The following is a 40,891-nucleotide window of genomic DNA, read 5'->3' on the forward strand; positions in this document are numbered from 1 at the left end:
CCGTCACCCTGCTCCGGCACACCGAGCTCTCCCTGCGGTCCGTCGCCCGCGCGCTGCGCACGGGCACCGCCGACCCCCAGCCCGACCCGCTGCCCGCCGCCGTCACCGCCTTCGACGCCGTCCGCGCCGGCGCGCTGCGCGGCACGCCCACGGAGCGGCTGCGCCAGGACGCCGTCGCCCGGGCGGCCGCCGAAGGCACCCGGCTGGCCACCGAGGCCGCCCGCATCGCCCTCGGCAACGGGCCCCCCGCCGGCCACGGCCCGCTGCCCGGAGGCGACGCCCGCGCCGCGCAGCCGGGCGCGGACGTCTTCGGGTACGCCGCCGCGCCACCGCACCTGCTGTGGTGGCGGCGCCTGCGCGTCCACCTGACGCCGCACTCGGTCCACCTGCAGAACGCCCTGCGCCTCGCCGCCGCGCTCGCCTGCGCGCGGCTGGTCGTCGGCGCCCTCGACCTCTCGCACGGCTTCTGGGTGCTGCTGGCCACGCTCAGCCTCATGCGCACCTCGGCGGCCGACACCCGGGCGGCCCTGCGCCCCGCCCTCACCGGCACGGTCGCCGGCGCGGCCGTCGCCGCCCTCATGCTCTACGCCGTCGGGGACCGGCCCCTCTTCTACGCCGTCGCGCTGCCCCTCGTCGTCCTCATCGGCTTCACCGCGGGCCCGCCGCTGGGGCCCGGCTGGATGCAGGCCGCCTTCACGCTCGTCGTCGTCTTCGTCTTCACCCAGTTCTCCACCGCCGACTGGCGCCTGTCCGAGACGCGGATCCTGGACGTCCTCGTCGGCGGTGCGATCGGCGTCGTCGCGGGCCTGCTGGCCTGGCCGCGCGGGGGCCGCGGCGAACTCGGGCGCGACATGGCCGACTTCCTCACCGAGTGCGCCGTGGCCACGCGCGCCGTGACCGCTCTGCTGGGCGACGACCGCTTCCAGCGCGAGCGCTCCCGCGGCGACCCGCTGCAGCCCGCGCGGCGCGCCCTGCACCTCGCCGAAGCGTCGTTTGCCCAGTACTTGACGGAGCGCATGCACCGCGACCGGCCGGAGCCGCACTGGGAAGCCGCTCTGGCCACCGGGCGCGCCGTCGTGCACGGCGCCGAACTCCTGCTGATGACCCACCAGGAAAGCCTCCGCGAACCCCTCCCGCCGGGCCCGGCCGCCGCCCTGACCGGCCTCGCGGGGCAGGTGGCGCACGAGGTCCTGCGCGCGGCGGACTCCCTGCGCAGCGGCGGCCCGCGCGAGCCCCGCACCACCGTCTCCCGCTACCCGGCTGACGAGTCCGGCCCGCTGCGCCGCGCCGCCGAGGGACAGCAGGGCGTCAGCGACGCCCACATGCTGCTCATCGTCGACACCGAGGCGTGGCTCACCGGCGTGGCCCACGACGCCGTGCGCACGCGGGCGGCTCCGCCCCGGGCGACGGACGTGCCGGCCACACGTCGCGCGGACCCGCCGGATGCGTGGCCGGCGGACGGGCCGGGGGCCGCGGACAGCTTGTGGCACCCCTCTTCTCCGGGTCATCCGGCTCGTCCAGGGCATCCGGCTTCTCCGGACCCTCCGGCTCGTCCGGCTCCTCCGCCGCACGGGGGCGGACGACCAGGACCGGGCACCGGGCGTGCCTGAGGCAGTGGCGGCTGACCGAGCCGTGCACCAGCCGGTGGACCGGGCCGTGGCTGCCCGCCCCCATCACCAGCATGTCCGTGTCCCGCGCCGCGCACGCCACCAGCGCGGGCCCGGCGTCCGCCCGCACCACCCGGGGGCGCACCCGCAGGCGCCGCACGTCCTCACCCAGTGCCTTCCGGCAGGTCCGCGACAGCGTGTCGCGGGCCGCTCGCTCCCAGTGGGTGCAGACGTCGGGCGGCGCCGGGTGGACGGCGTCCGCGGCCTCCCCGCCGGGCGGCTGCCAGGCGAGCACCGGGCAGAGCTCGGCTTCGTGGCGCGCCGCCTCCTGGGCGGCCTGCCTGAGGGCGGCCACGCTGCCGGGGGAGCCGTCCACTCCGACGACGACGCGGGTCACGTTCCGGGGCATGGGCTCGGTCCTTTCCGCTCGTGGTCCCGTTGCTGGTCCTGTTGCTGGTTCTGTCGCTGGTCCTGTCCCTCCTCGGGCCCACGCTAGGAAAGGGAATCTCCGGACGGCATCGGCCGTACGGCCGAAATGGGCGAATGGTGCGAAATGCTGGAAAGGGTGGATTCGGGGACCGGCCCGGCCAGGCGGCCGACGACCTGGCGGGCCTGGCGGACGACGTTCCGCAGGTGGTTCGCGAAGGGGATGCGGACGTGCGTGCCGACCCCCACCACCCACACGCGCTGCGGCGGTGCCCCCGGCCCGGTCCGTACCCGCAGATCCGCCTCCAGACGGCCGGCGGCCGTGCCCCCGACGGCCGTGCCCCCGGCGGGCGCGCCGTCCAGGTGGAGGGCGGTCCGCTCCCGGTCCCAGTGCAGGACCGGCCGCTCGAAGCCCGTGGCGTTGACGACGTAGTCGTACGCCTCCGGTGCCGCCCCCGAGCGCTCCACCCGCCACAGGCCGCCCTCGAAGGAGACGGCCCGCGGATACGGGCGGGCCACGCGCAGCATCCCCGAGTCGAAGTGGGCCAGCAGCCGCCGGGCGTTCACACGGGCCAGCGCCGTCGCGTAGCGGTCGGTCAGCCAGGCGAACTCCGCCGACAGTTCCTCCAGCCGGCCCGCGGGCAGCCCGGGAGCCAGCTCGATGAGCTGCTCGATCATGGGGACGATCACGTCCGGCCAGGCGCAGGCGCCCGCCTCGGCCAGCGCGGTCTCCTCGCGCAGCCGCCGCACGGGGTCGCAGGCGCGGGAGACCTGCAGGCGCAGCGGGCGCCGGCCGGACAGCCGTACCGCCTCCACCACGCAGCGCACCAGCCGGTCCGCCAGGTACGGGTCCGCCGGGTCGAGGCGGGAGATGCGCTCCAGCGGCGGGTACGCGCGCACCGGCGCGGCGAGGGACTCGCGCACGGCGGGCAGTTTCCCCGACGGCGAGGTGAGCGTGGTGCGGTGGCCGTCGCGGCACAGCAGCAGCGCCGCGTCCGTCGCCGACTGGTGACTGCCGACGACCAGCACCCGCGAGCGCGGGCGCAGGCCCTGCCGGATGCGGCTCGCCGGATAGGGGCTGTCGACGTAGCGGGGGTGGTGGCGGAACTCCTCGAAGCCTCGGGGGATGCGGGGGCGGTGGACGCCGGTGCAGACGACGACGTCGTCGGCGCGCAGCTCCTCGCCCGTGCTCAGCCGCACCCGGTGGCCGCCCCGGCCGTCCGCCGCCAGCGCGCCGATGCTCACCGCCGAGGCGCGTACGTGCTCCACGGTGATGCCGGCCCGCCCGGCCTGCTCCCGCGCCCGGGCCGCGCGGTCCGCGCAGTACTCGGCCATGCGGGCGCGGGGGACGCAGTCCTTCGCCGACCCCGTCCAGCCGTGCGCGCGCAGGTGGTCGACGAAGTCGTCCGGCCGGTCGGCGAGGAGCGAGTTGAGCTCGGCGGCGGAGTTGCACAGCAGCAGCGGGTCCTCGTCGCCGAACGCGAGCCCCCAGCCCACCGGGCGGGGATCCACGACGCGGACGGCTCGCACTGGGTGCGGCGGGCGGCGGTCCGCGAGCACACCGACCAGCTGCACCAGCAGACTGGTCCCGGCGACCCCGCCGCCGATGACGACGACCTCCCGGCCGGCGACACCCTTCACACGCACCGCCCTTCCCCCGGCTCTCCCTCCGGGCCTCCCAGGGCACCCTGCCCAGCCGGCCGGCCCCCGGAACCCGCCCTTACCCCGGTCTCCGGATGCGGGCCACCCGTCCGGCGGTTACGTTCCGGCTGTGGACCGTCCCTCCTCCGAAGGCCCTCCTGAGCAGGCGCAGGCGCAGGCGCAGGCACAGGCGCAAGGGCTGCCGCGGGCGCAGGCCCGGGCGGGGGCTCCGGCGCAGGCGGGGGCCCGGGCTCAGGCCGACCCCCGGCGCTGGGCGATGCTCGCCGTCCTGTGCGCGAGCCTGCTGCTCGTGGCCATGGACGCCACGATCCTCAACGTGGCCCTGCCCTCGCTCATCAACGAGCTGCGGCCCGATGCCCTCGAACAGCTGTGGATCATCGACATCTACGGGCTCGTCCTCGGCGGCCTGCTCGTCACCGCGGGCGCGGTCGGCGACCGGTTCGGCCGGAAGCTGCTGTTCACCGCCGGCTTCACGGTCTTCGGCGCGGCCTCCGTGCTCGCCGCCACGGCCGGTATCACCGAAAGCGTCCCGCAGCTGATCGCCGGGCGCGTCCTGCTCGCCGTCGGCGGCGCGATGGTGATGCCGTCCACCCTCTCCCTCATCCGCACCCTCTTCCCGGACCCCCACGAGCGCACCCTCGCCATCGGGATCTGGGCCGCCGTCGCCGGGGCGGGCGCCGCGATCGGCCCGCTCACCGGCGGCCTGCTGGTGAACGCCTACTCCTGGTCGGCGGCCTTCTGGGTGAACGTGCCCGTCGTGCTCGTCACCGTCGTGGCGGCCGTCCTCCTGCTGCCCGAGTACCGCAGCCCCTCCCACCACGACCTCGACCTCGCCGCGGCGCTGCTCTCCGTCGCGGGCGTGGTCCTCACCGCCTGGGGCGTCAAACACCTCGCCGGCGGCTTCCGGCCCGCCGACCTCGCCGCTCTGCTCGCCGGCCTCGCGGCCCTGACCTGGTTCGTCCGCCGCCAGCTGCAGTCCGCCGACCCGCTGCTGGACGTCCGCCTCTTCGGAAGCCGCCCCTTCCTGGCCGCCGCCCTCGCCACCCTCATCGCCATGATGGGCATCGGCGCGGCCCTCTACCTGATCTCGCTGTGGCTGCAGTACGTCCGCGGCTACGACGCCCTCGCCGCGGGCCTGCACACCCTGCCGGCCGCCCTCGCCCTGCTCGCCTCCTCACTGCTGACCCCGTGGCTGCTGCGCCGCACGGGCGTCCGAACGGCCCTGACGACGGGTCTGGCCGCCCTGCTGTGCGGCTTCGTGCTCCTCGCGGCCACGCCCCGGCCCCTGGGCTACGGCACGGTCGCCGCCGCCCTCGTCACCTTCGGCATCGGCGACGGCATGGCGATCACCGCCGCCGCGGCCGTCATGGTCGCCGCCGTCCGCCCCGAACGCGCCGGCCAGGCGGGCGCCGTCTCCGAGAGCGCCTACGAACTGGGCATCGGCTTCGGCGTCGCCCTCCTCGGCAGCATCCACACCACCCTCTTCCGCTCCGGCATGCCCAGCGGCTTCACCCCCGCCGCCCGCGACTCGGCAGGCAACGCCGACCGGGCCGCCCACTCCCTCGGCTACGACTCCCCCGAGGGCCGCGCCCTCCTCACCGCAGCGAGAACAGCCTTCGACAACGCGCTCGGAACCACGTCACTGGTATCGGCGGCCATCGTGGCAGCGGCCGTCGCCCTGGCAGCCTTCCTCGTCCCGAAGAACTTCCGCGCGGACTCGGCGCACTAGAAGTTCCTCTCGCTTGCCCTTTGTGACGCAGTACACAGAAGCTGATGGCCCCTATGCGGCGTTGATGGGCCATTGACCCGATATCCCTGGTGTAGACCGCAAGAGTTGCGCCCTCTACGTTTTCGTCTTGCAACCTTTACGTGGTCTTCACGTTCGGCTCTGGGGAGGGCTGGGGGGATGTTTCGTCGTGCGCGCTTACGCCCGTTCGCCGGTGCGATTGCTTGCGGGCTGGGCCTGGTCCTGACGGCCGCCGCATTACCCGGGACGCACACGGAGGCGGTGGCCGCGTCACTTGTGGATCCGGCACGTGCCCACCGTGCCGGAAGCGGCCGGGGATCGGCTCCTCCGGAGCAGGAAGCTCTGGCCCAAGCGAAGCGCTCCGGGATGAACGTGGAAGTGACCTCGCTCCGTGGAGAGAGCCGGGACGTCATCGCGACCCCGCAGGGGACCTTGGAGGCCCGTGAGTACGTACGCCCGGTCAGGGCGCGCGTGGCGGGTGAATGGAAGCCGGTGGACACCTCACTGGTGAGAACCGAGGGAGGGGCGCTCGCACCACGCGCCGCAACTCTGGGCCTCCGGTTGTCCGGAGGCGGAGCGGCCCCGATGGCCGAACTCGACCGGGGCGGCCGGAAGATGGCGCTCTCGTGGCCGTCCGCACTGCCGGAGCCCCGCCTGGACGGTGACACAGCCACGTATCCGGAAGTCCTCCCGGACGTCGATCTGCGCGTGACCGCACAATCGGACGGATTCACCCAGCTCCTCGTGGTGAAGTCGGCCGCGGCGGCGGCGAACCCGGAGCTGGGTCAGCTCCGTCTGAAGATCAGTGGCGACGGCATAGCACTCGAAAGGGCCCCGCAGGGCGGACTGACCGCCGTCGACAAAGGCGCGGGCGGTGCCGTGTTCGAAGCGCCCGCCCCCATGATGTGGGACTCCAGTGGACATTCCCCGCCGCCCGGCCGGACCGGGGCCCCCGCATCCGGGACGATCGGGAAGCCGGCGGTGCCCGGCGGCCGTGATCCGCAGCAGGAGCCGGGAGCCGGGGAATCGGGCAAGTTCGCGAAGGTCGGCGTCGACGTTCCGGCGGGCGGGCGAGAGCTGGTCCTGACGCCGGACAAGAAGGTGCTGGCCGGTCCGGACACGGTCTATCCCGTGTTCATCGACCCCCACTGGTACTCACCGCGGTCATCCGCCTGGACTGTGGCGTCGAAATACTGGTCGAGCTCGCCCCAGTGGAAGTTCAACGGTCAGAAGGACGCCGGGATGGGCTATTGCGATTGGGCCCACTGCAACCCCGGGGACACCAAGCGGCTCTTCTACCAGATCCCGACCGCACAGTTCGCGGGCAAGACGATCCTCTCCGCCGAGTTCGTCGTACCGGAGACCTGGTCCGCATCCTGCCGGAAGAAGGGCGTGCAACTGTGGCGCACGAAGGACATTTCCTCGTCCACGACCTGGAACTCCCAGGACACGTCCGGCTTCTGGGTCAAGAAGCTGGCCGAGGAGGAATTCGCCTACGGATACGAGGGCTGCGCGAGCGGTGACGGCGAGTTCAAGGTCCTCGACGCAGTCAAGGAGGCGGCCGCGCAGAGCTGGTCCTCCATGACCTTCGGACTCAAGGCCTCCGACGAGAACGACACCTACGCGTGGAAGCGCTTCTCGGACCGGGCCTACCTCCGGGTGCAGTACAACCAGCCTCCGGGCCAGATCGCCATGTCCCAGCTGGCGATGGAGTACGGCGGAATCTGCAGCACGCCCGAGAAGGCGGTCCACGTCCGCAGCCTCGGACAGATCTACGCCAACGACGTCACCGACCCCGACGGCGACGACGTCGCGGTGGAGTTCCAGGCCGAATGGGACGCAGGTGACGGCAAGGGGAACGCCGTCCACTGGAAACCGGGGCTGACGGGATTCAAGAGATCAGGGTCGGACTTCTCCGTGACCCTGCCGTCCGACATCACCGTGAACACGCCCGCGAACTGGTACGTGCGCTCCTACGACGGCCAGGGCTACTCCCCGTGGTCCTACGCCGGGTCGCCCAGCGGCTGCTATTTCGTTCGCGACCCCAGGACACTGCCCGCTCCCAAGGTCGTCTCGGGCGATTACCCGGAGTCGAGGCCGGGCTCGTCGAAGGACGGAGACGACCCCTGGTTCGACGGAGTCGGCAGATACGGCAGCTTCACCGTCGGGCCCGCCACGAAGGACGTCACGAAGTACATCTACGGCATCAACGGTGACGCCACACCGAAGAACACCGTCACGACGACCGGCGGCGCAGCACAGGTCATCAAGGCACTCCCCGGCGAACCGGGACTGAATTCCGTCACCGTGCAGGCCCTCGACAGCGCGGGCAACATGAGCGAGCCGTACACCTACCGCTACAAGGTCCGAGCGGGGCAGCCCGAACGGGCCGTGTGGCCGATGGACGACGGTGCCGGAGCCCGGCAGGCGGAGGGGACGGCCCCGGCTCGTACCGCGCAGCTGCACGGCGGCGCGAGCACCGGTGCCGAAGGCGTCATGGGCAGCTCGCTCACCCTGAACGGAACCGACGCCTATGCAGGTACCGACATACCTGTGGTGGACACGTCCGGAGGGTTCACGGTCTCCGCATGGGCGAAGCTGTCGCGCATGCCGGGTGAAGCGGCGGTTCTGGCCGCGCAGCCGGGAAACCACGCTCCCGGATTCGAGCTCTACTACTCCAAGGACTACGACCGGTGGGCGTTCAACCAGTACGCCTCGGATACCGCCGGTGCGCTGCCTGTGCGCGTCATGCAGAAGAACCCCGGAGAGGTGAAGGCGGGGGAGTGGACACATCTGGTCGGCGTGTACGACAGCGGTGACGCGGAACTGCGCCTGTTCGTCAACGGACGTCAGGAGGCCACTGCCGCCTACCGGACGCCGTGGGACGCACGCCGCGGCCTGCAGATCGGCGCGGGCTCGTACAACGGCAAGCAGGCGGCCTTCTTTCCCGGGCAGATCGACGAACTGCAGATCTTCAACAAGCCCGCCTCCGCCGACGAGGTCTACCGTCTCTATGCCAAGCAGAACATCCGTGGCCCCGGTCGCCCTGCCCGTGCCGTCTTCTCCTTCGACGAGTCAGCGGGAGCCAAGGAGGTGACAGGGCGCGCCGACGTCATGCCGGCGGTCTTCCACGGGAATCCCAAGCCCGGCGCGAGCGGTGTCGACGGGAAGGCGCTGTCGCTCGACGGTGCCCACGACTACGCGACCGTGGACGCACCCCACTTCAATACGATGGGAAGCTTCGCGATATCCGCCTGGGCCCGGCTGCCGAAGGACAAGCCCGCGCACACCGCGGTCGTCCTGACCCAGGCGGGGGCCGAAGCGAGCGGCGCAGAGCTGTACTACTCGCCCAGCTACGACCGGTGGGTGTTCAACCAGCACACCCGGGACACCGTGGATGCCCCGTCGAACAAGGTCGTGCAGAGCGCCGGCCCGCCGCCGCAAGGCGGTGAATGGACGCATCTGGTCGGTGTTCGTGACATCGTCGCCGGCACACTGACCTTGTACGTCAACGGGACGGCCGCGGGAACGGTCCCACTCGGCGCTCCCTGGTACGCCAACCGGCAACTGCAGATGGGAGCCGGGGCCTACGGCGGACGTCAGGACAACTTCTTCGCCGGCGACATCGATGACGTGCGCCTCTTCGACCGGCCTGCCTCCGCGGCCGAGGTGCAGCAGTTGTTCAGGCAGCGTGTGATCGTGAAGGGGCGCTGGCAGTTCGACACGGCGTCCGGTACACCGGCCGTGTCTCCCGACGCCCTGGACGACAAGGGCGCCACACGTCATGACATGGCGCTCACGGGGAAGGCCGAGATCGGACCGGGGCGAGTCGGTCAGGGGAGCCTGAAGCTCGACGGCGTGGACGCCGCGGCGTCCAGCCGTGGGGTCCCGGTCGACACCAGCGGCAGTTTCACGATGACCGCCTGGGCGCAACGGGTATCGGACCGGCCGGGGCGTGCGATGACGGTGATGAGCGCCGAAGGAGAGCGGCAGAGCGCCTTCACCGTTCGGTACGTGCCCGGCCCCACGGGGCCGGCGGACGGGAACGGCACCGAGGACCGGGGGCGTTGGCAGGTCTCCCTGTCCAGCAAGGACTCCGACAAGGACGTCACCCTGACGACGGCGGGAAATCAAGCCTTCGAGGACCCGGGATCCTGGAACCATCTCGCCCTCGTCTACGACGGGTTCGCCAACGAGCTGCGTCTCTACGTCAACGGAGCGCTGGACGAGTTCTCCTGTGCTGCCGGTGACGGCACGAAGGGTGACGCTCCCGACTGCGCAGGACGTTCCTCCGTGGCCGGTAACGCCGTGGCCTTCAGCGCCACGAAGTCACTGCAGATCGGCCGCACGCTGACCGGGGGCTCGCCGGGTGAGCACTGGTCCGGCCGGATCGACGACGTATGGGCGTTCCAGGGAGCCCTCACGGCGCAGCAGGTCCAGGCTCTGGCGGCGGGCAAGGACGGCCTGCCGACGCAGATTCCCATCGGCTGACCGAGCGACGCGGGCCGGGCCGTCAGGCGGCCCGGCCCGTTCTCGGCACAGCCGTCGCAAGGCTTCCGCTGCACCACGCGCACCGTGCTCGGGCGGCCGGTGGTGCCTCACCGAGGGATGGCGAGGAATGTACGGCAAGGCCGGATCAAGTATGTCGGCATGGCGAAGACGATGGGCACTCCTCGTACCTGCCGTGCTCGTGGGAACACTCTTGCAAGGCACAGGGTTTCCGGGCGCGGCCGCAGGCAACAGCAGCCTGCCCGGTGCGCCGTCGCCCGGTGAGCCCGTGGCCGGGTCGGCGGCGGGGAGCAAGCCCCGCAAACTCGACCCGGCGCCCAGGACGCCCCCGCAGGCTCCGAGGGCCCGGTGGGCCGGGAGCCGGAGTGCCGTCGTCGACCTCTCGGCGCCTGCGGGTCGTGAAGCGGGGAAGGGCGGTAGCGCACTCACTGCTGCCGGACTGCCGGTGAGCATTCTTGGGGGAGACCAGGACAAGGCGCAGGGCGCCGGGAGTGCAAAGCCGGCAGCCGGTCTTCCGGGCAAGGCCGAGGTACGTGTCCTCGACCGCAAGGCGAGTGAGCGGGCCGGTGTCCAGGGGCTCCTGTTCGCCGTCACCCCGCAGGCGTCGGCGGGTGCGGCGAAGGCCGTATCCGGCACCGCCGGTGTCCGGGTCGACTATGCGGAATTCGCCCAGGCGTACGGCGGTGGATACGCGTCGCGACTCGTCCTGACCGAACTGCCGAGCTGTGCACTGACCACGCCGGACAAGGCGGAGTGCCGGTCGTCCACACCGGTTCCGGCCGAGAACGACACCGAGCGGCAGACTCTGACCGCGAAGCGCCTGACGCTGCGCGCCGGCGTCTCGACCGTGCTGGCCGCGGCTCCGGCGGCATCGGGGGAGAAGTCCGACTACAAGGCGACTCCCCTGTCGGCGTCGGCTGCCTGGAAGACGGATCTGTCCACCGGGTCCTTCGGCTGGTCGTACAACATTCCGGTCCCCGAAGTCCCGGGAGGCTTCAAGCCCCGCATCGAGCTCGGGTACTCCTCGTCCGCCATCGACGGGCGCACAAGCAACACGAACAACCAGGCGTCCTGGGTGGGCGACGGATTCGACCTGTGGCCGGGCTACATCGAGCGCCGGTACAAGCTGTGCGCCGACGACGGAGTGAAGAACGCCGACGGCAGTAAGCCGGGCGACCTGTGCTGGGCCTACGACAACGCCACGATCTCGTTCAACGGCAAGGCCGGCGAACTGGTGCCTGCCGGGGACAACCAGTGGCGCCTGAAGAACGACGACGGGACGAAGATCGCCCGGCTGACCGGCAGCGAGCACGACAACGGCGACAACGACAACGAGTACTGGCGGGTGACGACTCCCGACGGAACCCGCTATTACTTCGGATATCACAAGCTCAACGGCTGGGCCAAGGGCAAGGACACCACCGATTCGACGTGGACCGTGCCCGTCTTCGGCAACGACACCGACGAGCCCTGCCACAAGAGTGCGTTCAAGGAATCGTGGTGCCAGCAGGCGTGGCGGTGGAACCTGGACTATGCCGTCGACCGGCACGGCAACGCCGCCGGTTACTACTACGAAAAGGAGAACAATTCCTACGGCCGCAACCTCGAGCCCAAGGACGACACCCCTTATGCCCGAGGTGGCTCCCTCAAGCGGATCGAGTACGGCCTGGCCTCGTCCGACCTGTACGGGAAGGCCCTGGCGAAGGTGGACTTCACCGGCGCCGAGCGCTGCCTGGCGGATGACAAGCAGGGCGTGACCTGTGCGGCCGACACGATCGACGACAAGAAGCCCTATTGGTACGACACTCCCTGGGACCTCAACTGCAAGGCGGACACCGAATGCGACAAGGGGCGCCTGTCCCCGTCGTTCTGGACCCGCAAGCGCCTGACGGGCATCACCACCAGCGTCCTCAAGAGCGACGGCTCGTACGCACCGGTCGACTCCTGGAACTTCGGGCACCGCTGGGGCATGGCCGACACCGACTACCAGCTCCTCCTCGACTCCGTCGAGCACACGGGCAAGTCGTCGGCTCCCTCCATCACCCTGCCGAAGACCACCTTCGCCTACACCCAGCGTCCCAACCGTCTGGACCGGACAGGTGACGGGAAGGCCCCTTTCATCAAGGAGCGCCTGTCGACGATCACGGACGAGACGGGTGGACAGACCGACGTCACCTATTCGGCCCCGGTCTGCGACTGGGCGAAGCTCCCGGCACCCGAGACGAATGCCACCCGCTGCTTTCCCCAGTACATCGGCGGCAGCAGCAGCGACGACCCCACACAGCAGTGGTTCAACAAATACGTTGTGGAATCCGTCGCCGCCACCGACCGCACCGGCGGAGCGCCGGACCAGGTCACGCGCTATGAGTATCTCGACGGCGCCGCCTGGCACTTCGACGATGACGACGGCCTGACGAAGGAGAAGTTCAAGACCTGGTCGACCTGGCGCGGATACGGGCACGTACGTGTCGGGAGCGGAGGCCAGGGGGCCGGGGGAGCGAAGTCCCAGGAGGACACCTACTTCCTGCGCGGCATGGACGGGGACAGGAAGTCCACCGGCGGCGGCACCAAATCCGTGACCGTGCCGCTCGGGAAGGACGAGGGCGAACCCGTCCTCGATCACGAATCGTCCGCAGGCTTCGCCTACAAGAAGGAGACGTATTCCGGCCCCGGCGGGAAGATCCTCTCCAGGACGGTGAACCGGCCGTGGCATCAGGAGACGGCCAAGCGCACGCGGTCGTGGGGAACGGTGACCGCGAACTTCACGGGCACCGAATCCGCCCGCACCTTCACCTCCCTGGACGACGGAGCGGGGAAGGCCTGGCGGCAGACGGGCACCTCGACGGCCTACGACACCGTGACGGGGCGCGTCACACGGGTCGACGACCACGGCGACCTCTCCGTCAAGGACGACGACCGCTGCACGCGCACTTCCTATGCGGACAACGCCGAAGCGAACATCCTCAGCCTGCCCGCGAGGGTCGAGACGACCGCCGGCTCCTGTGACACCGCGGTGGCCGACCGGTCCAAGGACGTCATCTCCGATGTCCGCACCGCCTACGACGGCGGAACCTACGGCGCCGCTCCCGACAAGGGCGACCCGACCAGCGTCGCCACGTTCAAGAAGCAGGAGGGCCCGCAGTCCACGTACCTGGAGACCGGCAAGACCTTCGACACCTACGGCCGCGAGCTGACCGCCACGGACATCACGGCCGACGTCGTCTTCGACGCGGCAGGCAACCGGGTCTCCACCGTACGACGCTCGGACGGGCGTACCTCGACCATCACCTACACCCCGGCCACGGGCTTCGCCGCCACGGTCACCACGGCCACGCCCCCGGCCAAGGCGGGCGACGCGACCACCGTGCAGACCAGCACGACGACCTTCGAACCGCTGCGCGGCCGGCCCCTCGCCAAGACCGACCCCAACGGCAGGCGCACCCTGTTCGAATACGATGCGCTCGGCCGCTCCACGAAGGTCTGGCTCCCCAACAAGCCCAAGGGTTCGGGCCCGCCGAGCTTCGAGTTCACGTACACGGTCACCGACGGCAAGCCCGTCGCCGTCGGCACCAGGTCCCTGGCCAACAACAACACCCAGCTGACCTCCTACACGCTGTACGACGGTCACCTGCGCCCCCGGCAGACTCAGGCACCGGGCCCCGGCGGGGGACGGCTGATCGAAGACACCTTCTACGACGACCGGGGTCTGGTCACGAAGACCTACGCCCCCTACTACGCCACGGGCGCTCCTGCCGCCGGCCTGTTCGCGCCGGACGACGCGCTGAAGGTGGAGACACAGACGTGGAACACCTACGACGGCCTGGGGCGCGCTGTCGAGAGCAAACAGATCGCTGGCAACAGCGAGGCCGGCAAGGTTCTGTCGGCCACGCGCACCCTCTACGGCGGTGACCGCATCACGGTCATCCCGCCGGCCGGGGGGACCGCGACCACCACGGTCGTCGACGCACGGGGACAGACCACCGAACTGCGCCAGCTGCGCTCCCGCAGCCCCGACGCGGAAGCCGACACCACGCGCTACGCCTACACCACGGCAGGCAGACTTGCTCAGGTCACGGACCCGGCGGGCAACTCCTGGACGTACCAGTACGACGAGCTGGGCCGGCAGGTCTCCGCGACCGATCCGGACAAGGGGACCACGAAGAGCGCCTACGACGACCGCAACCGGCTGATCTCCACGACGAGCGACCGGAAGGAGAAGAACGCGCTCTTCTACGGCTACGACAATCTCGGCCGCAAGACGGAGCTTCGCGAAGGGTCCCTGGCCGGACCCAAGGTCGCCGAATGGACCTACGACACCGTCAGCGGCGCCAAGGGGCAGCCCGCCTCGGCCGTACGGTACGCGGACGGCAAGGCCTACATCACCCGCGTGGACGAGTACGACTCGTTGTACCGCCCCACGAAGACGAGCATCGTCATTCCGCCCCGGAGCGACAACGATCCCCTCGCCGGCACGTACTCTTCGCGAACCGCCTACTTCTTCGGGTCCGGTGCGATCCAGTCGGTCGGCTTCCCCAAGGCGGGTTCCCTGCCGGGCGCCGTCGCCGTCTACGGGTACGACGACATCCTGCGCCCGACCGAGGTCGCTACCGACGCCGGGAAGGCGGTGGTCAGCAGCTACAGCCTCACGGGCAAACCGCTGCAGGCGAAGCTGAGCGGCCGGACCGGCAGGTTCACCCAGATCACGAACGGCTACGAGTGGGGAACCCAGCGCCTGGCCACCTCTCGCGTGGACCGGGAGAACGTCCCGGCGGCCGACCGTGCCCTGACCTATGCCTACGACGAGGCCGGCAATGTCCGGTCCATCTCCGATGCGGCTCCCGGCGGCGCGGAGACCCAGTGCTCCTCCTACGACCACCTGCGTCGCGTCACGGACGAGTGGACGCAGGGCAGTGCACCGTGCGCGGACTCCCCGGCGGGCAATGTGATCGGCGGTCCGGCCCCGTACTGGAACTCCTACACCTATGACAAGACCGGCAACCGCCTGACGGAGGTCCAGCACGACACCGGTGGCAATGGCGCGAAGGACACCAAGCGCACCTACACCTTCCCGCCCGTCGGCAAGCCGCAGCCGCACGCCCTGACCGCTGTCGACACGGTGGGACCCACCGGGACGGCCAGGGACTCCTACACCTATGACCCCACCGGCAACACGGCTACCCGGACCCTCAAGGGTGACATTCAGACGCTGGAGTGGGACGCCGAGGGCCGGCTCGTCGGGGTGTCGGAATCCAAGGAGGGCAAGACCACAAAGAAGGTCTCCTACCTGTATGACGCCGACGGTCAACGCCTGATCGGCCAGACCGATACGGAGACCACCCTCTACCTCGGTGCCACCGAAATCACCCTGGCGAAGGGGGCGAGCACCCCCAAGGCGACCCGCTACTTCGACCTGGGGAACGGCGTCCAGGCCGTCCAGACCGACGACGGCAACGCCTCTTTCGTCATAGGCGATCACCTGGGCACCGGGCAACTCGCCGTCGATGTGACCGGGGCGTCGTCGGCCCGCCGTCGCACGACGCCCTTCGGGGCACCGCGCGGCGAACAACCGAAGTCCTGGCCCGGGACCAAGGGTTTCGTCGGTGGCACCACCGACACCGCTACCGGCCTGACTCATCTCGGCGCCCGTGAATACGACCCCGGAACCGGCCGGTTCCTCAGTGTCGACCCCCTGATGGACCTCGGCGACCCGCAGTCCCTCAACGGATACGCGTACGCCAACAACAGTCCCGTCACCTTCGCCGACCCCGACGGCAAGATGGTCTGCCCCGGCGACAACCTTCCCTGCTACGACTCCGGCGGCGGCCGCGGAACCGAGGCCCTCGACGACTACGTGGACCTGGACGGCTGCGGCGGCTGCGCGGACGATCCCGAGGCCGAATATTCCGAGCCGATGGGCACCGGAAGCATCCGGGGCACGTACCGCAATCGCCAGCGCGCCTTCGAGGTCGCACTCGAAGAGGCGCCGGAAGTCATGAAGCGGTGGAAGTGGCTCGACCCCTGCCGCCTGGGCATGAGCAACGACTGCCAGAAGACTCCCTGGGACAGCGCCGCTCAGGCCTACATCTTCAAGATCATGTGCAAGCAGGAAGGAATCACCTGCGAGGGCAACGACGGCTTCCTGCGCAGCCTGGCCGACACGGCCGGATGGGCAGCGGGGCTCGAAGCACGGGCCGCCGGCGGCAAGGGGCCGCGTTCCGGTCTCAAGGGTGGGACGAGCTCCGGGGCCAAGGAAGCGGCGGAGGCCAAGGCGGTCTGTCACAGCTTCACGACCGGTACGGACGTGGAACTCGCCGACGGGCAGAGCAAGAACATCGAGGACGTCGGCGTCGGGGACGAAGTCCTCGCCACCGATCCGGAAACCGGCAGGACGGAGCCTCGCCCGGTCGTGGCGACGATCGTCACGGAGGACGACAAGGACTTCACCGACCTGACGGTGAGAACCCCCGACGGCGAAGCGTCCGTCGTCGCGACCGACACCCACCCCTTCTGGGTGACAAAGGAACGCCGCTGGACCGACGCCGGCAGCCTCCGCCCGGGCGCGGAACTCCGCACGGACAAGGGCGACTCGGTCTCGGTACTGGCGGTACGTCACTTCCGCAAGCAGCAGCGGACGTATGACCTGACGGTCGGTGGGGTTCATACATACTATGTGCGGGCGGGTGCCACGCCCCTTCTGGTACACAACTGTAATAAGCCTCTCGGTTTTGGTGGCGTCGGCGACTACAACAGTTTCGTCAACGTCCTTGACGATGGGTTGACGGCAGCCGGCCATGGTGGAACCAAGGCGGCGTTTCAGGGGAGTTCTGTAACGGGCGTCGGGTTCAAGAGTGGGAAGCCTTTTGGCGCCCATAGCGATTTCGATATCGCGCTGGGAGGGGAAGCGATCTTCAACCGGGCGAAGGAGCTCGGTATCGGGCTGCGCTCGCGGGGCACGCGAACGGGTCCCCTGTCGACTGCCAACCTCGATGCGCTCGGTTTGTCCGGTATGCAGAGCAAGCTCCAGGACATGGCTGGTGGTCGTGAGGTTCATTTCATGATCTACAACAGCATCGACGCGGCAACGGCGAGGGGGCCCAGCATTTTGGCACGTGGCTGTGGTTGTGGTTGATGAATCAGCATGGAGGAATGACCAGCGAATGGAAAAGGAGAAGAGATGAAGCACTCGCTCTACGGCGTGCGAGAGGCCGACGTGCACCAGACGGCGCGGATAATCGCAGAGGTATTGAATTGCGATTTTCAGGAACGTGAGAGTGACTACCTGGGGGTCTACTGGCTTGCCAGGGCCGCTGAAGCGCGGATCAAGGTTGTTTCTCTGTTGGCCCCCGACGGTGAGCCTCTGGAAGAGGGGTTCGAGCAGTATGAAACTCTGATCTACGTCGATGCGGAGTCATTCATCCCGCAGTTCGACGGACTGACAGCGCCGCAGGGCCCTCTTGAGAGGCTTCGCGATCCGGTATAGCGAGTGCCGGCTCACGGCCCGGCATGGGCTCGCGGATCCGGATGGTCAGGATCATGGGGCTTCGAAGGCCGGCATGGATCGTGACAGCTGCCCGTGTCCATTTTCTGGGATCGGCTGAATGGGGGGTGCCCGGCGTCGCTTCGGGCTGTCCGTGACCCTTTGCGGGTTGCTGCTGGTAGATCGGCAGGGACACGTGCGGCGCGGAAGGAGTCGGCTATGGGTGAGGCTGCGGCGTCGGGTTCAGCGCCGCCCTCCGTGGGCGCGAGTCTTGCGCGGATCGCCGTGGCCTGTGGCGGGGCTCTACCCGCTGTTGTGGTGCGGTTGAGTGGCGCTGAGCTCGCGCCCGGGCCGGCTGTTGGCGTTTTCGGGGTCGGCGTGCTGGCCGCGGCGCTGCTGCTGATGTGGGCCGCGGAGACCGCGCGGGTGGACATGGCCGGGGCGCTCGCGCTGGCGCTGCTGGCGTTCATCGCGGTGCTGCCCGAGTACGCCGTCGACCTCTACTTCGCCTACGCGGCCGGATCCGATCCCTCCTACGCCGCCTACGCGGCGGCCAACATGACTGGCGCCAACCGCCTGCTGGTGGGCATCGGCTGGCCGCTCGTCGCGCTGGCCGCCGCCCTGTCCCGGCGCCGCCGGGGCGCCGCCCCGGGGCCGGTCGTGCTGGAGCCGCACCGCCGGATCGACGTGGCCTTCCTCGCCGTGGCCGCCGTCGTCGCCTTCGTCATGCCGCTCACCCGGGAGATCGGCTGGTACGTACCTGCCGTGCTCATCCCCTGGTACGGCTGCTACCTCTACCGGATCGGCAAGTGCGGCTCGGGCGAGATGGAGGAGCTCGTCGGAGTCCCGGCCAGGCTCGCCCTGCTGCCCCGGGCCGGCCGGCGCACCGTCACGGCCGTGCTGTTCGCGGGCGCCGCGGCGGTCGTCTTCGCTTGCGCGGAGCCGTTCGCGAACGGCCTGGTGGAGGCGGGCGCTTCGCTCGGCATCGACCGCTTCGTCCTCGTGCAGTGGCTCGCCCCGCTCGCCTCGGAGGCGCCGGAGCTGATCGTCGCCGTGGTCTTCGCGTGGCGCGCGCGGGCCGGGGACGGGCTCGGCGCGCTGCTCTCCAGCAAGGTCAACCAGTGGACGCTGCTGGTCGGCTGCTTGCCCCTCGCCCACGCGCTCGGCGGGGGAGGGGCGGCCCTGCCACTGGTCACCCGCCAGGTCGACGAGGTCGCGCTGACGGCCGCACAGACCGTCCTGGCGGTCGTCGTCCTGCTGGACCTGCGCTTCGTCCGGTGGGAGGCCGCAGCCCTCTTCGTCCTCTTCGCGGTGCAGTTCGCGCTTCCCGGCGAGTACGCCCGGGAGGTGCTGACCTACGTCTACCTGGGCTTGGCGGCCCTCCTGCTGACGAGGCGGTGGCGTCACCTCCCGGACACGGGACGGGCCCTGGGCGGGCGGGTCGTGGGAGACCCGCACTTCTGAACCGCCGCCCTTCCGGACCGCCGCGCTTCTCACCCGCTACGGCTCCGTTATCAGCTCCGTCACCGCCTTCAGCCCGTCCGTGGCCAGCGCCCGGCGCTGCCGGTCGGCCGGCGTGCCGCGGCGCAGCAGCCGGTGCACGAGCGAGCTCACCTGCCGCGTGTCGCCCGACTCCTCCAGGGACTGCCCTATGTGGACGAGGAGGGAGCGGACCACCTCGTCCGCGCCCCGGCACCGGCCGGCGGGGTCCACGAGCATCCCGTCGAGGCCGTGCCGGGCGGCGTGCCAGTTCGCGGCGGCGAGCAGCTCCGGCAGGCAGGGCGTCGGGGGCCGCCCGGCCTTCTCGTCGCGGATGGCGGTGGCGACCAGGGCGCGGACGATGCCGGCGAACATGACGGAGTCGTCGGCCCGCAACTGCACGTCCAGGCAGCGGACTTCGATCGTGGGATAGCGGTCCGAGAGCCGCGCCTGCCAGTATAGCTGGCCCCGGTCCGCGATCGCCCCGGCCGTGAGCAGCGCCTCGATGCGCTCCTCGTAGTCCGCGAGGCCGTGGAAGTAGGGGGGCGGGCCGCTGACCGGCCAGCGGCTGTAGACCACCGTCCGCCAGCTGGAGAAGCCGGTGTCCTGGCCGTTCCACAGCGGGGAGTTGCCCGCCATGGCGACGAGGACGGGCAGCCAGGGCCGCACCCGGTTGAGGACCGCGACGCCCGTCTCGCGGTCGGGGATGGCGACGTGGACGTGCATCCCGTGGACGAACTGCTCGTCCACGAGCTGGGCGGCACGCTTCCGCATCGCCAGATAGCGCGGATTGCCGGTGACGGGGATGGGCTCGGGGCCCGAGCACGGCGCAGTACCGCAGGCGGCGATCCGGCAGCCGGACCGCTTGGCGGCGGAGCTCACCGCGTGGCGCAGCCGCAGCAGATGGCGGCCGGCTTCGGCGAGATCGGAGCAGACCGGAGTGGCAACTTCCACCTGGGCCTGCAACAGCTCCGCCTGAATCTCCCGCTCGTTCACGACCGGATCCAGGTCGACCGCCGCCCGGACCTCGTCGGCCAGGGGAACCGGCAGTGCGGTGGCCGGGTCGAGCAGAAGATACTCCTCCTCGATCCCTAGGGTGAGCATGCCGTAGGGCTACCCTCCGGCCCTTGCGGCGAACCGCACGGACCGTGCCGCTCCGCCTTTCTGACGCAAAGACGCCCTGCCCGGACCCCGCCGACCTCGCCCTTCGCCGCCGGCCGGCGTGACTCGAATCAGTTCTTCAACCCCCTTTTGATAAACGGGATTTCCCGCCACTCGTGATGCCGGGTAACACCCCGGTTCCACGGGGCGCCGCGAAGTGAAGAAGTTCACAGAAGCCCCTTTCGGCTCCGAATTCCGGCGGTCCGTGATGCAGGATCGTGCATCGAACAACAAGATCCCGTCACCGAGGCGGGCGACCCGGGCGGACGCCGAGTCCTGCCGCCGTACCGGGTGCGGAGCAGAAGAATGGATCGGCAGGAGCGGGAGACCCGAGCACGGCGGACCACGATGGCGGTGGTCCTTGGGGTGAAGCCAACGAAGGCAATTCGGATGGCCGGGCAACTTCGACAGCCCGAACCCGACAGGTCATCTTTCGCAGGCGGATGACGAAGGGTTTTGGCATGTCTGCGTTCTCCGGCATATCCACGCTCGTGTCCCGCGCCGGTGCCGCCTCCGTGGTCACCGCGGCCACCGTGACCGCGTCCATGCTGCTTCCCGGCATGGCGGCGGAGGCGAGTGCGGCCACCCCGGGCGCCGCGGCCCTGAAGGTCGCGGCCTCCAAGCAGGGCTCCCCCTACCAGTACGGCGCCGCCGGCCCCAACCGGTTCGACTGCTCGGGCCTCACGCTCTACTCCTTCAAGAAGGTCGGCAAGAACCTGCCGCGCACCGCGGCCGACCAGTACAACAAGACCCGGCACATCTCCGCCGGCTCCCGCCAGGCGGGCGACCTGGTCTTCTTCCACTCGGGCCGCAACGTCTACCACGTCGGCATCTACGCGGGTAACAACAAGATCTGGCACTCGCCCAAGCCCGGCACGTCGGTGCGGCTCGAGAAGATCTGGTCCAGCAGCGTCTGGTACGGCCGCGTCAACTGACGTCAACTGACCGGTGACCGGCCCGCACAGTAGACCGGGCCGGGGCGACCCTACCCCGGCCCGGAAGCCTCCGGGGATCCCGTCTCGGGTCCCCGGAGGAGTGCGTCACGGCAGCTGTGCCCCGTACGCCTGCAGGGCCGCCGGAACGGGCTGGAAGAACGTCTCGCCGCCGGAGGAGCAGTCGCCGCTGCCGCCCGAGGTGAGGCCGAGGGCGGTGTCACCGTCGAAGAGCGCGCCGCCGCTGTCGCCCGGCTCGGCGCAGACCGACGTGCCGATCATGCCTTCGACCGCGCCCTCCTCGTAGTTGACGGTCACGTCGAGCGCGGTGACCTGGCCGTCGTGCACGCCGGTCGTGCTGCCGCTGCGCTGCACCGTCTCGCCGACGGTCGCTTCGCCGGCCTTGCTGATGTTCTGCGTGCGGCCGTTGTAGAGGTTCACGGCGCTGGGGTGGGCGATGTTCGACGTGTAGCGCACGAGCGCGTAGTCGTGGCCGGGGAAGGACGAGCTCTCGGTCACGCCGATCTGGGCGCCGCCTTGCGTGGCGGACCAGCTGCGCGAGGCGTTGCCGCAGTGTCCCGCCGTGAGGAAGTACGGCTTGCCGCCCTTGGTGATGTTGAAGCCCAGCGAACAGCGCACGCCGCTGCCCCAGATCGCGTCGCCGCCCGCGATGAAGGGGCGGAGCACCCCCGCGGTCCGCTTGACGGTGACCTTGTCGCCGAGGCGGGCGACGGCCTTGTCGAGGCGGTCCTTGCGGGCGCCGGTGACGGTGCTGTCGGCGGTGACGACGACCTTGTTGAGGCGCGGGTCCACCGCCCAGGCCGTACCCGGAATCGATGCGTCCGCCTTGAGCGCCCGCCGGGCCGAAGCGAGTTCGGCCGCCGAGTGGCGCACGGTTCTCGGCTCGGCGCCCGCGGAGCGCACACGTGCGGCCGCGGCCTCGTCCTGCACGCCGACGACGAGCCGGCCGCTCGCGGAGTCGAAGTACGCGCCGGCCGAGTCCGCGCCCAGCTCCGCGGAGATCCGCTGGGCGAGCTCCGCGGCCTGCGGAGAGGAGAGCTGACGGGGCGCCGGTGAACTCGCCTGCGCGCTCGGGAGGGTGAGCGCCGCGGCCGTCAGGGCGGCCATCGCCGCGCCGGCGGCGGCCGTACGGCGCGTGGAGGTGCGGGAACGTTTCACTCGTGGCCTCCTGTGGGGGAGTGCCCGGCGGCGCGGTGGGCGCGCCGGAGCATGGTGAAGGAGGTGCGGAGGTACGGCGGTGCAGACGTACGTCCTGCGCGGACGCGTGTACGTACGTCGTGCGCGCGTGACGCGCACGGTGAGGACGCAGCACGCGACAGGCCGATGATCGTCGCGTGCATGTCAAGAACGAAGTACGGGCGAGTATCCCGAGACGGCGAATGAAAGTTCAAGAGCGACATTCGGTCGTGCGAACGGTCCCGGCGACGGGCCTCCGGCGGCCCACGCGTACCGCGAGCCGTCCCGCTGAACGGGGGTGACGCGCCGCCGCGGAGGCCGGGCGGTGAGCGGACAGCGAAGGGTCCGGCTGTCCGGTATTCGCTCCCCGAGGGTCATCCGCACTGCGCCCCGGGGGCGTTCTTTGCACAGTCTTAACGGTGCGGCGCCGGAACGCCGCCGCACGAGCGAGGCCGGGGCCCCCCGTCCGTACGGCGGGCCCCGGCCCCGTCAGGCGTGGCTACTGGGCGCCCGACGTGTGGGTCGGACGGATCGGGCCGCCGGCCCCGTTCCCCTGCGCGGCGTCACCCTCCACGTGCTCGACCGGCTTGTCCAGCTCGGCCGACATGGCCTGCTCGGACGGCGTGGCGGCCTGCTCGGCGGGGGCCCCGGCCTGCTCCTTGTGCTTGGGGTCCTCAGCGGTCATATCGAACTCCTGTGTAGAAGGCGCGCTGTGATGCGCCGTGGAACAACTGTGCCTGCAGTATGTATCGGCGCCATCAACGGACGATCAACGGCCCCTCGCCGGCCCTCGCCGGCCAACGGGCCGCCCCCGGCCCGCCCGGCGGACGCCCGCCCAACCGGCATCTCCTCCCGTACGGGACACTGAGGTACTGTCACCGCTGTCGCCGGACGGAGCCGGCACGGCACGGTCGGGGGAGACATGCGGGATACAACGGAGCCGACCGCTCCGCTGCTCCATTTCCAGCTGCTCGGCCCCGTCCGCGCGCTGGCGGGCGACCGCCACGTGGACCTGGGGGCGCGCCAGCAGCGCGCCATGCTCGCCGTCCTCCTGCTGCGCGGCGGCGCGACGGTCTCCAGCGACGAGCTGATCGACGCCCTGTGGGGCGAGAACGCACCGCCCCAGGCCCTCGGTACCGTCCGCACCTACGCCTCCCGCCTGCGCGCCCTCCTCGAACCCGGCCGCGCCGCCCGCACCCCGGCGACCGTCCTCGTCTCCGTCGCCGGCGGCTACGCCCTGCACGTGGCGCCCGAGCGCGTCGACGCGCACGTCTTCGAGCGCCTGCTCGCGCAGGCGACCGCTGCCCACGCCGCGGGCGACGCCGCGACGGCCCACGACACGTACGCCGCCGCACTGAAGCTGTGGCACGGCACCGCGCTGGCCGGGCTCCCGGGCCCGTACTGCGAGCGCCAGCAGGACCGGCTCTCCGAAGCGCGCCTCGCCGCCCAGGAGGGCTTCTTCGACTGCGCCCTGACGCTCGGCCGGCACACCGAAGTCGTCCCCGAGCTCACCTCGCTCACCGCCGAGCACCCGCTGCGGGAGCGGCTGCGCGCCCAGCTGGTCCTCGCCCTCTACCGCTGCGGCCGCCAGGTCGACGCCCTCGCCGCCTACGCCGACGCGAGGCGGCTGCTCGTCGAGGAGCTCGGTGTCGAGCCCGGCCTCGAGCTGACCCGGCTGCACGCCCAGGTGCTGGCCGGCGATCCCGCGCTCGCCCTGCCCACGGCCGGCACCCCCGCCGCCGGGCCCGCCGAGGGCCGGCGACCGGCCGGCGCCCCCTTCCAGCTGCCCGCCGGCATACCCGACTTCACCGGCCGCGAGCAGCTGCTGAGCGAGGTGCAGGGCGCGCTCACCGGAGCCGCCGGGCCCGCCGTGCCGATCGCCGTGCTCACGGGCATCGGCGGCGTCGGCAAGACCACCCTCGCCGTCCACGCCGCCCACCTCGCGCGCCCCGGCTTCCCGGACGGCCAGCTCTACGTCGACCTGCGCGGCACGAGCGACGAAGCCGCCGACAGCGGCAGCGTCCTCGCCCACTTCCTCCAGGCGCTCGACGTCCCCGAGTCCGACATCCCCGACGACCTGGAACAGCGGGCCGCCCTCTACCGCTCCGTGCTCGCCGACCGGCGCGTCCTGCTCCTCCTCGACAACGCCCGCGACGCCGCCCAGCTCCGCCCGCTGCTCCCCGGCACCGCCGGCAGCGCCGTGCTCGTGACGACCCGCTCCCGGGCCGTCACCCTCGGCGGAGCCCGGCAGTTCCACGTCGGCGTGGCGAGCGAGGCCGAGGCGCTCTCGCTGCTGGCCGCCATCGCCGGCGAGGAGCGCGTCACCGCCGAGCCGCGCGCCGCCAGGGCCCTGGCCGCGGCCTGCGGCCACCTGCCGCTCGCCGTCCGCATTGTGGCCTCCCGCCTCGCCTCCCGGCCCGGCTGGACCGTCGCCTCCCTCGTCGCCCGCCTCGACGACGAACGCCGCCGCCTCGACGAACTGCAGGCCGGCGACCTCACCGTGGAGACCACCTTCCGGCTCGGCTACGCCCACCTCCCGCCGGACCAGGCCCGCGCCTTCCGCCTGCTGGCCCTCGCCGACGCCCCCGACCTCCCCCTGACCGCCGCGGCCGTCCTCCTCGGCACCGACGACTTCACCGCCGAGGACCTCGCCGAGGGCCTCGCCGACGCCGGCATGCTGGAGTCCTACGCCCCCGGCCGCTACCGCTTCCACGACCTCCTGCGGCTCTACGCGCGTCGCCGCGCCGAGCACACCGAGGCCGCCGAGGACCGCCACGCCGCCGTCGCCCGCCTCCTCGACCACCTGCTCGCCACCGTCGGCAACGCCTCCCGCATCCTCGAACCCGACCACGCCCTGCACCGCCACCTCCACCCCGTCACCGCGGCCGGCACCGCCTTCGCCGACGCGGACGAGGCCCGCGGGTGGCTGCGCCGCGAGCACATCACGCTCGCCGCCACCCTCGCCCAGGCCGTACGCGAACTGCCCGGCGCCCTGCGCCCCGCCGGTGACCTTCTCCTCACCTGGTCGGGCCTGATCGAGGGCCCCGCGCACCGTGACGAACTGCGCCGCCTGTCCGAGCTGACCGCCGTCGCCGCGCACGCGGCGGGCGACCTGCGCGTCGAGGCCCGGGCCCGCTACACCCTCGGCAACCTGCACTACTTCACCGACGTGTACGAGGCCGCCGAGCGCGAACTGTCCGAAGCGCTGCGGCTCGCGGAGGCCGCCGGCGACCCCATGTGCCGCCACCTCGCCGCCAACGCCCTCGGCATCCTCTGCTTCGCCACGGACCGCCCCGCCCGCGCCCTGCCCCTGCTGGAGCAGGCCCGCCTGCTGTGCGACGGCCTCGGCGACCAGGGCAGCGAGGCCCGGGTCCTCGCCAACACCGCCCGCGTCCGCCTCGCCCTGGACCAGCCCCGCGAGGCCGAGCGCGACGCGGCCGAGGCCGTCCGCATCGCCCGGGCCACCGGCAACGGCCCGACTATCGCGCTCACCCTCTACCAGCACGGCTGCGTCCTGCACAAGACCGGCCGGCCCGACCTGGCCGCCCGTCAGCTCCAGGACGCCCTGGGCGCCTTCATCGAGCAGCAGCAGCGCGGCTGGGAGGGCCTGGCCTGGGCCCGGCTCGCCGAGTGCCGCCTGGCCGAGTGGCGCGACCAGGACGCGGTCTCGTGCGCGGAGCAGTCCCTGACCATCGCGCGCGACCTGGGCAAGACCTACTGCCAGGGCCTGGCCCTGGCCGTCCTCGGCCGGGCCCGCACCCGCCTGGGCGACCCCGGCCGGGGCCGCACCCACCTGAGCGAGGCCCTCACCCTCTTCGAACGCCTGGGAGTGCCGGAGGCGGCTGCGGTGCGGGAGCTGCTCGCGGCCCGTGCGCCGTCAGCGAGCTGAGTCCGGGCCCGCGACGACCAGCGATGCCAGCTGCACGAACGCGTCCGCCGTCCGGGGCTTGAGCCGCCCCAGCTGGATCTCGCGCCGGCTGGACAGATGGGTGTCGAAAGGGACGAGCACCCCCGCGCGCGGCTGCGGGTAGCCGAAGCGCTCGACGACCTCACCGCCTCGCAGCGTCGCCTCGACACCGCTCAGCTTCGCCACGACGACGACGGCCTTCCGTACCAGATCCGGGTGGTCGTCCCGCAGGGCCCGCATGAGCTGCCGCGCCGCTTCCAGGGACCGGTTCGTCGCCGTGCAGCACAGCACCAGCTGGTCGGTCAGTCCGAGGACGGCCTCCGCGGTGGCACCCAGGCGGGCCGAGGCCCAGTCCGTGAGGATCACCGGATAGTGCTGCCCCGCCATGGCCAGCACCCGGCGGTACTCGTCGTCGTACGCCGGGCTCGGGACCGTACGGGCGGCGCCGTGGCCGATGACCTCCAGGCCCGAGGGCTCGTGGGTGGTGAAGCGGCTGATGTCCGCGTGCGAGGCCGTCACCGGGAGCCGGACGAGGTCGCGCAGCGTCGCGGAATTGCGGTGCGTGAGGCGCCCGTAGAGGGCCCCCAGCGTGGGCGCCCCGTCCAGGGCGAGAACCGGTTCCTGCCGGACGGCCGCGATCACCGAGCCCAGGGTGAGCGTCGTGGTGACGCGGCCGCAGCCGCTGTGGGCGCCGATCATGGTGATGTGCCGGCTGCACGCGAGCGGCGTACGGATGCCGTCCAGCAGGCCGCGTAACGTGGCCTTGTCGGCGGCGAACAGGCGGAACCGCCGCCCGATCCGGGCCGCGGAGCCGTCTTCGAGGGGCCCGGGCGCCGCTGTACGGATCAGCGGCTGCCGCAGAGCCGGGCCGCCCGCCGGCCGAGCGCTGCGCACCCCCTGGGTCTGCCCGTCGCGTGCCGCCAGCTCGTTGGCGATCGCTACGTACCGGGCCAGCACCCCCGCCGCCTCGCTCGCTGCGGGCCGGTCGTCCGGGTTCGTCGCCAGGCAGCGCGCGACGAGCACGCGCAGCGGGCGCCAGGTGTCGCCCTGCCACAGCTCCATCCCGTTCTCCAGGCCCGGCAGCGTCTCCCGGTTCTTGCTGCTGATCAGCAGGAGCAGCTCGCCGAGGGACTTCACGTTCTCGGCCTCGGTCGGCACGGGCCCGGGCCCGGCGTATGCGCCGTCCACCGCGGCGTCGGACAGCCCGGTCAGGAGCAGTGAACGTCCGAGCACGAGAACGGAGTCGGCCTTGAGCCCGGCCGGCACCACGCCCTGGAGATGGCAGAGACTGAGTGCTCCCGCCAGGTGCCAGGCGAGCGAGATGCTGGTCAGCACGTCCATGGAGACGGTGCGCAGGAGATGGTGCAGCCGGGGTGGCGCGTCGTCCAGCCCGGGGACCGTGACCAGTTGCATGGCGATCCACGCGGGCGAGTCGTTCAGCCCCGTGGCCAGCAGCGCCGGAGCGTAGCGTCCGTCCAGCCGGCGCAGCACCTCCGCTTGAGTGGCCACCAGCTGGTCCGTGGAAGACGGCATGTCGGGGTGAGCCGTACAGACCGCGGCCGTTTCGCCGCCGGGCCCCCGGCCGCGGTAGACGACTGTGCGCCGGCCGGGCCTGCGCCCCGTCAGGGTGTAGCGGCCCAGCTGCCGGGGGTCCGCGGCGGTCAGCGGTTCCCAGTGCTCGCCGGGCCAGTCCGCCTCCGGCATGCCGGGGCCCGCCGGTCCGGGCGGTTCGACCGTCACCCCGAACCGCGTCAGCAGCCGGCGTTCGACCGCCGTGAACGAGCGGTAGGCGGCGGGCAGCCGGTCCGCGCCGTCCGGGTGGGCGAGCCAGGCGGGGAAGTCCGGCGAGCGGCCGGCCAGGTCCGCGAGGCGGCGGCCGATGTGACGGCTCGTCCGGAGCAGCTCCGCACGCGGCACCGCGTCGAGGAGGGCGGTCTTGACGGTCTCCGGGAAGTCGAACACCCGGTGCTGCGCGGGGAGCGGGCCCGGCACCGGGGCCGGGAACGGGCGCAGGAGCCCGCCCAGGAACACCTCGGCCAGCTCCGCCGTGGTCGCCCGCCACGGCACCGCCGACTGCACCAGCCGCATGACCGGTATGGACACGGGAGAGACGGCCGCGAGGTGCGCGGCGAGCCGGTACGCCCCGGGTGACGCCGCGTCCCGGAAGTGCTGGACGCTGCCGGTCTCGCGCGGAGGGGCAAGCGGCCGGCGGCGTCCTGGCTGTGACAGCAGGGGCAGTTCCACGGTGGTGCCCGGAGACATGATCAGCCGCGCCCAGGCGTGCACCGCGTCCGGGGACGGCTCTAGTACGGGAACGGGCACGCCGGCGAAGTCGGCCAGACCGGGCGGGAGCACGCGGTCGGTGATCTGCCACGCCCTGCTGCTGCCGCCCTGCCGGCGCGTCGTGGCCTGCCAGCGCTCGGCCCGGATCCCGGACCCCTCCCACAGGGCGGCCGGCAGGGCGTGCACGACGGCGACAGGGCCGCTGGTGGCCCAGTGCAGCAGGGTGTCGTGCATGCTGCCGGGGCCGGGCGCCCGGTGCCAGGCGGCGCCCATGCCGTCGCTCACGACGAGGATCAGGGTCTGCCCGGACGGGTCGGTGGGCACGGAGGCGGACATCGTCGAGCTGTCCGGGGCGAAGGGGTGGCCGCGCAGGACCGGTGGGCCGGGCGCGCGGGTGCCGATGCCGAAGACGCGGATGGACCGGAAGGCACCCAGCCGCTGCAGCGTCGTGCGCAGCTCCACGGCCAGCCGGTGCCACAGGAGCATGGACAGGCCGTCGTCGACGACGAGCACGAGGTGGAACCAGCGTTCGCGCGCGGGGCGCATGACCACGTCGGGCAGTCCCGTCTCCGCCACGGCCGCGGCCGAGGCGCCCTCGTCGATCTCCTGGCGCCGCAGGCTGGGGCGCTTCTGCTTGAGCGGCCGCAGCGCCCGGCCGATCCTCAGCTCGTCGGGGAGCGCCTTGTCCTCCGGCACCCGCAGGGGCAGCGCGGGCTTGTCCCGGGCCGGCGGGTCCGCCGCCGTGGCCGCCGGGGCGTGCGGCCGGCCGCGCTGCTTGCGCGGCTCCGGCAAGGGGGCGGCGTGCAGCTCCGGCGCGGTGCGGTCGAGGGCGTCCACGGCCGGGGGAACGCCGCCGGCCTCGTCCGTGCCCGGCGTGTCCGGGCCGCCGGCCGGCTCCGGGCCCGCCGTCGGCGGGGGACCGCTGCGGCGCGCGGCGCGCGCGAGCGGCAGTTCCGCGGCGGGGCCGCCGAGCCGCCCGGCGAGCCAGAGCACGTCGAGCAGTTCGTCGAGGTCCGTTCCGTGGCCCGCGCCGTGCAGGATCCGCAGGACCGCGCCGAGGTGCCGCTCCGCCGGTGTCACCGTCAGATGCTTCCCGTCAGCCGGTGCAGCACCGCCTCCAGCAGCCCGTCGGCGTCCAGGTCTACACCGCCCACGCGCAGGAAGACGGCGTTGAGGAGCTGATCGGTGGCCAGTTCGCCGGGCGCCCGGCGCCTGAGGAAGGCCTGCATCAGGTCGTCCACTTCCCGCAGCGCGTCGTCGCCGAGGTGCGCCCGGACGATGGCGCGCAGCCGCTTCTCGTCCGGCACGGGCAGGTCGAGCCGGATGCAGCGGCGCAGGAACGCGGGCGGGAAGTCCCGCTCGCCGTTGCTGGTGATGACGACGACGGGGAACTCGGTGCAGTGGACGTGACCCCGTTCGACCGGAACGATGCCGTCGTCGGCCGTGAGGACGTCCACGACGGCGATCTCCTGCGGCAGCCGGATCAGCTCGGGTATCTCGAAGACGCCCTCCTCGAACACGGTCAGCAGGTCGTTGGGGAGGTCGACGTCACCCTTGTCCATCTCGTCGACGAGCAGGGCCCGCGGCCTGCCGGCCGGCACGAGCGCCGTACCGAGCGGGCCCAGGCGGATGAAGCTGCCGATGGACGGCTCGGGCTCGTCGCGGTCCCGGCTCAGCGTGGTCTCGCGCAGCCTCCCGATGGCGTCGTACTGGTACAGGGCGTCCTGCACGCTGGAGCGGCTGTTGACCGGCCAGCGCAGCAGCTCGCCCAGGTTCAGCTCGTGGGCGACGGCCCGGGCCAGCGACGACTTGCCCGTGCCGGCCGGGCCGGTCACCAGGAGCGGGCGCCGCAGGTGCAGCGCGGCGTTGACCACGTCGGCGTGCTCGGGGCAGATGAGGTACGGCAGCGGCGCCGGTGCCCGGCTGGGCGTCCTGAACCGCCGCCACGGAGGGGCGGGCGGCATGGCGGCGGTGCGCTGGACGCCGTCGCCCCCGGAAGATCCGCCAGTCGTCGGCCGGTCCGGTGCTCATATGCTCTCCTCGGGCTCGGACAGAAGCAGCATGGGCGCGGCGCGGTCCGCGTCCGCCCAGGCGAGGACGGGGCGGCCGGGGAACTCGCCGGGCCGCTGCAGGGCCTTGGCGCGATAGGTCCGCGTTCCCTCGGGCAGCTCGCGGGTGGTGACCTCCGCCATGCGGCCGACGGCGTGGGGCTCCTGCACCGGGCCCCGGTCCCACAGGACCACGGGTATGCCCACGGCCAGGCAGAGCTGCACGATCCCGTCGCGGGCGCCGGGCTGGACGTCCACGGTGACCCGCACGGCGTCCAGACGGTCCATCAGCGTGCCGTAGACCTCCCGCTGTCCCGGCGCCGGGTCGCTGAACAGCAGCGTGCTACCGGAGTCCAGCCGCCCCCACCGGCGGTGCCAGTCGGGCACGAAGCGCTCGTTGCGGCGCAGCAGCTCCGGGCAGTTGACCACCACCGGGTACTCCGCGCCCAGCACCCCGGGAACCAGGTCGTCCGGCCCTTGCCCCTCCCACTCGTCGATCGGCAGGTTCAGCCCGGCACGGTCCACGACCGCCTCCACCACAGGGCGCCGGTCCGGGGAGCCCCGGTGCGCGGACTCCAGGACGCGCAGCAGCTCCCGCGCCGCCTCCGCCCGGCTGTAGGTGACGCCGCCGTCGTCCGACAGCTGACGCAGCCCCGCGCCCTCGTCGCACCACACCCGGAGCCGGTAGCGGTCCCCCGGAGCGCCGGTCACCTCGACGAGCACGCGCGGCGGGGCGGTGCGTGCCGCGAGGGCGACCGCCCAGTCGTCGGCGTCGGAGCGTCTCTCCCTGAGCGCGGAACGGGGGATGCCCAGCCGCTCCGCGACCCCGTCGCACCACAGGCGCAGACCCGCTTGCTGGGCGGACGGGCAGAGCACGGCCATGTACTCCATGACCCGCAGCAGTCCCGGCACCCGCAGGCCCTCCGTCTCCGCGCGGCTGTCGCCCAGCAGGCACTCCAAGTGGTCGATCATCTCCTCGGTCCCCTCGCCGGCAGGGAGCGCGGCGGCCAGCGGCAGCGCTGCCCGTACGGCCTCCGGGAGCCGTCCCAGGACGGCCTCGGGGAGGGAGTCGAGGATCCTGCGCAGCTTGCGGTGCTCCAGCGGCGACAGGAGCCGGGGCGTGCGGGAGAGCTGACCGGCGGCCAGCAGCCGGGCCACGGACGAGGGGTCCTGGCGGCGGAGGACCTCGGTCATCGCGGCGAGCGCCTTGGGCTCCGTCACCAGCAGCTGGGCGAACTCCTCCGGAGTGGGCGCCGAGCCGTCGTCGCGGTACCCGAGCCCGCAGCGGTCGGCCACGGCCCGGCCGTAGTCCGCCCGGAGCGTGGGCGACGGCACCAGCGTCTCGATGAGGTCGGTCAGGACCGGCAGCGCCGGGTCGTCCGGGTCCGGTTCGCGCCCGTCGAAGAGCCGCCCGGCGCCCGCGGCCCGCAGCTCGCTCTCGACGCGCTGCCAGGGAATGCCCCAGCTGCGGCGGGCGACGTGCTGGCTGCTGAACGGCGCCGGCAGGCCTGTCGCCGGGTCCTCCGGCGGCATGATGTGGGCGGCCACGATCCCGACCACGGCCTGCTGCACGGCCGACCAGAGCGGGCCTCCGCTGTACGCCGGGCCGATGGGCATCCCGGTGCACGCGCCGTCCACGTACCCGATGGTGCCGTCGCAGGCCGTCACCTCGACGTCGGCGAAGGAGCTGCGCAGGCCCGTGCCGTGCCAGGCGCGCAGCACCTGCCCCTCCTTCATCGGCTGCCAGTGCGGCGGGGCGGTCGCGTCGGCGTGGGGTTCGTCGAGCTGGAGCACGGCGAGGTCGCCGAGCCACTCCGGGTCCCGGCCCGCGCGCACCTCCGGCACGCCGTCGAGCCGGCGCGGAGGGATCCAGAAGCGCGTGCGGGCCTCGAGTCTGCGGGTGCCCGTGGGCCCCTGCAGTGAGACGCGGACGGGCTCGCGGGCCGGATGGCGGGTCGCGAAGAGGTCCCTGCCCAGAGCGTCGTTGACGACGTGGGCGCAGGTCAGCAGCTGATCGGGCGTCAGTAGGACGCCGGCGCCCGCGGACCGGCCGTCCCGGATCCGGGCCACCGACGCGACGAGGCGGCGCGGGTCCGCGGTACCCGGGGCCGTGCTGCGGAACCAGCCCATGTGTCACTCCGTACGGGGTTGCGGCTGCCATTTCGCCGAAACGGTGAGGTGGGCCTGGCCGTTGCCGCCGACGATGCCGAGCTTGAGGTCGTGGCCCACCTGGATGCCGAAGCTCACCTCCACCTCCGCGGGCGGGGGATCCGACGCCGTGACGGCGTCGTGCACCTCCTGCAGGAGGGTGCCCAGCGGCTGGAGCGTGCGGCGCAGGGTGTCCACCGCGAAGGCGGCGACGGCGCCCCGGCCGTCGCCCCGGGCCACCGGCACGCTCCGGCCCATGCCCTCGGGCAGGTCCTCGCCGGGAGCCGGTGCCGGGTCCGGCGCGGGCGAATACGGGGCGCCTTCCGCCGGGGAGAGCGCGAAGCGCACCGACGTGCCGTCGGCGAGGCGGAGTTCGGCGTAGTTCGGCATCCTGACATTGTGCTGACCACCGCCTCACCGTGGGTGCGCTTCTGTGAACTCCTCTCACACCGGCCGGGTGTCAGCGCGCCGCGCGGTGGCCCGTGCCGCCGTTGACCGGCTGGACGGCCGGGCCGGGGTCGGGGAGGTTCTTGAAGAACTCCGAGGACTCCCGGCGGCGGATGCGGAACACCGCGTCCAGGAGGGCGTTCGCCGAGCGGGAGGAGCCGTCGCCGCGGTCCGGGCCGAGGCCTCCCGCGCGCCACTGCAGATAGACGCGGGTCAGCTCGATCTCCGTCTCCCGCAGCAGTATCCAGGAGACGTCCCAGCGGTAGAGGCTCTTCATGGCGGTGGTGATCGCCACCAGGAAGCCCGCGCCGGAGATCGCGGCGCTCTTCCCGGTGAAGTCGAGCGTGGTCAGGACCGGCAGGGCCGCGCCGGCCAGGATCACGACGGCGCCGCTCAGCCGGTAGAAGCGCCGGTGCCAGGCGGCCCGGACGTCGTAGAAGTCTATGACGTCCAGGACGTAGCGCTCGGTCGCGGCGGTGAAGCCGTCCTCGGAGTTCTTCCAGCGGGGCGCGGAGAACCGCAGGCCCAGTTTTCTCAGCACACTTTTCTTCGGGCTCACTCGCACTCACTCACTCGTTCACGGGGCCGGTGACGGCGGGAACGCCGCGTACGCCGACGGCAGGTATCCGGAGAAGAAGACGTTCGTCACCGACTCGCGCGCGGCCCGCTCCTGCTCCGGGGAGTGGACGGTCCACCCGATGACGGGCAGCCCGCGCCGCTGCCAGAAGCGCAGGGCCCGCGACGGCAGGGCGTCCAGCTCGAAGCTGAGGAAGCCGGGGCGGGTGACGGCGTTGGTGGCCATGGACCGGCCGACCGGGCGCAGGAGGGGCGGCGCGGACCTGAGGGCCCCCGCGATCTGCCCCACCGGCACCCCGGGGAGCGCGCGCCGCAGCCGGTGGACCGTGCGCGGGTCGAAGGACTGCACGGCGACCGGGCCGTCGTAGCGGCGGACCGCGCCCGTCACGGCCCGTTCCAGGCCGGCCGCCCCGGCCGGGCCCCAGCGGCGGACGTCCACCATGACGGGGACGCGCCCGGCCACCGCCGTGAAGACCTCGGGCAGCGTGACCGGCCCCCTCGCGCCCGGCTCCGTGGACGCCAGCGCGCGCAGGTCGCCCAGGGTCAGGGACGTGACGGGCAGTTCGCGCCCGGACGGCAGGCGGACCGCCGCGTCGTGCACGACGGCGAGCGCGCCGTCCCTGGTCAGCTGCACGTCGAGCTCGAAGGGCACGCCGTGCGCGGCGGCGCGAAGGAACGCCGCCATCGAGTTCTCCGGCGCGCCCTGCGGGCCGCCGTGCAGGCCGCGGTGCGCGATCGGCAGGCTCAGGTGCCAGGGGAGATCGCGCACGAGGGCCTCCAGGGGCGGACGTCACGACGGACTCGCGGGCCGGGGCGCGTCGCACAGCCGCTGGAACGCCGCGAGCATGCGCGTCTCGGCCAGGGAGAGGGAGTTGTGCACGCCGAGCAGGTGGTGGAGCTCCTCGAAACGTACCCACGCGTCCCGGTAGCCGAGCCTGCGCAGCGCCTGGACCCGGTCCGGGGAGAAGGACAGCATGCCGGTGAGCGGGCCCAGCGGGCCGGGCGGGACGATGGGGACGCTGGGCCGGATGTCGATCCGGGTGGCGGGGCCCGCGGGGTGCGAGCTGACGACGGCGTCGGGGTGCAGGTGGACGACCACCACGACGTCGCAGTGCTCCTGCTCGGCGAAGGCGCGCACCGGCGTGCGGTCGCCCGGCCCGCCGAGCCCGCCGTCGAGGTAGGTGCAGCCCTCGACCACCCGCGACGGGAAGATGAAGGGCAGCGCGGCGCTCGCGAGGACGGCCTCCCGGATCTGGTGCTCCGGCAGCCCGTTGAGGCGCAGGATGGCGCCCTTGGCGCCGCCCAGCCAGCGCAGGACCTCGACGAGGTGGCGCAGCCGCACCGGGAGGGCGGGCGTGCGCACGAGCGGGTACGCGGCCACCCACAGGGGGCGGCCGGCCCGGATGGCCGCCGCGTCCACCGCCTCGCGGACCAGCTCCTCCAGCATGCCGACGCGGCTGCGCAGGCCCAGCAGCCTGGGTGCGAGCAGCCGGGCCTGCCGGGCGGTGCCCTCCGCCGCGGCCCCGGCCTCGTCGAGCGGGAGGCCCTGGTCGGCGAAGGGCGTCACGCCCGACCGGGTGGAGAAGCGCTCCCAGAACCCGGCCAGGCGCCGGGTGCCCGTGCGCAGGTCCGGGGCGCCGACCAGCACGGCGCCGTTGAGGGCGCCGATGCTCGTTCCGGCGACGGCCGCGATCTCCAGGCCCATCTCGGCGAGGTAGTCGCACACGCCCAGTTCGTAGGCGCCCTTGGCGCCTCCGCCGGCCAGCACGAGCCCGATGCGCAGCGATCCGGGCGCGGGGAACGCGGGCCGGGCGGCGGCGGCCGCCGTGCGCGGCTCCTCGGCGGCCCGCCGCGCCACGGGCACGGGCGCGGCGGGGCCGGCGGCCACGCGGTCGGCGCGGGCCGCCCAGCCGGCGAAGGCCCGCGCGATGTCCTGAGCGCCGTCCAGCACCGGCCCGCCGTCCAGCAGCTCCCCGCCGTCCAGCAGCTCCCCGTCATCCGGCACCGGCCCGCCGTCCAGCACCTGCCCGGCGGCCGGATCCTCCGCCGGGCCGCCCGCGCCGTCCGGTTCCTGCGCGCCGCCCCGTTCCTGCGCGTCACTCGTCGCTTGCGCATCACTCACTGCGCGTCACACCCCCGTCCCGTCCCGGCCCGCCCTGGTCGATGCCCTCGCCGTCGCTCTCCGCGTGCTTGCGGAGCCGGATCCGCCGCTGCCGCGCCTCCGCGAACTGCTCGGCCACGATGCGCCGCACGAGCTGCTCGACGCTCAGGCTGGACGGGAGGAAGAGGTCACCGCTGCCGCTGCTGTCGCGCAGGGCGGCCCGCGCGGCGTCCTCGGGGTCCGCGCCCGCCACGGCCAGCTCCGTCGCCCGGGCCAGCGCGGAGGTCAGCGGCCCGACCGCGTCCGACAGCTCGTCGGCCACGCCCAGGCCGAGCAGCTCGGCCACCATCAGCCGGTGGTTCTCGCTGGGCAGTTCGCGCACGACGGCGGTGAGCATGGCCGGTAACGACTTCACGCCCTCGAACCACGGCACCGGCGGGTCCTGCAGCATGCGTTCCACCAGCTGCCGCTGCATGTGCGTCTCGCCGCCGGTGAAGGCGTACGTGCCCGCCGGCCCCGAGGCCACCTCACGGGCCAGCAGCACCGCCCCCACCAGCCAGGGCAGCCCGGGGTCGGGCCGGGGCCGGCGCCAGCGCCGGGCCGCGCGGTCCAGCGCGAGCTCGGCCTCCAGCGCCGCCAGCCGCCGCTCGTGGTCGGACAGGAAGCGGCCGGTGTCGCTGGCCAGCCTGCCGAGGATCGCCCCGAGCTCGCCGATCGCGGCCGCCGACCACTGGCCGGCCTCCTCGACGCGCTCGATGCGCTTCTTCGCGTCGTGCACCTCCTCCGAGACCTCGGCCACCACGAGGTCGGTCACCGTCATCCGCTCGCTCAGGTGCGTGAGCCAGCGGAGCGTGAGCTGCTGGGAGCTCAGCGTCCGGTCCCGGACGGTGCGTTCGCGGATCCGGTCGCGGCCCGTCGCCCGGCCGAGGAGGCGGGCGAAGAAGCCCTCGCGGGCCGCGGCGCGGGTGAGGTCGTTCGCGGTGTGCAGGTCGTTGGTCAGCTCGAGGAGCAGCCGGTCGTCGACGAGCGGCACGCCGCGGGCCACGATCTCCAGGCTGAGGGAGTCGTCCGGGGGCGTCACGGCGCCTCGCCCGCGGCCAGGAAGACGAAGGCCTTCAGGTGGTTCTCCGGGGCCTCGCCCCGGACGGCGTAGGCCGGTGCGACGAGGAAGCCGGGGACGCCGGTGTCCTGCCGGTTGTAGGGCTGGTACTCGCCCTCGGCGAGGAGGGTGACGTCGACGTCGAACAGCAGGGAGGCGGGCAGGTCCACGTCGGCCATGTCCCGGACGATGCCGTTGGCCGCATCGACGGCCTTGCGGAGGCGGAGTTCGGCGCCCTCCGTCGCGTAGCCCCGGTGCGCCAGCGCGGACTGCACGCCCTCGGCCGTGGCCGGAGTGCCGTGCTGGGCGCCGGCGAACAGCAGGTGCACGGTCTCGCCGACCGCCCGGGCCCGCGCGGCCTGCAGGCCCCCGGCGATCTGGTCCCACTGCCTGCCGTCCGCGGGGCACAGCTCCTTGGCGAGGCCGCGCAGGTCCTGGTCGATCAGGCGCTGGTAGCGCTCCTTGATCTGGGCGTGGCGCCGGTGCATGTCGCTCGGGGCCTCGCCGGTGGCGATGGCGTCCCTGACGCCCGCGGAGCGCAGCCGTTCGAGCAGGACCTCCGCCTGCCGCAGTCTCGCCTCCAGGTGGTCCACCCTGTGGGCCATGGCCGTCACGCCGTCCGACACCCGGCCCACCGTCTCGCGCAGGTGGGCGAGGTCGGTCTGCGAGGAGGAGCCGATGCCCCTCCTCGCCTTCGCGGCCTGCTGCTCCGCCCGGGCGTCCACGTTGTGCTGCCAGGCCTCCACGGCGGCCAGCCGCTGCTGCAGGTCGTTCAGCCGGCCCAGCCACCACTCCTCCGGGTACTGGCCGCCGGCCGCCGCCCGTATCGAGGGGGCGGGGTGCGCTTCCTGCGGCGCCTCGTGGTCGTTCCAGCGCTGTTCGTACATGGTCCTGGCTCACCTTCCCTGCGGGGTCTCGGGCCGGTCGGTGCTGCCGCGGCCGTAGAGGTCGTCGAAGGCGACCTCGGCCCGGCGGGCGGCCCCCGACCGGCGGTCGCGGACCTCCACTTCGATCTCGGTGGTCCCGAACGAGAAGGCGACGTCCAGGGAGCGCTCGCTCGTGGGCAGGCCCACCGACCCCGAGATGTCGGGGATGACCTTTCCGATGGCCTCGCAGCCTTCCTCGTCCGTGTAGTCGGGGTCGTGCGCGTACGTGGCGTGGATGGTCACCTGGACCGTCGTCCATGTCGGGAAGACCGCGACGGTGCTCACGGCCTTGTGGTCCGTCGGCACGAGGTCGCCGCGCCGGGCCATCACGACGAACCGGTCGTTGCACTTCTCGTTGCCGTCGTCGTCGATGAAGAACTTCTCCTGGGGGTCGATGCCGTGCCGGAACGGCATGCTGCAGCCGAATCCGTAGGTGTATTTGGAGCGGCGCCCCCAGATGACGGACGGGTCGTAGGCGAAGTGCACCGCGCCGCCGAGCACGGCGACCGCCGGGTCCATCGGCGTGATCACACGCACTTCGTGGCCGAAGCGCTGGGCGATGCGGTCGCGGAGATACGTCGAACGCGCGAATCCGCCCACCAGCAGCATCTGTTCGCGCCCGACGGCCGGCCCGTCGCCGGACGCGGCGGCGCGCTGCCGCTCGATGGTGGCCAGGATCGGCCGCACCACGGATTCGAAGAGCGTGGTGACCTCGTGAGCGGTGATCTCGATGTAGTGGGTCTCGCCGGAGGCGAGCACCGTGAGCCGGGTCCGGGTGCCCGCGTCTAGGGCGTCCCAGATCTTGCCGGGAATGCTGATGAGCACCGTGTCCGTGATCACGGGAGTGCCGTCGGCGGCGGTCTCGGAGACGAGCCGGACCTTCTCGGTCTCCCATTCCGTCTCCAGCTGCCCGATTTCCTTGGGGAAGTTCGCGATCAGCTGTTTGAGCTGCTGCTCGCCGAAGCGGTCGGCGAGGATGTCCGTCACGAAGGCGTGGTTGACGTAGGCGGAGCCGAGGCGGTCGCCGTCGGCGACGCGGGTCTCCTTGAGCTGGCCGGGGCCGACGTCCTCGGCGCGGATCTGGTAGCTGGTGATGTCGACGGTGCCACCGCCGCAGTCCACCACCATGAAGCGGCTGCCGGGGGTGTCGACCTCCAGCTGCCCCTCGGGGCGGTCCGGGCCGAGCACCGTGCCCGCGTTGAGCGCGCAGTAGACGGCCGCGGCCTCGGGCTCCTGCACCAGCAGGAGCCGCTCGGCGTCCCCCGGCAGGCCGGCGGAGACGGCCGCCGACCGCATGAACTGGCGGTCGGCCTCGGTCCACATGGCCGGAATGGTCAGGCACCAGCGGATTTCGTCGGCGGTATAAGCGGCGCCGCCGACGGCATAACGCCCGATCTGCTCCAGCGCGGCCCCGCGCACGTGCGTGAGCATGGCGGTGACCAGAACCTTCACGGTGTCGCGCCGGGCGCCCGCCAGGCTGCCGAGGAATTCCGGGATGTCCGACTTTCCCTCGCGCCCGTGAATTGCCATCTTGAACTTGCTGGCGTAACCGAAAGCCTGCGGGTTTCCGCGGGCCAGTTCCCGGTCCCAGGCGTTGCGCGCCTTTTCCCCGAACTTCACCGGATCGCCGGCCCGGTTCACCAGAACGGCGCTCAGGTCCTTCGGGTAGGTGTGGCCTCCCGATTGCGTGAACGGCTGATAGACCACGACCCGGTGCCCGGCCGAGTCCTGCAGCGCGGAAACGGTCGCCCAGGCGAATCCGGTGCCGTGCGTTCCGAAATCGATCGCGACGATCACCTTGGGTTTGAAAGTCGCACCACGTGTTGACGGCGTCATGGGTCCCCCGAGCTCCGCACAGTTGCCGACAGGTGCCCGAGGGTACACGTCACGGAGGGTGGCGGGGAGACCGTTCGCGGAATGACTTCCGCCGCCGCCCGGCGGGGCCCGGGGAATGAATTCCCTTGGCACTGACACCTATAGGGGAAAGCTCAGGGGAAGCTCAGAGAATTCCATAGATATATCCGTACGATCTTTGCCGGGGCGTCGCGACGGGCCCCGGCGGGCGTTATCCGGGGAGCCCTCCGTTGATCTCGACGACCTGCCCGGTGACGTACGCGGCGCGGTCGGAGACGAGGTAGGCGACCAGATCGGCCACCTCCTCGGGCGTCCCCGCCCGGCCGAGCGGGATCTGCTCCAGGTGGCGCTTCGCCACCGCCTCCGGCAGGGACGCCGTCATGTCCGTCGCGATCAGCCCCGGGGCCACGACGTTGGCGCGCACGCCGTACTTCCCCGCCTCCCTGGCGAGCGAGCGGGTGAAGCCGATGATGCCGGCCTTCGAGGCGGCATAGTTGGTCTGCGCCGCACTGCCGTGGACGCCGGCGACCGAGGACAGGGTGACGATCGCGCCCTTGCGGCGCTTCATCAGCGGGAAGACGGCCGCGCGGCACACGTGGTACGTGCCGTGCAGGTTGGTGTCGATGACCTCGCGCCACTCCTCGTCGGCCATCAGCGCCAGCGGCCGGTCGCGGGTGATGCCCGCGCAGGTGACCACCGCGTCGGGCGGCCCCAGCTCCCGGACGGCCGCGGTGACGAACTCCCGGGCCGCGGCGGCCTCCGCGACGTCCACCTTCCGGGCGAGCACGCGGGCGCCCGCCGCCCGGGCCGCCTTCGCGGCGGCCCCGGCGGCGTCCGCGTCGGAGCGGTAGCAGAAGGCGACGTCGTAGCCGTCCTCGGCCAGCCGTGCCACCACCGCCCGCCCGATGCCGCGCGAGCCGCCGGTGACCAGGGCCACCGGCCGCCGCCCGGCGCCGTCCGTCCCGGCGGGCACGGCGCGGGCCGCCGCGCTCATGCCGCTTCCCTGCCCGCGACCCGGTCCCGCACCAGCTCGCTGACGAGCCGGAAGGACCCCAGGTCCGCGAGGTCGGAGTCGTCGATGCGGATGCCGTACTGCTCCTCGATGCGCACCGCGATCTCCAGGGAGATCAGCGAGTCCACGTCGAGGTCCTCCTTGAAGCGGGCCTCGTCGGTGACCTCCTCCACGGGCAGTTCGAGGGCGTCGGCGACGACGGCGCGGAGCTCTTCGACGTCGAGGGCGTTGACGGTGGGCTGAGCGGTCATGACGGTGCCTTTCGTTCCGGGGATGTGAGGGGGGATGTGGGG

General features: G+C 72.5%; 23 protein-coding genes, 2 pseudogenes and 1 riboswitch. Of the genes and pseudogenes, 8 read left to right on the forward strand and 17 right to left on the reverse strand.

Annotated features, from left to right (window positions below; all coding sequences use genetic code 11):
* A partial coding sequence (locus tag ACSNOH_RS12715) for an FUSC family protein (protein ID WP_436721377.1) occupies positions 1–1,610 on the forward strand: 1,610 nt, incomplete at its 5' end.
* 25 nt (positions 1,611–1,635) lie between these two features.
* Here the strand turns inward: ACSNOH_RS12715 and ACSNOH_RS12720 are convergent.
* Positions 1,636–2,016: pseudogene (locus ACSNOH_RS12720) on the reverse strand (universal stress protein); the annotation flags it as partial.
* An 83-nt stretch (positions 2,017–2,099) separates the two neighbouring features.
* Positions 2,100–3,680: an FAD/NAD(P)-binding protein gene (locus ACSNOH_RS12725; protein ID WP_436721378.1), complete on the reverse strand. Its 1,581-nt coding sequence runs from the start codon at positions 3,678–3,680 to the stop codon at positions 2,100–2,102.
* Between the two features lie 124 nt (positions 3,681–3,804).
* On the opposite strand from ACSNOH_RS12725, the gene ACSNOH_RS12730 reads away from it, so the two are divergent.
* The 5 genes from ACSNOH_RS12730 to ACSNOH_RS12750 all read left to right on the forward strand — a co-directional run bounded on the left by ACSNOH_RS12730 (position 3,805) and on the right by ACSNOH_RS12750 (position 18,892).
* Positions 3,805–5,424 carry an MFS transporter gene (locus ACSNOH_RS12730; RefSeq protein WP_436721379.1) on the forward strand — a complete coding sequence of 540 codons (1,620 nt, stop codon included), beginning with the start codon at positions 3,805–3,807 and terminating at the stop codon, positions 5,422–5,424.
* Positions 5,425–5,601: 177 nt separating this feature from the next.
* A complete protein-coding gene (locus ACSNOH_RS12735) occupies positions 5,602–9,933 on the forward strand; it encodes a LamG-like jellyroll fold domain-containing protein (protein ID WP_436721380.1) in 4,332 nt (1,443 codons plus the stop codon).
* Positions 9,934–10,396: 463 nt separating this feature from the next.
* Positions 10,397–17,080 carry an RHS repeat-associated core domain-containing protein gene (locus ACSNOH_RS12740; protein WP_436721381.1) on the forward strand — a complete coding sequence of 2,228 codons (6,684 nt, stop codon included), beginning with the start codon at positions 10,397–10,399 and terminating at the stop codon, positions 17,078–17,080.
* 45 nt (positions 17,081–17,125) lie between these two features.
* A complete protein-coding gene (locus ACSNOH_RS12745) occupies positions 17,126–17,431 on the forward strand; it encodes a hypothetical protein (RefSeq protein ID WP_436721382.1) in 306 nt (101 codons plus the stop codon).
* 321 nt (positions 17,432–17,752) lie between these two features.
* Positions 17,753–18,892 (forward strand): hypothetical protein, encoded by a 1,140-nt coding sequence (locus ACSNOH_RS12750; protein ID WP_436721383.1) that lies wholly within the window; start codon positions 17,753–17,755, stop codon positions 18,890–18,892.
* A 36-nt stretch (positions 18,893–18,928) separates the two neighbouring features.
* Here the strand turns inward: ACSNOH_RS12750 and ACSNOH_RS12755 are convergent, their stop codons facing one another.
* A complete protein-coding gene (locus ACSNOH_RS12755) occupies positions 18,929–20,011 on the reverse strand; it encodes a carboxylate-amine ligase (protein WP_436721384.1) in 1,083 nt (360 codons plus the stop codon).
* Positions 20,012–20,343: 332 nt separating this feature from the next.
* Positions 20,344–20,525, forward strand: a riboswitch (cyclic di-AMP (ydaO/yuaA leader).
* A 4-nt stretch (positions 20,526–20,529) separates the two neighbouring features.
* Between ACSNOH_RS12755 and ACSNOH_RS12760 the strand changes: the two genes are divergently transcribed.
* Positions 20,530–21,003 carry a C40 family peptidase gene (locus ACSNOH_RS12760; protein WP_436721385.1) on the forward strand — a complete coding sequence of 158 codons (474 nt, stop codon included), beginning with the start codon at positions 20,530–20,532 and terminating at the stop codon, positions 21,001–21,003.
* A 105-nt stretch (positions 21,004–21,108) separates the two neighbouring features.
* Here the strand turns inward: ACSNOH_RS12760 and ACSNOH_RS12765 are convergent, their stop codons facing one another.
* Together ACSNOH_RS12765 and ACSNOH_RS12770 are read right to left on the reverse strand one after the other, a co-directional pair.
* On the reverse strand, positions 21,109–22,179 hold the full coding sequence (locus ACSNOH_RS12765) for a S1 family peptidase (protein ID WP_436721386.1): 1,071 nt from the start codon (positions 22,177–22,179) through the stop codon (positions 21,109–21,111).
* 517 nt (positions 22,180–22,696) lie between these two features.
* On the reverse strand, positions 22,697–22,882 hold the full coding sequence (locus ACSNOH_RS12770; protein WP_436721387.1) for a hypothetical protein: 186 nt from the start codon (positions 22,880–22,882) through the stop codon (positions 22,697–22,699).
* A gap of 237 nt (positions 22,883–23,119) precedes the next feature.
* Between ACSNOH_RS12770 and ACSNOH_RS12775 the strand changes: the two genes are divergently transcribed.
* Entirely contained in the window at positions 23,120–26,086 is a 2,967-nt protein-coding gene (locus ACSNOH_RS12775; RefSeq protein WP_436721388.1) for an AfsR/SARP family transcriptional regulator, read from the forward strand.
* Here the strand turns inward: ACSNOH_RS12775 and ACSNOH_RS12780 are convergent.
* The 12 genes and pseudogenes from ACSNOH_RS12780 to ACSNOH_RS12835 form a co-directional block, all read right to left on the reverse strand.
* Positions 26,075–29,467 (reverse strand): SAV_2336 N-terminal domain-related protein, encoded by a 3,393-nt coding sequence (locus tag ACSNOH_RS12780; protein WP_436721389.1) that lies wholly within the window; start codon positions 29,465–29,467, stop codon positions 26,075–26,077. The two genes, ACSNOH_RS12775 and ACSNOH_RS12780, sit on opposite strands and share 12 nt — an antisense overlap.
* A 2-nt stretch (positions 29,468–29,469) precedes the next feature.
* Positions 29,470–30,418 (reverse strand): annotated as a pseudogene (locus ACSNOH_RS12785) (AAA family ATPase).
* Positions 30,415–32,565 carry a trypsin-like peptidase domain-containing protein gene (locus ACSNOH_RS12790; protein ID WP_436721390.1) on the reverse strand — a complete coding sequence of 717 codons (2,151 nt, stop codon included), beginning with the start codon at positions 32,563–32,565 and terminating at the stop codon, positions 30,415–30,417. Before ACSNOH_RS12790 ends, ACSNOH_RS12785 begins: the two are co-directional and overlap by 4 nt.
* A 3-nt stretch (positions 32,566–32,568) precedes the next feature.
* A complete protein-coding gene (locus tag ACSNOH_RS12795; protein WP_436721391.1) occupies positions 32,569–32,973 on the reverse strand; it encodes a CU044_2847 family protein in 405 nt (134 codons plus the stop codon).
* Positions 32,974–33,043: 70 nt separating this feature from the next.
* Positions 33,044–33,571 carry a DUF4231 domain-containing protein gene (locus ACSNOH_RS12800; protein WP_436721392.1) on the reverse strand — a complete coding sequence of 176 codons (528 nt, stop codon included), beginning with the start codon at positions 33,569–33,571 and terminating at the stop codon, positions 33,044–33,046.
* A 36-nt stretch (positions 33,572–33,607) separates the two neighbouring features.
* Positions 33,608–34,375 carry a glycerophosphodiester phosphodiesterase family protein gene (locus ACSNOH_RS12805; protein WP_436721393.1) on the reverse strand — a complete coding sequence of 256 codons (768 nt, stop codon included), beginning with the start codon at positions 34,373–34,375 and terminating at the stop codon, positions 33,608–33,610.
* A 21-nt stretch (positions 34,376–34,396) separates the two neighbouring features.
* Positions 34,397–35,728 carry a patatin-like phospholipase family protein gene (locus ACSNOH_RS12810; RefSeq protein WP_436721394.1) on the reverse strand — a complete coding sequence of 444 codons (1,332 nt, stop codon included), beginning with the start codon at positions 35,726–35,728 and terminating at the stop codon, positions 34,397–34,399.
* On the reverse strand, positions 35,721–36,788 hold the full coding sequence (locus ACSNOH_RS12815; protein ID WP_436721395.1) for a hypothetical protein: 1,068 nt from the start codon (positions 36,786–36,788) through the stop codon (positions 35,721–35,723). The genes ACSNOH_RS12810 and ACSNOH_RS12815 overlap by 8 nt, the downstream gene beginning before the upstream one ends.
* Complete coding sequence (locus tag ACSNOH_RS12820; RefSeq protein WP_436721396.1) at positions 36,785–37,693, reverse strand: hypothetical protein; 909 nt, start codon at positions 37,691–37,693, stop codon at positions 36,785–36,787. The genes ACSNOH_RS12815 and ACSNOH_RS12820 overlap by 4 nt, the downstream gene beginning before the upstream one ends.
* 9 nt (positions 37,694–37,702) lie before the next feature.
* Positions 37,703–39,529 (reverse strand): Hsp70 family protein, encoded by a 1,827-nt coding sequence (locus tag ACSNOH_RS12825; RefSeq protein WP_436721397.1) that lies wholly within the window; start codon positions 39,527–39,529, stop codon positions 37,703–37,705.
* Positions 39,530–39,797: 268 nt separating this feature from the next.
* A complete protein-coding gene (fabG, locus tag ACSNOH_RS12830; RefSeq protein WP_436721398.1) occupies positions 39,798–40,580 on the reverse strand; it encodes a 3-oxoacyl-ACP reductase FabG in 783 nt (260 codons plus the stop codon).
* A partial coding sequence (locus ACSNOH_RS12835) for an acyl carrier protein (protein ID WP_436721399.1) occupies positions 40,577–40,891 on the reverse strand: 315 nt, incomplete at its 5' end. The genes fabG and ACSNOH_RS12835, both read right to left, overlap by 4 nt.

The organism is Streptomyces sp. URMC 127, from assembly GCF_051386535.1.
GTDB lineage: Bacteria > Actinomycetota > Actinomycetes > Streptomycetales > Streptomycetaceae > Streptomyces.

Excerpts from the sequence above, each read along its gene's own strand:
- ACSNOH_RS12735 (WP_436721380.1), top strand. The coding sequence starts at position 5,602 with ATGTTTCGTCGTGCGCGCTTACGCCCGTTCGCCGGTGCGATTGCTTGC.
- ACSNOH_RS12745 (WP_436721382.1), top strand. The coding sequence starts at position 17,126 with ATGAAGCACTCGCTCTACGGCGTGCGAGAGGCCGACGTGCACCAGACG.
- ACSNOH_RS12755 (WP_436721384.1), bottom strand. The coding sequence starts at position 20,011 with ATGCTCACCCTAGGGATCGAGGAGGAGTATCTTCTGCTCGACCCGGCC.
- ACSNOH_RS12760 (WP_436721385.1), top strand. The coding sequence starts at position 20,530 with ATGTCTGCGTTCTCCGGCATATCCACGCTCGTGTCCCGCGCCGGTGCC.
- ACSNOH_RS12770 (WP_436721387.1), bottom strand. The coding sequence starts at position 22,882 with ATGACCGCTGAGGACCCCAAGCACAAGGAGCAGGCCGGGGCCCCCGCC.
- ACSNOH_RS12775 (WP_436721388.1), top strand. The coding sequence starts at position 23,120 with ATGCGGGATACAACGGAGCCGACCGCTCCGCTGCTCCATTTCCAGCTG.
- ACSNOH_RS12790 (WP_436721390.1), bottom strand. The coding sequence starts at position 32,565 with ATGGGCTGGTTCCGCAGCACGGCCCCGGGTACCGCGGACCCGCGCCGC.
- ACSNOH_RS12795 (WP_436721391.1), bottom strand. The coding sequence starts at position 32,973 with ATGCCGAACTACGCCGAACTCCGCCTCGCCGACGGCACGTCGGTGCGC.
- ACSNOH_RS12820 (WP_436721396.1), bottom strand. The coding sequence starts at position 37,693 with ATGTACGAACAGCGCTGGAACGACCACGAGGCGCCGCAGGAAGCGCAC.
- fabG (WP_436721398.1), bottom strand. The coding sequence starts at position 40,580 with ATGAGCGCGGCGGCCCGCGCCGTGCCCGCCGGGACGGACGGCGCCGGG.